This is a genomic window from Kutzneria buriramensis (genome assembly GCF_003387475.1).
Classification (GTDB): Bacteria; Actinomycetota; Actinomycetes; order Mycobacteriales; family Pseudonocardiaceae; genus Kutzneria; species Kutzneria buriramensis.
The window spans coordinates 1-52,713 of sequence record NZ_QUNO01000036.1; the positions used below are offsets into that span (position 1 = coordinate 1).

Annotated in this window: 68 protein-coding genes (1 of these 68 only partly in view); 34 read left to right on the forward strand and 34 right to left on the reverse strand. The window is 71.2% G+C overall.

Annotated elements, in window-relative coordinates:
• On the reverse strand, positions 1–658 hold a 658-nt coding region (locus tag BCF44_RS52425), incomplete at its 3' end, for a hypothetical protein (RefSeq protein ID WP_147329029.1).
• Between the two features lie 237 nt (positions 659–895).
• Complete coding sequence (locus tag BCF44_RS52430; RefSeq protein ID WP_116182108.1) at positions 896–1,168, reverse strand: hypothetical protein; 273 nt, start codon at positions 1,166–1,168, stop codon at positions 896–898.
• A 939-nt stretch (positions 1,169–2,107) separates the two neighbouring features.
• Between BCF44_RS52430 and BCF44_RS52435 the strand changes: the two genes are divergently transcribed.
• Positions 2,108–2,803: a hypothetical protein gene (locus BCF44_RS52435; protein ID WP_147329030.1), complete on the forward strand. Its 696-nt coding sequence runs from the start codon at positions 2,108–2,110 to the stop codon at positions 2,801–2,803.
• A gap of 56 nt (positions 2,804–2,859) precedes the next feature.
• Here BCF44_RS52435 and BCF44_RS52440 read toward each other — a convergent pair whose 3' ends face one another.
• A complete protein-coding gene (locus tag BCF44_RS52440; protein WP_116182110.1) occupies positions 2,860–3,147 on the reverse strand; it encodes a hypothetical protein in 288 nt (95 codons plus the stop codon).
• A gap of 271 nt (positions 3,148–3,418) precedes the next feature.
• Here BCF44_RS52440 and BCF44_RS52445 point away from each other — a divergent pair, with 271 nt between their 5' ends.
• The 4 genes from BCF44_RS52445 (at position 3,419) to BCF44_RS52460 (ending at position 6,842) form a co-directional block, all read left to right on the forward strand.
• Entirely contained in the window at positions 3,419–4,570 is a 1,152-nt protein-coding gene (locus tag BCF44_RS52445; RefSeq protein WP_147329031.1) for a coiled-coil domain-containing protein, read from the forward strand.
• A gap of 118 nt (positions 4,571–4,688) precedes the next feature.
• Positions 4,689–5,591 carry a recombinase family protein gene (locus tag BCF44_RS52450; protein ID WP_116182112.1) on the forward strand — a complete coding sequence of 301 codons (903 nt, stop codon included), beginning with the start codon at positions 4,689–4,691 and terminating at the stop codon, positions 5,589–5,591.
• Positions 5,588–6,268, forward strand: coding sequence for a hypothetical protein (locus BCF44_RS52455; RefSeq protein WP_147329032.1), 681 nt, complete (start codon positions 5,588–5,590; stop codon positions 6,266–6,268). Before BCF44_RS52450 ends, BCF44_RS52455 begins: the two co-directional genes overlap by 4 nt.
• A 64-nt stretch (positions 6,269–6,332) precedes the next feature.
• Positions 6,333–6,842 (forward strand): hypothetical protein, encoded by a 510-nt coding sequence (locus BCF44_RS52460; RefSeq protein ID WP_116182114.1) that lies wholly within the window; start codon positions 6,333–6,335, stop codon positions 6,840–6,842.
• A 77-nt stretch (positions 6,843–6,919) separates the two neighbouring features.
• Here the strand turns inward: BCF44_RS52460 and BCF44_RS52465 are convergent, their stop codons facing one another.
• The 3 genes from BCF44_RS52465 to BCF44_RS52470 all read right to left on the reverse strand — a co-directional run bounded on the left by BCF44_RS52465 (position 6,920) and on the right by BCF44_RS52470 (position 8,992).
• The gene (locus BCF44_RS52465) at positions 6,920–7,816 is read right to left on the reverse strand and encodes a helix-turn-helix domain-containing protein (protein WP_170218239.1); all 897 of its coding nucleotides are present in this window, start codon (positions 7,814–7,816) and stop codon (positions 6,920–6,922) included.
• Positions 7,817–7,818: 2 nt separating this feature from the next.
• On the reverse strand, positions 7,819–8,016 hold the full coding sequence (locus BCF44_RS56345; RefSeq protein ID WP_170218240.1) for a hypothetical protein: 198 nt from the start codon (positions 8,014–8,016) through the stop codon (positions 7,819–7,821).
• Positions 8,017–8,632: 616 nt separating this feature from the next.
• The gene (locus BCF44_RS52470; protein WP_116182116.1) at positions 8,633–8,992 is read right to left on the reverse strand and encodes a hypothetical protein; all 360 of its coding nucleotides are present in this window, start codon (positions 8,990–8,992) and stop codon (positions 8,633–8,635) included.
• A 96-nt stretch (positions 8,993–9,088) separates the two neighbouring features.
• Between BCF44_RS52470 and BCF44_RS52475 the strand changes: the two genes are divergently transcribed.
• Positions 9,089–9,391: a hypothetical protein gene (locus tag BCF44_RS52475; protein WP_116182117.1), complete on the forward strand. Its 303-nt coding sequence runs from the start codon at positions 9,089–9,091 to the stop codon at positions 9,389–9,391.
• Between the two features lie 87 nt (positions 9,392–9,478).
• On the opposite strand, the gene BCF44_RS58360 is transcribed toward BCF44_RS52475, so the two are convergent.
• Positions 9,479–9,886: a hypothetical protein gene (locus tag BCF44_RS58360; RefSeq protein ID WP_246016311.1), complete on the reverse strand. Its 408-nt coding sequence runs from the start codon at positions 9,884–9,886 to the stop codon at positions 9,479–9,481.
• Positions 9,887–10,015: 129 nt separating this feature from the next.
• On the reverse strand, positions 10,016–11,245 hold the full coding sequence (locus tag BCF44_RS52485; protein ID WP_147329033.1) for a helix-turn-helix domain-containing protein: 1,230 nt from the start codon (positions 11,243–11,245) through the stop codon (positions 10,016–10,018).
• Between the two features lie 118 nt (positions 11,246–11,363).
• Between BCF44_RS52485 and BCF44_RS52490 the strand changes: the two genes are divergently transcribed.
• A complete protein-coding gene (locus BCF44_RS52490) occupies positions 11,364–12,191 on the forward strand; it encodes a hypothetical protein (protein WP_116182119.1) in 828 nt (275 codons plus the stop codon).
• Between the two features lie 10 nt (positions 12,192–12,201).
• On the opposite strand, the gene BCF44_RS52495 is transcribed toward BCF44_RS52490, so the two are convergent.
• The 6 genes from BCF44_RS52495 to BCF44_RS52520 all read right to left on the reverse strand — a co-directional run bounded on the left by BCF44_RS52495 (position 12,202) and on the right by BCF44_RS52520 (position 17,320).
• Positions 12,202–13,737, reverse strand: coding sequence for a hypothetical protein (locus BCF44_RS52495; RefSeq protein WP_116182120.1), 1,536 nt, complete (start codon positions 13,735–13,737; stop codon positions 12,202–12,204).
• 119 nt (positions 13,738–13,856) lie between these two features.
• Positions 13,857–15,143 (reverse strand): coiled-coil domain-containing protein, encoded by a 1,287-nt coding sequence (locus BCF44_RS52500; RefSeq protein ID WP_147329034.1) that lies wholly within the window; start codon positions 15,141–15,143, stop codon positions 13,857–13,859.
• 17 nt (positions 15,144–15,160) lie between these two features.
• Positions 15,161–15,598, reverse strand: coding sequence for an NUDIX domain-containing protein (locus BCF44_RS52505; RefSeq protein WP_116182122.1), 438 nt, complete (start codon positions 15,596–15,598; stop codon positions 15,161–15,163).
• A gap of 125 nt (positions 15,599–15,723) precedes the next feature.
• Positions 15,724–16,791: a hypothetical protein gene (locus BCF44_RS52510; protein ID WP_116182123.1), complete on the reverse strand. Its 1,068-nt coding sequence runs from the start codon at positions 16,789–16,791 to the stop codon at positions 15,724–15,726.
• A 98-nt stretch (positions 16,792–16,889) separates the two neighbouring features.
• The gene (locus BCF44_RS52515) at positions 16,890–17,081 is read right to left on the reverse strand and encodes a hypothetical protein (protein ID WP_116182124.1); all 192 of its coding nucleotides are present in this window, start codon (positions 17,079–17,081) and stop codon (positions 16,890–16,892) included.
• Positions 17,078–17,320 (reverse strand): hypothetical protein, encoded by a 243-nt coding sequence (locus BCF44_RS52520; protein ID WP_116182125.1) that lies wholly within the window; start codon positions 17,318–17,320, stop codon positions 17,078–17,080. The genes BCF44_RS52515 and BCF44_RS52520 overlap by 4 nt, the downstream gene beginning before the upstream one ends.
• 250 nt (positions 17,321–17,570) lie before the next feature.
• Between BCF44_RS52520 and BCF44_RS52525 the strand changes: the two genes are divergently transcribed.
• The gene (locus tag BCF44_RS52525; protein ID WP_116182126.1) at positions 17,571–17,879 is read left to right on the forward strand and encodes a hypothetical protein; all 309 of its coding nucleotides are present in this window, start codon (positions 17,571–17,573) and stop codon (positions 17,877–17,879) included.
• 1 nt (position 17,880) lies between these two features.
• On the opposite strand, the gene BCF44_RS52530 is transcribed toward BCF44_RS52525, so the two are convergent.
• From BCF44_RS52530 to BCF44_RS52595, 14 genes are all read right to left on the reverse strand, one after another.
• The gene (locus BCF44_RS52530) at positions 17,881–18,228 is read right to left on the reverse strand and encodes a hypothetical protein (protein WP_116182127.1); all 348 of its coding nucleotides are present in this window, start codon (positions 18,226–18,228) and stop codon (positions 17,881–17,883) included.
• A gap of 105 nt (positions 18,229–18,333) precedes the next feature.
• A complete protein-coding gene (locus tag BCF44_RS52535) occupies positions 18,334–20,484 on the reverse strand; it encodes a winged helix-turn-helix domain-containing protein (protein ID WP_116182128.1) in 2,151 nt (716 codons plus the stop codon).
• Positions 20,485–20,582: 98 nt separating this feature from the next.
• Positions 20,583–22,289 (reverse strand): hypothetical protein, encoded by a 1,707-nt coding sequence (locus BCF44_RS52540; protein WP_116182129.1) that lies wholly within the window; start codon positions 22,287–22,289, stop codon positions 20,583–20,585.
• Between the two features lie 22 nt (positions 22,290–22,311).
• Complete coding sequence (locus BCF44_RS52545) at positions 22,312–22,704, reverse strand: hypothetical protein (protein WP_116182130.1); 393 nt, start codon at positions 22,702–22,704, stop codon at positions 22,312–22,314.
• Complete coding sequence (locus BCF44_RS52550) at positions 22,701–22,949, reverse strand: hypothetical protein (protein WP_116182131.1); 249 nt, start codon at positions 22,947–22,949, stop codon at positions 22,701–22,703. The genes BCF44_RS52545 and BCF44_RS52550 overlap by 4 nt, the downstream gene beginning before the upstream one ends.
• The gene (locus BCF44_RS52555) at positions 22,949–23,377 is read right to left on the reverse strand and encodes a hypothetical protein (protein ID WP_116182132.1); all 429 of its coding nucleotides are present in this window, start codon (positions 23,375–23,377) and stop codon (positions 22,949–22,951) included. The genes BCF44_RS52550 and BCF44_RS52555 overlap by 1 nt, the downstream gene beginning before the upstream one ends.
• Before the next feature lie 148 nt (positions 23,378–23,525).
• Entirely contained in the window at positions 23,526–24,512 is a 987-nt protein-coding gene (locus BCF44_RS52560; protein WP_147329035.1) for an ATP synthase subunit B family protein, read from the reverse strand.
• Positions 24,509–24,787, reverse strand: a complete 279-nt coding sequence (locus BCF44_RS52565) for a hypothetical protein (RefSeq protein ID WP_116182134.1) — start codon at positions 24,785–24,787, stop codon at positions 24,509–24,511. The genes BCF44_RS52560 and BCF44_RS52565 overlap by 4 nt, the downstream gene beginning before the upstream one ends.
• Positions 24,784–25,050, reverse strand: coding sequence for a hypothetical protein (locus tag BCF44_RS52570; protein ID WP_116182135.1), 267 nt, complete (start codon positions 25,048–25,050; stop codon positions 24,784–24,786). Before BCF44_RS52570 ends, BCF44_RS52565 begins: the two co-directional genes overlap by 4 nt.
• Positions 25,047–25,313 (reverse strand): WhiB family transcriptional regulator, encoded by a 267-nt coding sequence (locus BCF44_RS52575; protein WP_116182175.1) that lies wholly within the window; start codon positions 25,311–25,313, stop codon positions 25,047–25,049. Before BCF44_RS52575 ends, BCF44_RS52570 begins: the two co-directional genes overlap by 4 nt.
• Positions 25,314–25,378: 65 nt before the next feature.
• Complete coding sequence (locus BCF44_RS52580) at positions 25,379–25,579, reverse strand: hypothetical protein (protein WP_147329036.1); 201 nt, start codon at positions 25,577–25,579, stop codon at positions 25,379–25,381.
• A 224-nt stretch (positions 25,580–25,803) separates the two neighbouring features.
• Positions 25,804–26,625 carry a helix-turn-helix domain-containing protein gene (locus tag BCF44_RS52585; RefSeq protein WP_116182137.1) on the reverse strand — a complete coding sequence of 274 codons (822 nt, stop codon included), beginning with the start codon at positions 26,623–26,625 and terminating at the stop codon, positions 25,804–25,806.
• Positions 26,626–26,635: 10 nt separating this feature from the next.
• Positions 26,636–27,184, reverse strand: a complete 549-nt coding sequence (locus tag BCF44_RS52590; protein WP_116182138.1) for a DUF6879 family protein — start codon at positions 27,182–27,184, stop codon at positions 26,636–26,638.
• Positions 27,177–27,521, reverse strand: coding sequence for a hypothetical protein (locus BCF44_RS52595; RefSeq protein ID WP_116182139.1), 345 nt, complete (start codon positions 27,519–27,521; stop codon positions 27,177–27,179). Before BCF44_RS52595 ends, BCF44_RS52590 begins: the two co-directional genes overlap by 8 nt.
• 383 nt (positions 27,522–27,904) lie before the next feature.
• Here BCF44_RS52595 and BCF44_RS52600 point away from each other — a divergent pair, with 383 nt between their 5' ends.
• The 3 genes from BCF44_RS52600 to BCF44_RS52610 all read left to right on the forward strand — a co-directional run bounded on the left by BCF44_RS52600 (position 27,905) and on the right by BCF44_RS52610 (position 32,468).
• Positions 27,905–29,194 carry an NsdA family TPR-like regulatory protein gene (locus BCF44_RS52600; protein ID WP_116182140.1) on the forward strand — a complete coding sequence of 430 codons (1,290 nt, stop codon included), beginning with the start codon at positions 27,905–27,907 and terminating at the stop codon, positions 29,192–29,194.
• Positions 29,191–29,736 carry a GNAT family N-acetyltransferase gene (locus BCF44_RS52605; RefSeq protein ID WP_116182141.1) on the forward strand — a complete coding sequence of 182 codons (546 nt, stop codon included), beginning with the start codon at positions 29,191–29,193 and terminating at the stop codon, positions 29,734–29,736. The genes BCF44_RS52600 and BCF44_RS52605 overlap by 4 nt, the downstream gene beginning before the upstream one ends.
• 812 nt (positions 29,737–30,548) lie before the next feature.
• Positions 30,549–32,468, forward strand: a complete 1,920-nt coding sequence (locus tag BCF44_RS52610; RefSeq protein WP_147329037.1) for a hypothetical protein — start codon at positions 30,549–30,551, stop codon at positions 32,466–32,468.
• Positions 32,469–32,666: 198 nt separating this feature from the next.
• Here the strand turns inward: BCF44_RS52610 and BCF44_RS52615 are convergent, their stop codons facing one another.
• Complete coding sequence (locus BCF44_RS52615) at positions 32,667–33,473, reverse strand: hypothetical protein (protein ID WP_116182143.1); 807 nt, start codon at positions 33,471–33,473, stop codon at positions 32,667–32,669.
• The gene (locus tag BCF44_RS52620; protein ID WP_170218241.1) at positions 33,448–34,224 is read right to left on the reverse strand and encodes a ParA family protein; all 777 of its coding nucleotides are present in this window, start codon (positions 34,222–34,224) and stop codon (positions 33,448–33,450) included. The genes BCF44_RS52615 and BCF44_RS52620 overlap by 26 nt, the downstream gene beginning before the upstream one ends.
• A gap of 601 nt (positions 34,225–34,825) precedes the next feature.
• Here BCF44_RS52620 and BCF44_RS52625 point away from each other — a divergent pair.
• The 13 genes from BCF44_RS52625 (at position 34,826) to BCF44_RS55095 (ending at position 40,427) form a co-directional block, all read left to right on the forward strand.
• Positions 34,826–35,152 (forward strand): hypothetical protein, encoded by a 327-nt coding sequence (locus BCF44_RS52625; protein ID WP_147329038.1) that lies wholly within the window; start codon positions 34,826–34,828, stop codon positions 35,150–35,152.
• A 103-nt stretch (positions 35,153–35,255) separates the two neighbouring features.
• The gene (locus BCF44_RS52630) at positions 35,256–35,594 is read left to right on the forward strand and encodes a hypothetical protein (protein WP_116182146.1); all 339 of its coding nucleotides are present in this window, start codon (positions 35,256–35,258) and stop codon (positions 35,592–35,594) included.
• Entirely contained in the window at positions 35,572–35,991 is a 420-nt protein-coding gene (locus tag BCF44_RS52635) for an RRQRL motif-containing zinc-binding protein (protein WP_116182147.1), read from the forward strand. Before BCF44_RS52630 ends, BCF44_RS52635 begins: the two co-directional genes overlap by 23 nt.
• Before the next feature lie 42 nt (positions 35,992–36,033).
• The gene (locus BCF44_RS52640) at positions 36,034–36,222 is read left to right on the forward strand and encodes a hypothetical protein (protein ID WP_116182148.1); all 189 of its coding nucleotides are present in this window, start codon (positions 36,034–36,036) and stop codon (positions 36,220–36,222) included.
• A gap of 246 nt (positions 36,223–36,468) precedes the next feature.
• Complete coding sequence (locus tag BCF44_RS52645; RefSeq protein ID WP_116182149.1) at positions 36,469–36,663, forward strand: hypothetical protein; 195 nt, start codon at positions 36,469–36,471, stop codon at positions 36,661–36,663.
• A 6-nt stretch (positions 36,664–36,669) separates the two neighbouring features.
• The gene (locus BCF44_RS52650) at positions 36,670–37,059 is read left to right on the forward strand and encodes a hypothetical protein (RefSeq protein ID WP_116182150.1); all 390 of its coding nucleotides are present in this window, start codon (positions 36,670–36,672) and stop codon (positions 37,057–37,059) included.
• A complete protein-coding gene (locus tag BCF44_RS52655; protein ID WP_116182151.1) occupies positions 37,056–37,892 on the forward strand; it encodes a GGDEF domain-containing protein in 837 nt (278 codons plus the stop codon). The genes BCF44_RS52650 and BCF44_RS52655 overlap by 4 nt, the downstream gene beginning before the upstream one ends.
• The gene (locus BCF44_RS52660; protein ID WP_116182152.1) at positions 37,889–38,272 is read left to right on the forward strand and encodes a hypothetical protein; all 384 of its coding nucleotides are present in this window, start codon (positions 37,889–37,891) and stop codon (positions 38,270–38,272) included. Before BCF44_RS52655 ends, BCF44_RS52660 begins: the two co-directional genes overlap by 4 nt.
• A complete protein-coding gene (locus BCF44_RS52665) occupies positions 38,272–38,853 on the forward strand; it encodes a DUF1643 domain-containing protein (RefSeq protein WP_116182176.1) in 582 nt (193 codons plus the stop codon). Before BCF44_RS52660 ends, BCF44_RS52665 begins: the two co-directional genes overlap by 1 nt.
• Positions 38,846–39,079 carry a hypothetical protein gene (locus BCF44_RS52670; protein ID WP_116182153.1) on the forward strand — a complete coding sequence of 78 codons (234 nt, stop codon included), beginning with the start codon at positions 38,846–38,848 and terminating at the stop codon, positions 39,077–39,079. Before BCF44_RS52665 ends, BCF44_RS52670 begins: the two co-directional genes overlap by 8 nt.
• Positions 39,058–39,297 carry a hypothetical protein gene (locus BCF44_RS52675; RefSeq protein WP_116182154.1) on the forward strand — a complete coding sequence of 80 codons (240 nt, stop codon included), beginning with the start codon at positions 39,058–39,060 and terminating at the stop codon, positions 39,295–39,297. Before BCF44_RS52670 ends, BCF44_RS52675 begins: the two co-directional genes overlap by 22 nt.
• A 137-nt stretch (positions 39,298–39,434) precedes the next feature.
• Positions 39,435–40,148 (forward strand): Pycsar system effector family protein, encoded by a 714-nt coding sequence (locus tag BCF44_RS52680; protein ID WP_116182155.1) that lies wholly within the window; start codon positions 39,435–39,437, stop codon positions 40,146–40,148.
• Between the two features lie 57 nt (positions 40,149–40,205).
• A complete protein-coding gene (locus BCF44_RS55095; protein WP_147329039.1) occupies positions 40,206–40,427 on the forward strand; it encodes a hypothetical protein in 222 nt (73 codons plus the stop codon).
• Between the two features lie 71 nt (positions 40,428–40,498).
• Here BCF44_RS55095 and BCF44_RS52685 read toward each other — a convergent pair whose 3' ends face one another.
• The gene (locus BCF44_RS52685; protein WP_147329040.1) at positions 40,499–40,753 is read right to left on the reverse strand and encodes a hypothetical protein; all 255 of its coding nucleotides are present in this window, start codon (positions 40,751–40,753) and stop codon (positions 40,499–40,501) included.
• A 106-nt stretch (positions 40,754–40,859) separates the two neighbouring features.
• Between BCF44_RS52685 and BCF44_RS52690 the strand changes: the two genes are divergently transcribed.
• From BCF44_RS52690 to BCF44_RS52720, 7 genes are all read left to right on the forward strand, one after another.
• Complete coding sequence (locus tag BCF44_RS52690; protein ID WP_116182157.1) at positions 40,860–42,095, forward strand: AAA family ATPase; 1,236 nt, start codon at positions 40,860–40,862, stop codon at positions 42,093–42,095.
• A 34-nt stretch (positions 42,096–42,129) separates the two neighbouring features.
• Positions 42,130–43,737 (forward strand): VWA domain-containing protein, encoded by a 1,608-nt coding sequence (locus BCF44_RS58895; protein ID WP_116182158.1) that lies wholly within the window; start codon positions 42,130–42,132, stop codon positions 43,735–43,737.
• 58 nt (positions 43,738–43,795) lie between these two features.
• The gene (locus BCF44_RS52700; RefSeq protein WP_116182159.1) at positions 43,796–44,020 is read left to right on the forward strand and encodes a hypothetical protein; all 225 of its coding nucleotides are present in this window, start codon (positions 43,796–43,798) and stop codon (positions 44,018–44,020) included.
• A gap of 109 nt (positions 44,021–44,129) precedes the next feature.
• A complete protein-coding gene (locus tag BCF44_RS52705; protein WP_211353672.1) occupies positions 44,130–45,245 on the forward strand; it encodes a DUF6744 family protein in 1,116 nt (371 codons plus the stop codon).
• Between the two features lie 49 nt (positions 45,246–45,294).
• Positions 45,295–45,675 (forward strand): hypothetical protein, encoded by a 381-nt coding sequence (locus BCF44_RS52710; protein ID WP_147329041.1) that lies wholly within the window; start codon positions 45,295–45,297, stop codon positions 45,673–45,675.
• Positions 45,676–45,896: 221 nt separating this feature from the next.
• A complete protein-coding gene (locus BCF44_RS52715; RefSeq protein ID WP_147329042.1) occupies positions 45,897–46,904 on the forward strand; it encodes an AbiTii domain-containing protein in 1,008 nt (335 codons plus the stop codon).
• A 503-nt stretch (positions 46,905–47,407) separates the two neighbouring features.
• Positions 47,408–48,145: a hypothetical protein gene (locus BCF44_RS52720; RefSeq protein WP_116182162.1), complete on the forward strand. Its 738-nt coding sequence runs from the start codon at positions 47,408–47,410 to the stop codon at positions 48,143–48,145.
• Between the two features lie 85 nt (positions 48,146–48,230).
• On the opposite strand, the gene BCF44_RS52725 is transcribed toward BCF44_RS52720, so the two are convergent.
• Positions 48,231–48,908 carry a hypothetical protein gene (locus tag BCF44_RS52725; protein WP_147329043.1) on the reverse strand — a complete coding sequence of 226 codons (678 nt, stop codon included), beginning with the start codon at positions 48,906–48,908 and terminating at the stop codon, positions 48,231–48,233.
• A gap of 89 nt (positions 48,909–48,997) precedes the next feature.
• Positions 48,998–49,540: a hypothetical protein gene (locus BCF44_RS52730; RefSeq protein WP_116182164.1), complete on the reverse strand. Its 543-nt coding sequence runs from the start codon at positions 49,538–49,540 to the stop codon at positions 48,998–49,000.
• Between the two features lie 359 nt (positions 49,541–49,899).
• On the opposite strand from BCF44_RS52730, the gene BCF44_RS52735 reads away from it, so the two are divergent.
• Complete coding sequence (locus BCF44_RS52735; RefSeq protein ID WP_147329044.1) at positions 49,900–50,334, forward strand: hypothetical protein; 435 nt, start codon at positions 49,900–49,902, stop codon at positions 50,332–50,334.
• Positions 50,335–50,434: 100 nt separating this feature from the next.
• Here the strand turns inward: BCF44_RS52735 and BCF44_RS52740 are convergent, their stop codons facing one another.
• The gene (locus BCF44_RS52740; protein ID WP_147329045.1) at positions 50,435–51,010 is read right to left on the reverse strand and encodes a hypothetical protein; all 576 of its coding nucleotides are present in this window, start codon (positions 51,008–51,010) and stop codon (positions 50,435–50,437) included.
• A 6-nt stretch (positions 51,011–51,016) separates the two neighbouring features.
• Here BCF44_RS52740 and BCF44_RS52745 point away from each other — a divergent pair, with 6 nt between their 5' ends.
• Together BCF44_RS52745 and BCF44_RS52750 are read left to right on the forward strand one after the other, a co-directional pair.
• The gene (locus BCF44_RS52745) at positions 51,017–52,576 is read left to right on the forward strand and encodes a relaxase/mobilization nuclease domain-containing protein (RefSeq protein ID WP_116182167.1); all 1,560 of its coding nucleotides are present in this window, start codon (positions 51,017–51,019) and stop codon (positions 52,574–52,576) included.
• Positions 52,577–52,657: 81 nt separating this feature from the next.
• Positions 52,658–52,713, forward strand: the start of a protein-coding gene (locus BCF44_RS52750; RefSeq protein ID WP_116182168.1) for a hypothetical protein. 559 nt of this gene lie beyond the right edge of the window; only the first 56 of its 615 coding nucleotides appear in the window; its start codon is at positions 52,658–52,660; its stop codon lies beyond the right edge, outside the window.

A 52,713-nucleotide genomic window follows, 5' to 3' on the forward strand; every position in this document is an offset into this window, starting at 1 on the left:
CACGTGCCTCCGGGCCCATGTGGTCGGCGTCGAGCAGGTATTCCCCGTCCCAGCCTCCTGGTGGCGCCGGTTGGGGCGGGGACGTCTCGGTGGCGTGGATGTAGTGCAGCAGGCCCATGTTCGACACGAGCGTCTTCCACAAGTCGGGCTCCGGGTTGTGCTCCCGGGTCCAGGCGACGTAGGAGCGCATGTCGGCCCACCAGGTGATCCACCAGCCGCCGGCGACGGCCGGCCCCCAGTGCGCGGCGATGAGCTGCATGCCGTCGGCCGTGTAGCCCAGGCCCGACGGGCACAGCACCAGCCCGTAGGGGGCCGGCGGCCGCAACGAGCCGATGCCCCGGGTGCGCAGGTCCGCGCCCACCTGGATCGCCAGCTCCCCTACCGGCGGCTCCAGGTAGAAAAGCCGGGCGCGGGCCACGCGTTCGGCCTCGGCCTGCGCGAGCCAGTCCCCGAACTCCGGTGTCGCGTCCGGGCCGCAGACGCCGGCGGCGAGGGCGTCGGAGGGCACCAGGTAGGGCCGGGCGCCGGTGGAGATCTCGGTGCGGAACAGCTCGCCGGCGATCTCGCCCAGGAAACGCTTCGCGAGATGCCGGGCCATGCGCAGCTTGTCCGCGCTCCAGCCGAAGCCCTCGTCCAGGACCCAGGAATTGGTGGTCACGACCACGGTTGTACCGGACCCGGCCGGCCACGCCGGACCGTGGCCCCGCACGGTGTTGGTCAGTGATCAGCCCCAGGGAGAAGCGCGGATCGCGACTCCGGAGATATCTCCCCGACTCCCGTCGGGAGCATATGCCCCGAACTCGTGATCCGGTGGGCGAACGGCGGCGGCGATGGGCGGCCATCTCCTCGCGGCACGCCCGCGGGGCTGTCGGAGGGCCGGGTTCGAGCAGATGATCTAGCCGAGCCCTTCCCGCAGGGCGGTGGCGAACATTTCCGAGATGGTCTCCAGCCGGCCGGCGACCCGGTGCAGGGCTGCGGTCTGCTCCTGGGTCTGGAGGATCTGCACGGCGGCGAGCACCTGGTCCATGGTCATCGTCTCGACCAACTCGCTGAGCTTGACCGTGCCCTGTCCTGACTCGGAGTACATCAGCGTCGGGTCCCCCTGGCCGGAGGGGCGCAGCAGCTCGTACAGCGCGACGTGTGGGGGCTTTCCGGCCGGAACGGGCATGGCAGAAGTCCTTCCTCGGCAAGGGAAAAATCGGATCGTAGCGATCCCACCTCGTCGCAGGATGTCTGATCTGCCAGACCGGGCCGACCACCTCGGCCGCGACGCGCATTGTCGCTTCGCAGGCGTTCTGGCGGGGTTCTCAAGCGACGTGGCGGGAGGCCTTGGCCGCGACGGTGGAGGTGGCGGGATACTTGGCGAATGGCCGAGGGGACTCGGCGACGGTGCGAGTTCTGCCGTCACGTACTCCGACGGGATGCCCGACCGGAGGCGCGGTTCTGCTCGGCACGATGCCGCGCCGGCGCATGGCGGCAGGTCCGGCGGCAAGGGCGTATCGCGGCCGCCGAGCTGGAGCAGGAGCTGCGCGGGCGCACCCACGACTACCGGCGGTGCGCGCACTGCGGGCACCTGTTGTGGCCGGTTTACCGGTTCGGCGGACGCGCCGGTGGAGGGATCGAGGCAAAGGCCGTTCATCGCGCGGACCGCATGTACTGCGACGGTCGTTGCCGCACGCGCGCCTGGCGCGCCCGCCGGGCGTTCGCCGAAGCCGTCACCACGATGTGTGGCGGTGACGACAAGTCGAACGGATCACCTGGACGTGGCTGATCCGCAGGCCGGTTCGCCCGAAATCCCGCCACCAAACCCGAGAAGCACCCGGTGCCCGACGCGCGGGAGGCGAAGTGGCGGACCGCAGGTCGGAGGATCCGGCCCCCGTCGATCCACTGAGAAGCGTCACGCATGGGTAGTTACCTAGCTTGACCTATGGGTTCAGTGACCACTGAAAGTGGACCCACTCAGTCCAGTCGACCACCTTCACTGCACTGCCAAAACGGCCGTTTTGGCAAGGGTGGTGGCGCGATTGGCCACCGCTGTGGCGAGGTAACACCGTTTGCTGCGGGGGCGAAGAACCAGGCACAGCGGTGTCCACAGTGGAGGGGAGCCATGGCCCGCACACCTTCGCTCGCGCCTCGCGTGCTGTACGTGGCGATCCCGGTGATCGTGACGATCTTGCTCGTCGCGGCACTCGGGTCGATGTTCCTCGCCTTCGGCCGCCACGAGTCCCTGTTGCTCACGGTCTTCGTGGTCGAGGCGACGCTGGCAACCGTCGCCGGCGGCGTCTGGACCTGGTTCAGCTGGTGCTGGGGCCACAGCGCGACCCGGGCGATGGCTTCCCGCTACCGGCAGCTGCGCGAGCTAGTCGACGAGGCCGGCGACCAGTCCCGCCTGGATGCGGCCGGCGTGACGATCCTGATCGACAACGACTACAGCCGCGACGACGGCGGCAACTGCGACGTGCTCGTGCGCGTGCCGGCCCATATGCCCCGCGAGCTGGAGTTGGTGACGCGCTTTCCCGGGGCCCGGGCCGGCGAGCTGTTTGTGCTGCACGCCTACCAGCAGGTCGTGCGCCACCGGTTCGCGCCGGTGCTGATCAGGGGCGATCGGATGGCCGTGGACCGCGGCGACCAGCGCCGGCGGGAGCGCGGCCTGCGGGGCTTTCTCGCTCGCGCCCGGGCAGCCCGGGCCGACGCCGGCGTCGCCACCCTCGACCAGCTCGACGAACTGCTGGTCCAGCTGCGCACTGCGCTGGGCGAGACAGGCGCGGCTGAGGTGATCCCGCTGCGCCGGCGGCGGGGTTAGACGGCCGGTGCAGCGGCAGCGCCTCGCTCGCGCCCCGAGCGTGACCGCCCTCTGCTCTACGCAGACAGTTCGTCGAACATCGGCGGCCGGGTGTAGAGCTGCCCGGACTCGCGGCTGATGGCGAAGTAGTCGCCGTTCCAGCAGCGCCGCCACCCTTCCGGGCCCGGCGGCAGGCCGGTGACACCGACGTTCGTCGCGACGCCCTCGATCGGCTCCCCGGCAACCACCCGGGCGCCGGCGGGCAGGCGCTCCTCCAGCCAGGCCACCACCTCGGCCACGTTGTCGCTGGTCAGGCGGATGTGCTCATCGGCTTCCCACCACGGAGCCCCGGTGCTGCCGGTCATGTGTCGCTTCTCCTCGTGTTGGCGGTTGGCCTGCGCATGAGTCTTCCATCGGGTCCCGCCCGGCGGCGGCGACGCCTGGGGTCACCCCGCCACTTCCTCGCTACTTCCTCGCAAGAACCCGCCACCGACCCCGCCAGACCGGGCGCGAAGCGACGGACATGCCTCGCTGAAGATCGTCGAGGGTTAGGACAGGAGGCTCTAGTTATTGACTTTGATGAATAGAAAGTAGATTTAGATATTTTTAAGTCTTGAAGTGTGCTAACATGGCGGCGTGACGACGACGGATGAGCAGCCTGTGGTCCAACGTGAGCGCCCATGCGGGTACAGCGGGTGCGATCGCACCATCCCCTACTCCGGTCGCGGCCGACCGCGCGAGTACTGCGACCGGGTGTGGCCGGACGGCGAGACCTGCCAGCAGAAGGCCGAGCAGCAGCGCGCCGCAGCGAAGGCAGCCGGCCTCGACGGCCCGCTGGTCGCCTACCGGCAGGTCGCCGAGGCGACGCGGCCCGCGCTGGAAGCCGTCCAGGCCCAGCTCTCCGAGCTGCTGGCGTCCCTGCGCGCGGTCGAGGCTGGCGCGCTGGACCGCATCACCGCGGCCGAGGCCGCCGCGGTTGCCGCCGAGGAACGTGCCGAGCAGGCCGAGCACGACCGAGACACCGCCGTCAGCCGGGCCGGTGTGGCTGACCAGCAGCGTCGCGAGGCGGTCGAGGCGCAGCGGGGTGCCGAGCGTCGCGCCCGTGACGCCGAGAAGGACGCCGAGGACGCCAAGGTCAAGGCGTGGCGCGAGATCGCCGAGCACGACCACAAGCGCGGCAAGGCCGAGGCCGCCCGGGACGAGGCGCAGGCCAACCTCAAGGCGCTCAAAGAGCGGTTCGACCGCTTGGCGGACGATGCCGACGCGCTGGGCAAGAGCAACAAGGAACTGACCAAGCAGGCCGCCGCGGCCGAGAAGGCCCAGGCGGTCGCCGAGGCCGCCCAGCGGGCCGCCGAGAACGCCCAGGCCGCCGCCGAAGCGGCCCGGGACGAGGCGATCGTCAAGCGGGACGAGGCCGCTGACAAAGCCACCGCGGCGACCACCCGCGCGGAGCAGGCCGAGACCGAGCAGACCCGGCTGCGCGACGAGCTGGCCACCGCGCAGCAGACCGTCCAGGAACAGCAGGACCGGGCCGCCGGCGCCGAAGCCGAACGCGACCAGCTCGCCAGCCGGCTCACCACGGCCGAGCAGCGCGTCGATGAACGCGACGCCGAGATCGAGCGGCTGCGCGACGAGGTCGAGCGCGTGCGCGGCGAGCGGGATCAGGCCCAGGCCCGCGCGGACGCCTCCCCCACCCACGAGCAGATCGCCGAGATGATCCGCGCCGCCGTTCAGCCACCAGCTGCCGACGAGGGCGACGGACCACAGCCAGGCGATTCGCATAAATGATCAGTTGTGAGAGTTCTGCGAACGGGTCGGATCGAGGCGCGTTCGCCCAGGTGGCGATTCGCAAAACCCCTCTCGCAACTGTAGGGTTGTGAGAGGGGGTTCTGAGAGGCGGACGCGAATGGTTCTCACCTCCGAGGAGGCCGCTCGCGCGGTCGAGCGGCACCCGTGCCCCAAGTGCGAGGTGCCGGCCGGCAGCGTGTGCCGGACCCGGTCGGGCACGGTCGCGGCGAAGTACCACACCGGCCGCTTCACGCTCGTGGCCGCGCTGCGCGAGGAGCTCGCCGTCCCCGTGCCGGCCGACCGCCACCCGGGCTGGAAGTGGGCGCCCGGTCCGGAGCCGGCCGAGGAGATCGTCGAGCAGGCCGGCGACCCGATCCGGATCGGCTACGCCCGCTGCTCCACCGCCCAGCAGGACCTCGACGTCCAGATCGAGGCGCTGACCAAGGCCCACTGCCGCACCATCTTCTCGGAGAAGATCAGCTCCCGGGTCCGGGTGCGGCCGGAGTTCGAGAAGGCGCTGGCGCTGGCCCGCCAGATCAAGGAGACCGCGCCGCACCAGCGGGTCATCTTCACCGTGCACGAGTACAAGCGGCCCGCCCGCAACTCCGCCGAGCTGATGGCCCTGACCGCCGACCTGCAGGCCGCCGGCGTCGAGTTGGAGCTGCTGACCGGCCCGCTGTCGGGGATCTACGACCCCAACGGCGCCGGGGCGCTGCTGTTCGCCGTGCTGGCCCACAATGCCCAGCTGGACCGCAACTACATCCGGGAAAAGACCCTGGAAGGCCAGCAGGCCGCGGCCGCGAAGGGCAACCACGGCGGCCGGCCGAAGGTGTTCGACGACGACATGCTGACCTTCGCCCGCGCGCTGCGCGCGAACGGCACGCCGGTGCCGGAGATCGCGAAGAAGCTGATGATCAAGACGGGCAAGAACGCCGGCGCGAACCCGTCGGTGGCCTCGGTGTACCGGGCGCTGGCCGAACCCGATAATGCCGCCCTTGACCAGGAGGAAGCCGTCTCATGAGCCGTGCGCTAGCGAACCCGGCAGCGACCTGCCGAGAGCACCAGCACTTGCTGGACGAGGTGGCGCACTGCACACGCGATCTCTCCCGCTTCGCTGACGACGAGCCCGATCATCGGCGGGCGCGGGAGATCCTGACCGAGCTCGCCGATCACTGCCGCAGCGCCGCCGGCGTGTTCACGACCGACCCGACCCTGGCCGATGAGCCGTACGACACCGGCCGCTACCGGGCCATCGACCTGCTCGCCGAGTTGGCCCGTCAGACACGGCAGATGCTGCGCAGCGCCTGCAGCGACGTTCGCCTGGACCGCTGGCCCCGGCAGGACCGTTGGGACGAGGCGGAGGCGATCTTCACCCGCGCGGTGCACTACGCCACGGTCATCCCGCAGGCCGTCCCTCGCCGCGACCACGCCACCGAAGCCGGCTCCCGAAGGATCTCTCGGGACCGGCTCGCCGCGCACTCCCGGCAGCTGACCACTGCGGCGGATGACATCCGCGACGCCGTCGCGGCCGCATTGCGGCTGCCCTACCCCGATCCGCAGGCGCTTGCCCTGGTCGAGCTCGCCGACCAGCTCACCCAGCACGCCGAGGACCTGGCCGCCCACCACATGCAGCAGACCAACGCATTGGGCGCCGCGTGCGGCTTGCCCGGCTACGCGCCCGAGCCGAGCACCCGTTAATCAGGGCTGATGACCTGAGTCACTTGAACAACGTCAACTGGAACCGATCCGGAGAGGACTCACGATGACCACCCCCAACCTCGATCATCGAGAGGACACCGACGCCCGCCTGCACCAGCTCGTGCTTGAGCACCTGCGGACCGCCGGCGCGGGCGACGCCGAGCAGCAGGCCGCCGACTTCGTCGAGCGGGTGCGGACCGGGCGGGCGGCGACACCGCCGGACAACGACGCGCGGCTGTGGGGCGCGACGTCGTTCGCGCTGGGCGAGACGCTGTCGCCCGAGCAGCGGACGGTCGTAGCACGGCAGCTGATCGCGATCCTGCGGCGCGTGCGGGAGCCGCACCGGCGGACCTGGGCGCCTGGCGACGAGCTGCCGTCGCCGCCACCCGAGCGCATGGCCGATCTCGACGGGGACGTGTGGATGCACCAGAAGGCGGGGAACGGCTGCTACCGCATGAGCGCGAAGGACCGCCGGCGGAACGCGTCCAGCATCCACGACTACGAGGGCGTGCAGGTCTGGCCGTTCCTGCTGGAGGCCGAGGGCCCGTTCACCGAGGTCACGTCACCGCGATAACTGGCGGGCTCTGCATGTCCGCGGCCGCCGGCCTGACCGCGAGGTCTGGACTTCGCGGTCAGGCCGGCGGCTACCGGTCAGCCGGCCGCAGCGGCCGTTTCGTGGTGCTCCTGGGGCAGCAGCGCTACCACGTCGCTGTCGTCCTCGTCGGCCATCTTGGACAGCTCCATGGCCTCGTTGAGCAGCTCCATCGCGTTTGCGACGAGGGCCTGCACCTGGTCCCGGGTGGTGCCGACGGTCAGGCGCGTGCCTTTCGGCTGCTGTTCCACCCACCGCAGGACCGCCCGCCTGGTCGCCGCGTCGAAGGGGTGGCCGGGCGCATGGCGCATCACGTTCAGGAGCGTCTGGGTCGGCAGCGCGGTGCCGGCGGGGATCTTGAACGTGATGCCCCGGATCTTCTCGAGCTCAGGCAGCGCCGGGCTCCAGACGGCTGGGTCGATCATGATGGCCGAGCTGGAACTGGGGTTGCGGATCTCTTCCCACAGCCGCACCACCCGGGCTACCTGGTCCGGTGACAGCCCGCAGGCCGTGACCAGGTCGCGCACCTGCTCGATCTTCGTCGGCAGCTTGCCGCGGCCGACGTCGGTCATCGAGTAGAGCTGGCTCACCGGCAGGCCCGCACGCTCGGCCAGCTTCACGCCCCGCAGGTTGGCTCGCGCCCTGAGCGTGTGCAGGAGCTGGACGAACTCCGTCACGGTCGTGGCCTGCAGCTCGCTGGCGGGCGTGGGAACGCCGGCGGTGGGCTCCGGCTCGGTCAGGTCGAGGTAGCGCGCCCGCATCCGGCGCACGTCCGCCGCCGGCACGTCGACGGAGTCGAGATTGTCGCCGTAGAACTCCCACGGCATCAGCTGGTTCGCGCGCTGGACCGTGAGTCGGCTGCCGCTGGCGTCGGTGACGATCCTGCTGAACTCGTTGTTGAAGGCGACGATCTCGTCGACGTGCCGGCCCGCCGGGGTCTTTTGGAGGACTGGCACGGTCAGGCCACCGCCGTCGCGCCGAGCAGCCGCAGCGCGAAGGCCCGCAGGGCGCTCACGCGGCAGTTGACGGCGAGCATGTCGCCGATGATCAGCACGAGTGCGGCGATCACCGCGTTGATCAGCCCGGCGCCGAGCACGTACAGCAGGGCCGTGAAGATCAGCTGCCCGATGACCAGCACCGGAGGCGGCCATTCCACGCGCGCCGCCGGCGCGGTGGGGCAGGACGTCCTCGGAACCGGCGCACCGAAATTCGAGTAATACTCATTCCCGTACATAATAGAGCCCGTTCGCTTACAGGGGCCGCCGCGCATCCGGGATCGGACCGGAATACGCGACGGCATTCGTTGGCCTCAGCCGAGACTTCGACTGTGGTGTACGCCCACCCCGGCAAGGGGGCAGGTCCGACGGCGGTTGGCGCCACCGTCGTGACCGCGATCTCTCGTGGCTGGGCGTAATGTTCTCACCAGGGCCCGCCGGACTCAAACGGCCGCGACCATGTTCGGCGGTGATTAACCTTCCAACCAGTTCCAACCAGTTCCAAAATCCCCGGTGAGCGCCATCACTATCGAGGGATGAAGGATCGTTAATCACCTGGAACTCCGCAGGTCGACTCGATCACATCCCGTTCCAAACGGGTTCCGGTTGACACCCACCGTGGCTACGCTTGTAAACACACGAGAAAGTGGCGCACGCCACTCCGTAGCTCCCCAGAGCCCGCTGTGGCCTCAGCCGAGCATGGGGACCCGACGGCCTCCCGTTGGCGCGGGAGGCCGTCATCGTGTCCGCATCGAACTCGTCTTGGCGGACTACCACCTACCACCGGGGTGGCCGGTCGTCCGCCGGGTCACGTTGGCGGAGGGCGACGCTCGGGACGGCCTGGCCGTCGAGCGCGAAGCTGACCATGCCGTTGGTCGAGCGGGCGACGCCGCGGATCCTGCCCCACCACTCGCCAGATCGCACCTGGATCCACTCGTAGACCTCGGCGGGGATGATCTCGCCGTTGTCCAGCCCGAAGGCGAGCACCCGCAGCGCGGTGTAGCCGGAGCCGACCCGGCTGGGTCGGAAGACGTAGGCGAGGTTGACCCAGACCGGGTCGGGGGGATCGACCGGGCGAATCGTTCCTCGCCATCCGTCGGGCGCGCACGCTCCCCAGTCGAACGTTTGTTCGACCATGTGGCTATAGTAGCTGGTAGCGGCCGTGCCACCTCACCGTGACGCAGCACGCGAACGGGGTCCGTCTCGGCAGCCTCCGAACCGTCCGAGACGACCTTGAAGGAGGCGGGCCTGCGGCTGGGGAAGCGCCGCCGGCTCGCCTCCGCAGAGGCCGAGCAGCAGCTGGTGGAAGGGACGACGATGGCCGACAACCCCTGGACCAGCCGTGCGGTGTTGGAGTTGGACGTCTCGGCGGCCGCAGTCTTCGTCGAGACGCCGGAGCGCACGCCGCGGTTGGGCGGCCGTTGGCTCGTGTACGACACCGAGGTGTGGTGGGAGCTGCCAGACGGCGGCGGCTACCAGCGCAGCGTCTACAAGCCGGACGCGTTCCCCGGCGTGGACTTCACGCCCGCGCAGTAGCCGCTTCGGCGAGGCCTCGCGCTCGCGGCGGCGGGCCCCGAGCGCCGGGGAGGAGCGCTCGGGGCCTTGCCCTCGGGGGAAGGCTTCTCAACCAGGCAACGCCCGCTTCGTCACCGGCGCCAGCAGGATGCACGTGGTGCAGGGCATTCCTTTGGTGGACAACAGGAGATCGGCCTCGCCCGGCGCGATCCGGAACCCGCACACGGCCACCAGCTCAGCGGGCACCGTCGTCAGGTCGACCGGCACTGGTACGAAGTGGATGACGAAGTCCCGTAGCCCCAGCGGCTTTGCGTCACCGCAGCGGCGGATGCCGAGCAAGGCCTTCTTGATCCGGACGCCGAACACCGGCAAGTCGGGGTCCGAAGCCTCGACGATCCGCCCGAGCAGCAAGGCGACGACACCGTCCTCCGGCGGTGCCACGCCGATGTCGTCGCGCTCGTCGATCATGCCGTCCCCAGTGGATTCCGATGCCTGCGCCACTGTGGCGCGCGGCAAGGCATCGACCGTAGAAACGGCTGGTCGACCGTGGGTCGTACTGTGCGTACGAGCTACCCGAACGGGTTACAGCACGCCGTGGCAGGCAGCTCGGCGAACGGGTTGTTCGGCCAGCAGCGGCATCGGAAGTCAGACCTCGACGCCCAACCGGCCGGCCAGCTCCAGCAGCGGCTTGTCCACCCGCCGTTGCTGGTCAACCAGCGCGCCGACGACCTGGCGGGGCAGGGATTGGTAGGGAATCCAGGCCGGTGCCATCTGCTCCACCGTCAACAGCGTGGTCAGCGCCTGGTCCTCCTGTCCGGTCTGCGACTGGCACAGCGCGACGTCGGCCAGATGCCGGGCGCGCGTGGCCAGCGGCAGCGGCGCCTCCCGCGGCAGCGCGGCGGCCGCGACCAACGCGTCGTCGTAGTGTTCCCGCACCACGTGGCAGTCCGTCTTCAGCATGATCACCTTGCTGGGGCCGAACGTGCTCTGGTGGTCCGAGCGCTCGTGTCCGACCCGAGCGGCGATCTCGCCGGCGGCTTCGAGCAAATCGTCCGGGTCGGCCAGCACCTCCTTGGCGTCGCCCAGCGGCTCGGCCCGCGCGGCCGCCGTCGCAGCAGTGACCGTGAGCAGGCCGTAGGCGGTCAACTGCGACATCGTCGCCTCCCCGGCCGGCTCGATCGTCCGGGCGGCGGCCAACGCGACGGCCTGGGACTCCCGGTAGCGGCCCTGCACCAGCAGTTGCCAGCCACGGGAGATCCGCAGCGCGGCCGGCAGCAGCGCGTCCTGCCCGTTGTTGGCCGCGGCGATGGACTCGGTGATCGCCATCCAGGCCAGGTCCGGCTGTGCCAGGTGCACCAGCGTGTCGCCGGCGGCCTGGACAACGCGGGCGTGCGCCTCGGCCGCAGCCGCTTTCTCGCTGCTGGGCACGTCCCGCACCGTCGCTCGGACCTGCGGGATCGCGGTGGGCAGCAGCCGCGCCAGCTGCTCGTAGGCGCCGGACCAGTAGCAGCCCCACAGGTAGTCGGCAGTGCGCTGAGCCGCAGCCACCGTCAGCGGCTCGACCGGCTCCAACGCGTCGACCAGGTCCTCATCGACGGTCTGCAGCACGCGCCGGATCGCGACGATGCCCTCGGCGGTGGGATCCGTAGAGGGCAGCGAGTTCGGCTTGGACAACAGCCAGGCCGCCGTCGTGTCCAGCGCGGCGGCGATCCGCTGCAGGACCGGGATGGTCGGGATCCGGCGGCCCTGCTCGATCGACTCGATCGTGTGCACGCTGATGCCGGCCTTCACGGCCAGGTCGCTCCTGCGCTCGAACCCTGACCGCTTACGCTTCCACTCGAGCCGCGCGCTCAGACCCTCCGGCTCGCTCGCCATCACGATCACCTTTCGTCGGCGCCGCCCCCTGTTCAGGGTGGCAGATCCCGAGCCGGCGGCCGACACATCCGCCGACGTGCGACACCCAGCGGTGAGCGTGAGCCGACAGACTGGACGGGTGACCGAATCTCCCGCACCGGCCTACCCTCTCCCCGCGCCCGATCACCAGGAGCCCGCGCTGGAGCACCGCCTCACGACCCGGGCTGAACAGTGGTCGACGTTCACCGGCCGGGTGATCTCCGTGGTGTGGCCGGGGCTGCTGACCCCGAGCACCGGCTTCCATCCCCAGCCCGTCGGGCCGAAGACGATGGGGCTGGAGCACTTCCTCAAGCACGCCACCCACCTGGACGTGCAGGTCCTGTATGCGGACATCCTGCCGGCCGAGGGGACGGCTGACCCCAGCCAGGAGGTTCGCGTCGGCCAGGACCTGGTCGTGCAGTTCCTGCACGCCGGCGTGCTGCACACCTGGTCCGGCGCCGAGCACTACCGCCTGCCCAGCGGACAGGAGCACGACAGCCCGCACCCGACCGAACAGCAGCAAGAGGTCATCGACCGCGTGGTGGCCGTGCTGGTGGAGGACCCCGACTACCGGCGCATTCACCGCAAGACCGAACGCGACGGCTACGCCCGCACCAGCGTCGCGGAGCTGGACGCGGCCGCCCGTGGCGATCACCCCGTGTTGCCGCCCCGCCTGGTGTGGCGGGTGCTGCAGGCCGCTCACGACCAGGTCGAGCACGACGCCCGGCAGGCTTACACCGACCTGGCGGACGACCTGGCCGACTTCCTCGAGGAACTCGACGACGACCGGGACTTGCGCGCCCTGTACGACAAGACCGCACGCCGACAGTTCGTGCGCGACGCACTGTTCGAGCGCACCGGCTACGCGCCCACGCCGGCGCTGGTCGGCAAGATCCTGGACCAGACCACACCACCCGGGCGGCGCTGATCCTGGTGCGTCAGTGCCCGCCCAGGCCGGGCAGGCCGCCGGTGACGGTGCGGACGCTGCCGCCCCGGGGGCGTTTGGTGATCTGGCCGTTGGCCAGCCGCCAGTCCTTGCCGCACATGTGGGCCCCGTGGTTGCCGCACCGCGTGCACTTGGCGTCCTTGACCGCCTCGCGCGTGGTGGTGCCCTCCAGCAGGGCGGCCAGCGCGGCGAACGCGTCGTCCCAGCTCGCGTGGGTGCTGACCGTCTTGCCGGCGGCGGTGTGCACGGTCCAGTCCACGGTGACCGGCGCGGCCTGGTCACCGGCGGGACGTTGGATCTTGGCGCGGATCTCGCCGAGCAGCCCGCCGGCGCCCCGGTGTGGGTCCGAGAGCGGGGCGTGGCGGTGCACCCGGACCACCGGCTGGTCCGGGTCGGGCGCGATCACCACAGATGTGGCGGTGCCGGCGACCGGCAGTCTGCTGATCAGGTCGTCGCCGTGCATCACGGCCACCAGGTTCGGTGGCTGGTCCGGGTCGGAGCAGCCCGATTCGCCGGTGATGATGAGGACCTCGGCCAGCCGCTTGGCCAAGCCCATGTTCTCGGCCAGGTGGTCGCCGTACTGGTCCCACGCTGTGTCGGGACGCCGCAGGTACCAGCCGGCGGCGACGCCGCGCTGGTCGGCGGTCCGCCGGCCGACGCGTTCCATGACGTGGTCGACGCCGTCGTAGCGGGCGTGCAGTTGCCCGGGCCAGCCCGGCTTCGTCGACCACCCCATGATCCGGCCGAACCACAAGGGCTTCTGCGGTATGTCCAGCGGGGTCGCGGCACGCCCGCGGCGCGGGGCCGGGTCGGCGGCCGCGGCGCGCGTGGACGGCTGCATGGCGGCCTGACGGTGCGCGGCCTGACGGGCGACCGCCTGGCCGATGACGGCCCGCCGGGCGGAGGCCCGCTGCTCGGCGGCCTGACGGAAGGCGGCGAGCTGCTCGGCGGTCGCCGGGGCGAACCCCCGGATGGGGATGGTCTGCCCTGCGGCTTTCGCCGCGCACGGCAGGCACCGCCCCTGGACCAGCGTGCGCCGACGGAAGCTCTTGCGGCAGTCCGGGCACGGCACCAGCTGGCAGCCCTTGTGCACGCCGCCGGCCACCTCGCGCTGCTTGCGCAGCGGCTTGCCGCACGCCATGCACGCCGGCTTCGCCGTCGGCGCGCTGCTGGTCGCCGACTCGTCAACGGGCTCGCTGGCGGGCTCGTCGACGAGCCGGCGTCGGCGGGCCGGTCGCTGGCGGGGCTGGTCGTCGGTCGGCGACTGCGGCAGGTCATCGAGCAGCTGCCGAGCCTGCTGCCATGCCTGGGCGACGTCGGGTGTCCCGGTCAGCTCGCACAGCTGGGCGGCCAGCCGCTGGTGCTCGATGAGCTTGGTGACGTTGAGCCGCCCGTTCTGCCGGCTGCGGGCGAGCACGGCGTAGGCCAGGGCGGTGGTGCGGAGTTGGGCGTGGTCGACGACGGTCACGAACACCTCCTCGCGGCCTTCCAGGGTGCCACGAGCCACCGACAGTTCCCGGTACGTCACCGAAACGACAGGACAGCCGGTAGCGCGAAGCCCCAAAACGGCCGTTTTTGCATCCGGCTGTCTTGGGGCTTCATAGCAGCGTGTCGCACCAGGTCGAGTCCCCGCACCTGGCTGTTCGGTCACTCGTCTTCGTCTTCGTCCTCGTCATCGCCCTCAGGCTCGGGCTCGGCGTAGAACTTGTCGTAGTCGGCGATCACCTGTTCGTGCTGGGCGACGAAGTCGGGCACGTCCCAGGTCGCCCCCGTGGGCCAGTGCTTGATGGTGAACTCACCTGGCCCGATCGCGCGCAAGTCGAGGTCGGGGCCGCCGGCGAGCTCGTCGATGGTCGCGAAATGGGTCAGCATCCCGCGGTCTTTGGTCTGCCACATCGAGTACAGGGCCTGGAAGTCGGACTCGTCGGTCGGGTCGTATTCCGGCACGTACTCGTCAGGCGACCGCCCGAAGATCGCGTAGTGCTGGTCGAGGGTGAGCGGCCACTTGAAGTTCTCCAGCGATACTTTGCAGACGGGACAGCGGAAGCCGACCGTCGCGCTCGAGGTGAACTCGTCGTAGTAGAACACCCGCTTCGGATCCGGAGTGAGGATGGCTCCACATTCCCTCGTCCTCCACCTTCCGACCTTGTTGGTGCAGGCCACTTCCCAGGCTTCATCGGGAATCGGCGACGGCTCCACCTTGAAGTATCCCCACGGCCCCGGAGGCAAGGAACGAGCGTCCGGGGGCGGCGGAAGTAGGCGATCGTCACCCGGGAGCAACAGGTTGTCCGGCACCTCGCCGTAGATCGCCTGATACTCCTCCCTGGAGACCTGCCACCTGTACAAACGGCCAGGTGAGCCGCAGCCGGCGGAGCAGCGCAGCGAGACGCTCGCGGAGCCGTCGGACTCACGGACCTCGGCTGGCCACGCCGGATCCGGGCACATTCCGGCGCCACACTGGGGGCACCGATCTTCCCCCGCCTCGGCGGGGACGGCAGGCCCGGTGTTGTTCATAGCTGTGCTTCCTGGTGTGGGTTGGGGTTCAGCGTTGAGTGTCCCGTCTTCGGTGGTGACGAATTCCTTGCTGCCGGCGTCGGGGGTGGCGTTGTACGCGTCCTTGACGCCGCGGTGGCTTTCCAGCTCGGTCTGCAGGGACGCGGCGGCTGCGCCGGCCACTTCGAGCTGGGCCAGGGCGGCGTTCAGATCGGCGACGGCGCCGGTCATCTGCTCTTGCACGCTGGCGACGTCGGTCAGGGTATCGCCGGTGACGCCGCCGGCGGCGAGGTCGGCTTGGGCCTGCTCACAAGAGGCGGCGGCCTCGTCGCCGGTGGGCACCATGGCGCTGACCTGGCCGAAAGTGTGGGTGCAGTACGCCGAGAGCCCGCAGGCGTAATTGATGGCGGCCTCCAGGCCGATGATCTCCGTGCTCGTCACGGGAAGCTCCTGCGGCATCAAGACGTCCTGACCAGCGCCACGGCATCGGTGAGGATCTGGTGGTGATCGAATGCCAGGCTGGCCGGGCTGGCCAGCACGGTGTCGACCAGGAACCAACGGGCGGCACGGGCGTCGTCGCCAGCGGTGGGCTCGTGCATGTGGTCCAGCCGGGCGACGAAGGCCCAGGTGACGTAGCGGCCGCGCGGATCGCGGCCAGGGGCGCCGTAGACGCCGACGAGGTCGAGCCGGGCGGTGGCCAACCCGGTCTCCTCGACGAGCTCGCGGCGGCCGGCGACTTCGGCATCCTCACCCTCGTCCAGGTGGCCGCCCGGGATCGCCCAGAGCCCCTCGAACGGTGGCCAGCCACGCTGAACAAGCAGCACGTACAGCTCGCCATCGTGCTCGGCCAGCAGCACCACGTCGGCGGCGAGATGGGCGGTTGCGTTGGTGGTCATGATCGTAAGTCCTTCGCTGTGGATCGGTTTCCTTGCGGCACAACGGGGGTGCCGACGCCTGATCAGGTGACTGACCTGAGCAGCCCACAGGCGCCACGGCGCGGGTCCGTGGCGCCGAGTGCGGTTCAGGACTGGGTGGACAGGACCGGGCTGGCCGACACGGAGAGCAGATTGCGCAGGTCGCCGACCCCGTGGACGTCGGGGAGCGTGACCGGGTAGGGAACGACCGCGCGGATGCCCAGCTTGCGGCCACGCTGCAAGACGTTGGACCAACGCCATGCGGTCATTTGATCGGCGAACACCCCTGCCGGGTCGGTGATGGTGAGTTCGATGATGTCTTCGGTCGGCCACTGGGCCAGAGACTCGGCGGCCAGCCGGTGACCACGTGCCCGCAGAAGGGATTCCAGTTCGTCCAGCACCTGGTTGGTGTTGTCGGGCGTGACGTTCAGGTCGGGGAGCCCTTCCCCGCGGTGCGGGGTGCTGGTGGTGGAGCTGCGGTGCGCCGCGCGCTTCTCCTGGGCGATCTCGCGGTGGGCCGCGATCCAGTTCAGCCGGTGGGCGGTGAGGGCGTGCTGGCGGGTGGCCCAAGCCAGCAGCCGCCAGGCGGCCAGGATCAGTGCGAGCGGGGCCAGCGCGGCCAGGAACGGGACGTCCAGCCGGGTGAGCACCTCGAAGCCCACCACGCCGAATGCCAGGGACAGCACGCCCAGCGCCACGCGGACCAGCCACCGCGAGCGGCCGCAGTGGGCGCTGGACACCACCACGTAGACGCCCTGCAACCAGCCGGCGTAGATCAGCGCCCACAGCATGGTGCCGACCAGCGGCAGCGCGCTGGCCTGGTTTGCCACCCACACCAGCAGGCTGTTCGGGCTGTGGCTGAGCGGTTCCAGTGCCCGCAGGACCTGCTCACGCACGACGGGCAGCAGCGCGAGCAGGGGAGCGGCGAGCAGGCCGCTGGCCGCGAACACGGCGGCGGCGATGACACCGGCGGCGCGGGCCACGCGGCTCTGCCGTTCGGCGAGGTTCCACGTCGGCAGGTCGGCCGGATCGACGTGCATGTCGCGCAGGTCGCGGCCGGTTCGGGTGGCCAGGTCTTCCTGGAACTCGATGTAGGTCTTCGCGCGGTCGATCAAGGCGGCGCAGGTGGGGCCGATGTTGGTCTCGCCCAGCATGGAGCGGAAGTTGGTGGGCACGTCGTTCTCCTTGGCTCACGGATTGGGTTGCGGCAGAAGAGAAAGCCCATCGGCCAGCAGCACGTCGGCGGCGAGGTGGGCGGTGGCGGTGGGCCGGCTCATGCCTTGCCCGCGAACACGCGACGGCGGCGACCGCTTCCCTGGCAGCGACCGCAGTCGCGCCACGCCTTGCCGGACGGGCTGGGGAACTTGCCGTTGCCGTCGCAGCGGCCGCAGGCGGTGTAGGGCCAGATCCGGCAGGCCAGCAGGTACAGGCCGATGACGACCAGGACGAACAGGAGGGCGGTCATGGCCGGGAAGTCCCTTCGATGGGCTGGTAGCGGGTGGCTCGCCGCTGTACGAGGTCGGCGAACTCGGCGAGTTCGTGGATCGCCAGCGCCGCCCGGCCTTCGCAGGCCGCGAACAGCACGCCGGCGCGTTCCCGGGCGGCGATCGCCACGACGGACAGTTCGGAAGCCAGGCATTCGCGTTCGCGCGGGCTGAGCCCGTCGACGGGCGGATGGGCGAGGGTGTCTAGGTGGTACGTCATCGCGACCCTCCCCCGCTGGCCCGCGCGACGAGCGCCTGGTCCTCGCCGACCAGCTCGCCGCCGGCGGCCGGGCCGGGCAGGTTCACGTTCGTGTGGTGCATGGGCGTGTCCTTCCTGGGTTGGGAATGGCGACCGGCGGGGCGCGGGAGTGCTTTCTCAGGGCGTCATCCGCGCCCCGGCCGGGGTCTTCGTGCAGTTCAGGCCGGGTTTCTGCCGTGGAACGTCAGGGTGGGCCGGTATCCTGAGTGGTGTGAGCGACGAGGAGGAGTTCTCCCACGCGGCGCGGCTGGGCGGCCTGCGCACGCTGGTGATCGACCGTTTTGTCGCCGCCGAAGCCGCGGTTCACGTCACCGGCCCGCCGAACGACAAGGACACGATCAAGCCGTTCGTGCGGTACTTCCTGGAATGGCTGCGCGACGCCGACGGGCCAGCCGATCGGGAGCTGCGCCGTCGCGTGCTGCTGATGGTCACCGAGGGGCGCGATCGCCAGGGCTGGTCGGAGAACGACGCCGCGAAGCTCATCAAGGTCGTTGACGAGGTGTACGGCAGCATCGCCTGACCTACGTGGCGTTCGCGGCGGTCAGGTCGGTGACGTGCCCCTGCCGCAGTTCCTCGACGATGGCCTCCACGCAGACGTCCAACACCGTGGACCAGTACTCGGCGAGGGCGTCGAGCTGCTCGTCGGTGAGGGTGGTCAGCGGGCCGGTCTCCTCCAGCGCCTCGGCGTAGCGCACCAGCGCCAGCGCCTCGTTCTGGGTGTAGAAGCACGTGGTGGTCCAGTTGGTGAACCAGACGCGCTCGGTCCGCCAGGTCCACGGCAGCCACTTCCGCCGCTGGCGGATGGTGCCGGTCCAGGCGTAGTAGGTGCCGCTGTCGCTGATGATCCGGCCGTTTTCCAGCGTGGCCATCGGGCGTTCCTTCCATGATCAGGGTTGGGTTGGTGGTGCCAGGCGGGGCGCAGGAGTTGCGTTCTCAGGGCGTCATCCACGCCCCGCCTGGGGCTTGTGTGCTGCTCAGGCGGCCTCGCCGCGGGCGGTCAGCTCGTAGCGGACGGCCGGGCCGGCGCCGCTCTTGGTGACCAGCCCCTCCTCGAGGAGCGCGTTGAGCAGCGTGCCGACCTGCTGGCGGGTCAGGCCGACCTTCCCGGAGATCGCACCGGGCTGGGCGAAGCCGTCGCGCACGGCCTGCAGCACCTTCTGCTGCGACTCGCTCAGCGCCGGCTTCGTGGCCACGGCCACGGACGTCTGGGCGGGTGCCGCCGTCGGCGCTGGCGGCGTGCTGGCCGCCGCAGCACGGATGCGCGGCACCGTCGGCAGCCCCATCCGGGTCGGCCGCGGCACCGTCGGCAGCCCGGCCTTCGCCGGCTGATCCGCCGGGTCCGGCTGCCCGGCGTCTGGGCCGCTGTCTTGCCGGGCGGCGGTGCCTCGGCGGGAGTGGTCGCCGGCCAGGGCCGTGCCCCGGTCGAGCTGGCGCACGCGGGCGTGCCGCGAACGCTCGTACCAGTCCTCGACTAGCAGCAGGCCCTTCGGCAGCGGCTTGCCCTCGGCAGCCCGGTTCTTGGCGTTCTTGCGCGAGGGCAGGAACTGCCCCTTGAACGGGGCGTGCCGAGAGGCCTCGCCCAGGGTGTGTCCGAAGCCGGGGATCGACGGCAGGTCGTGCAGGTTGAACTTGCCGTTGGACATGATCTGTCCCTGGGCGCGCTCGTCGGTCTTCAGGCCCACCGCGTTGCCCGCGCGCAGCGAGCCGCGCAGCACGGACTTGATGAACGTCTCCAGGCTGCCGTCCTGGTCGCCCATCACGATCGCGAGGCCGACCTTGCGGGCCTCCCGGGCCAGGGCCGCCCACTTCATGACGTTCTCTTTGGTGATCACCACGTGGGCCTCGTCGACGATGACGAGGATGCCGGGGAAGTCCGGGCTCGGAGTGAAGCCGGGGTCGCCGGCGGGCCGGTTGCGCTGCCGGTGGTGCTGCATCGCGGCCAGCCGCTTGAGCACGTAGTCGACCTCGTCGGAGCCGTAGCGCTCGTGGGCGTGCTCCCACAGCTGCGGGCAGCTGGCGCCATCCTGGCCGTCGACGTGGATGACGTAGGTCTTGCCGGTAAACAGCGCGCCGAGGCCGATCACCTCGATCAGTCGGGACTTGCCCGATCCGGTGCCGCCGATGACCATGCCGCCCCACATCGAGTCCTCGGTGTAGAGGCGCCACAGGGCGTGGCCGATGCCGTCGGCGTACGGGCCGAGCACGATCGAGCCGCCCCCGTTCTCGAACTGCGGCTCGCGGAAGAAGACGTCCTGCTTGACCGGCGAGGAGAGCACGACGCGGAAGCGCACCAGCGCCGGGTCGTCGCTGCCCTCGAACTCCTCGGCGATCAGCTGCGAGGCGGGGTGCCCCAGCCCGGTGGCGATCTTGGACAGGCTGGACAGGACCATGTCCAGGTCGTGTGTGCCGCGGTTGAGCAGCAGCGTGTACTCGATGCCGTGCTCGAACGGCTGGCCGGAGACCAGCTTCGACCCGGCCAGCACCTTGCCGCTGCCGCCGACGTGGTCGGCCCAGCGGCGCGGGTAGAGCGCGATCTGCGACTCGTCCACGTCGACCGGCTCGGCCACGGGCTCAGCCTTGACCGGTGCCGCCGGAGCGACCGGCGCCGGATGCCGGTGCAGCGCCCACCAGCGGGCACCGAAGGCGTAGTCGGCGGCCAGCGCGAGCGCCAACGAACCCCAGGTCAGGCCCGTCAGGACGGCGACGACCATCCACACCGCGGTCGCGGTGGTCAACAGCGCCGACCACAACGCCCAGCCCTGCAGGATCTTCTCCCGCCGGCGCAGCATCCAGTAGCCGACCGTGCCGGTGGCCGCGCAGGCCAGACCGGTCAGCAGCGCGGCGGTGCCGGCGGCCTGCACCTGCATCGACAGCGTGTGGATCGCCTCGGCCAGACCGACCAGCCCCGCGGTGATGTAGTGCGGCATCAGCTGCTGGCGGTTGCGCTGCTCGATCTCCTTGAGCAGCTGCCGCTCCGCCTTGGCCTGCGCGCGCCGCTGCGACCGGTTCTGCTGGTCGGCCTGCTCGTCGGCGGTGGCGGTGTGGTCGGCGGCCAGCTCGTCGGGCAGCGTGTCCACGGCCTCCTGGACGGTGCGGTCGATCTCGGTCTCCAGTTGGGTGGTCATCGAACTTGGTCCTTCCCTGGTTGGACCGGTGTCGGCCACGGCGCCCGCACACCCGCGAGGAAGCGGCAGGTATGCGGGACCGAAGACGGCACCAGCGATTACTCGGCGGTGACGAATTCCTTGTTGCCGGCGTCAGGGGTGGCGTTGTACGCCTCCTTGACACCGCGGTGGCTCTCCAGCTCGCCCTGCAGGCTGGTGGCGGCCGCGCCGGCCGCCTCCAGCTGGGCCAGGGCGGCGTTCAGCTCGGCGACGGCGGCGGTCATCTGCTCCTGCACGCTGGCGACGTCGGTCAGGGCCTGGCCGGTGACACCGCCGGCGGCGAGGTCGGCCTGGGCCTTCTCGCAGCTGGCGGCGGCCTCGTCACCGGTGGGCACCACGGCACTGATCTGGTCGCGGGTGTGGGTGCAGTACGCCGAGAGCTCGGCGGCGTACGAGATGGCGGCCTCCAGGCCGGTGATCTCCGTGCTCGTCACGGGAAGCTCCATTCGAGTGGTCGTGGTGCTGCGCTGCTTGAACGGGATGACGTTGTCGGGAAGTGCGGTCGTGTTGTTGTCGGCGCTGGCCTCCTTCGTGCTGGTCGCGGCATCGGCGCTGGACTCCTCCGCAGCGCCGTCGGTCTTCTCGCCGGCCTTGGCGGCGGCTTCGGCTTCGGCGATGCGCCGCAGGTCCTCGGCGACGGCCTCCTGCACCTCCGGCGGCGCGTCGGGCGGCGCGCAGTAGATGTCGGCCGGATCGATCGCCCCGCCGTAACGCTGGCTGAGCAGCGCCAACGCCTCGACGTCCTCGCCGCCGGGGACGACCGTCGCGTGCACGCCAGGGGTGGTGCGGATGGCGTCGAGCATGTCCGCGCGGGTGGCCACCGGCAGCGCCATCCACTCCGAGGCCGGGATCTGCGTGTGCACCCCGGTGTTGATCGCGTTGTGCACCGCGTCGACCGTGTCCTGCTGGGCCGGGGTGATCGGGTACATCGCCTCGCTGGCCTTCGCGGCCATGTCGGTGCTGGCCGCGTACTGCGCGGCCCGCACGGTCAGGTCCGTCGCCAGGGCGCGCGTCGCGTCCCCGACCGGCCTGGTCCAGCCGCCGTGCACCTGCTCGTCGATCAGCTCGCGACGCGGCACGCCGTTGACGTCGGCCGCCGTCGGGGCGGTCGCGTTGAAGCCGGCGCCGCCCCGAGCCGCAGCCGGCGCGGCCGGACCGGGCGCTGGGGCAGCCGCGGCCGCCGTCGGCGGCGTGGTCGCGGCGGTTCGAGAAACCCAATCGAGGTGCTGCTCACAGGTCGAACGCCCTTCCAGCGCGTCGTTCGTGCACCAGAAGGACTTGCCATCGACGAAGTACGACACCACGCACTTCGGGCGGGCCGGCTTCGCCTCATCGCCTGCACCCGCCGGCGTCTCCGCGCCTGCGGCCGCGCCGTCAATCACGGCGGGTTCCGGCAGCGTCGCGTCGAACCCGGCCGGGTCGACGGCCACCGGCTCGGCCGGGTCACCATCTGCCGCCGCGTCCTCGAGGGCCCACTTCTCCCGATCCCGGTTGATCTTCTCGGCGGCCTTGCGCTCGCGCTTTTCCTTGCGGTGCTCGGCCATGAGCTCGCGCTTGTGGTGTGCGGAGTCCCAGGCGTCGTCGAGCAGGCCGGCCATGTAGCGGCCGAACGACGAGGCCGGCACCGGACGGCCGCCGTCGGCGCGGGCCTCCAGCTTCTTCTTGCGGTACTCGTGCCGCGGCGGCTCGTGGCCGCGGATGGTGGCGGTGGTGTCCTCGTACAGGCGCACCACCAGGTAAGCGAGGAGCAGGGCGAACAGGAACATGGGGTTTCACCTCCCTTTCTGATCAGAAGATCGGGTGGACGGCTTGGATGACGGCCAGGACCAGCACGGCGGCGGCGATCACGCGCGACCACCGCTCGAAGATCCAGTCGAGATAGAGGAACAGGGCCCGGAACGGGATCAGCACGCCCGTGCCGGCGCGGGAGCCCAGCCGCACCTGCTCGTCGTCGGGCAGGTGCTGGCCGTACATCGCCCACATCCAGCTCTGCTTGAGGGCGGGCCGGCCGTTCTCCCACAAGTCCGGCGGGGTCCAGTGCTGCCGCATCCCGGTCGCCCATGCCTGGGCGTACTCGTTCAGCGACACCGGGGCGGTCTCGGTGCCGATGACCGGCGTGTCCGCCGGCGGGGTAGCCGTGGTGCCGGCGCTGGGCGCCGGGTCCACGTTCGGAGTGCTCATGACTTTCGTCCTCGCGTCTCGTAGTGGGTGAGCAGCTCCTCGGCGGGGGCGACCAGGTCGGCCACCGCGGTGGCGACGATCGCTTTGCGCTGCTCAGGAGTGGCGCATTTGGAGAGTGCGAGCCGGAGCAGGTCGACGGCCGGGCCGAGCTGGTCGACGTCGGTCTTGATCTGCTTCACGCGCTGCCAGTAGCGGTTGCGCCAGGCGGCGACTCGCTCGGCGCGGCTTCCGCCGCGGCCAGCCATCAGTGACCGCCCGCGACCAGGTAGCTCAGGCCACTGGTGCCGAAATGGGTCACGGCGTCGACAAGCCCCGCGCCGTTGGCGGCGACCGGGCCGGAGGCGATGATGACCAGCAGCGGCAGCATGATCAGCCCGATCAGCTCCGGCTTGTCCGCCTTGCGGTCATGCCAGAACCCGTAGACCACCAACGGGATGCAGATCAGCACGGCCAGCGCCGCGAGTAGGGCCGCGCTGACGCCGATCCAGCCGGCCGGGATGCCCAGCAGGCCGCGCAGCAGGCCGGCCACCCAGGCGCCGAGGTTCGTGTTGGCGAACGAGCAGGCGCCGATCGCGGCGAAGATCGCCACGACCCACCACTTGCGCCACTTCTTCCACTTCTTCTTGAGCAGGTACAACATTCCGAACGCGAACAGGCACACCAGCCAGCTCATGCGCGCACACCTCCATCTCAGGTCGCTGTGGATCGGTTTCTTGCCCGGGATCTCGCCTGGTTGCCGCCAGGTGAGGCCCGTCTCGGGAGCCGGCGGCCGGGCGGGTTGGTGAGTTCGGGGCCGCCCGGCCACCGACGTCAGGGGTGGGCTAGAAGCCCAGGAACTGCTTGGCCAGTCGCCGGCCCTCCATGTGGGCGATGCCGTTGGGCAGCGTCGCGCGCAGGTACTTGATCACCTGGTTCGCCGAGGCGTCCGGCGGCAGCTGCTTGTCCGCGACCGCCTGGCGCAGCAGCAGCAGCCGCTCGCGGGTCACCGGGTCGTCCTTGGACAGCGCGATCGCCGTGCCGTACAGGCTCGACGCCAGGTGCCAGGCGATCACCGCGGCGACCACCAGGGCCGGCACCAGCACGTGGGCGACAAGGTCGGTGGAGTGCCAGCCGAACCGGATGCCGGAGGGCACCACGTTGAGCAGCACCGACGCGCTGGCCAGCGCCCCGTCGAACCAGTAGAACTTGCGCGGCACCTCGATCCCGCGCTTGCGGCCGGTGAACTGCGCGATCATCGAGATCGCCAGCAGCACCGAGGCCAGCGGCTCGACCAGGTACGCCGTCCACGTGCCGTCCGTGCCGACCAGGCCGTCGTGCACGTTGGCCGCCATGTACGCCACACCGCCCGCGATCAGCAGAAACGCGGCCGCCGAGGAGGCGGTGAGCTTGCGGTAGTCCGCGCCGATGGCCCGCGCCGGGTCCAGGATCCGGTCCCGCGCCCGCTCGGCCCGCTCGTCCCACCAGGACCAGCGCCGGTTCCGGCGCGACCGCCGGACCTCGGCCTTGCCGGCCGTGCGGCGCTCCTTGCGCTGCACGGCCCGGATGTCCTCGGCGACCCGGCGGTCGGCGTCGCGCTCGGCCTTCGAGAGCACCGCGTCGAACACCTCGTCGGCCTCGATCTCGGCCAGCTGCTGGAGCAGGTCACGCTCGGCCGCGCGGTCGGCCACCTGCTGCCGGAGCTGCGTCACCCGCTCCGACTCCTGGTGCACCGCGGGCGCGGCCAGCGTCGGCTCGACGCCGAGCGGCTGCATCGGCACCCCGAACTCCACGGTGTGCCCGTTGAGAGGCCGCTCGTCTACTGCAGTCACTTCTCCTCCTTCTTGCCGTTCCCGCTGCTCAGAGCCTCGACGATGTGATCCCATACGTCCCGCTCCTCGCGTACGAGGTCGGTCAGCCACGTGCCGGAATCGACGAAACGACCGGCCATTTGGCGGTCCTGGGCGATCTCGTCCAGCTCGGAGAGCAGCCCCCGCACCCGACGACCGGTCTCGGTCTCGGCGGTGGCGGTGGTCAGGTAGGCGGCGAACAACTGCCGCTCGCTGGTCTTGCCGGTGCGGACGATGCCCTTGATCGTGCTCGTCATCGCGACGCACCTCCCCGGCGGGTCAGCAGTCGGAACGCGATCACGCCGGCGACCGCGACGATCAGCAGGCTCACGACGCGCACCACGGTCACCGGGGTCAGCACCGCCAGGACCGTTCCCAGGCCCGCGAGCAGCGCGAACACCAGCGGAGCGCCGATCGTTGCCTCGTCGACGCCGTACTCGTCGACGCCGACGGCCGCGCTGGCCGCCAGCTCCTCGTCCACGGCCGCGTGGGCCGGCTCGGTGTGCTCGATGTTCGTCATTCCGACACCTCCGACCGGGCGCGGGCGCGGGTGCGGGCGTTGCGGCGCTTGAGCGCGCGGCGCTCGTCCTCGCTCATCCCGCCCCACACACCGGTGTCCTGCCCGGCCTCCAGCGCCCAGTTCAGGCACCCGGAGACCACCGGGCAGCGACGGCAGACCGTCTTGGCCTCGGCGATCTGCAGCAGCGCGGGACCACTGTTGCCCACCGGGAAGAACAGCTCGGGATCCTCGTCGCGGCAGGCGGCGCGGTGGCGCCAGTCCAGTTGCGGCATCGGCCGCGGGGTGTCGTCGTCGCCATCGGCGACGGCGGTGGCGTTGGTGTAGAACTTCACGCCGCACCTCGCAGGGCCGAGCGCTTGTCCGGGGCCAGGCTGCGCAGCCGGCGGCGGTGCGCGCGCTGCTCCGCCAGCGACGGCACCTCGAACTCGGTCAGGTCGACGGCGGTCCTGCTGCTGACGCGCAGGACCAGGCGGTGGACAACGGGCTGTTCACCCCCGCCACAGATGGACGTCCCAGGTAGGCTGGACATCGCAGAGCCCTCCATTCGCTGTGGATCGGTACTTCTGCTGCTTGGGCCTCGTCCCGCTTGCCGGCGGGCGGGGCCACTTTTCTTCGCTGTGGATCTCTCGTGGCCTCCTCCTGCACCCGGTTGCCGCCGTGAGCAGGAGGTTTGTTGTCTGCCAGGTTCAATTATGCAGTAGCTAGTGAATAAAACAAGGGTGGAGGCTTGCGCTCCCCACGGAGTTGGTCCGGTCAGGTGATGCTGCGGTAGTCAGCAGCGATGCGCTCCAGGACTGGGCGAGCCTCGTCGCCGAAGGTGACGAACGGCTCCAGCTCCAGCCAGTGGCTTTCGAAGTCCTCGACCTCTTCCGAGTCGGTGAGCAGCGCGGTCGCGGTCTGCGTGCCGAACATGACCGCCCGCGAGTCGTAGAGGTCGAAGGCGTGTAGCACCGGAACGGTGACTGGCGTGGTCCACGGAACCACTCCGAGCAGCACATTCTCCCGGTGGGACTCCTCGATCAGCCTCTCCAGCTGCTCCACCATCACCTCGGCGCCTCCCATGTTCCACCGCATCGCGCCCTCGGTGATCACGAAGACGAACTCGCGGTCGGTGTCGAGCAGGCGCTGCCGAGCGATCCGGGCCTCGACCGTGCGATCCAGTTCGTCGGGAGGCAGTGATTCGCCGAACAACGCCCGCGTGTACTGCCGGGTCTGGAGCAGGCCGGGCATCCCCGTAGGCGCGAGACAGCGGATCCGGCCGGCGATCTCCTCGATCCGGCCGATGCGCTCCTGCAGCCACCAGCCGCCGCGTTGCAGCACAAGGCGAGCCGAGATCCGCTCTTCCCGCAGCTCGCGAGCCATCTGCACCAGCTCACGCCGCACGGCGGCCGGAGCCTTGACGGCCTTGCACAGTGCCTCGACCTGCTGCGGCGTGGGCATGAACGCCCCGGTCTCCGTACGGGAGACCTTGGACTGGCTCAGCCCCGCCAGACGCGCGGCCTCGACGCCGGACAGACCAGCCGCCTTGCGCAGCTGCCGCAGGGTCGCCGAGAGCTTGTTGGTGGGTTCTTTCATGACGCCTTTCTCAGGCGGCCGACCGGTCCCGGTGGTACTGCGGGTGCCGGCGCCAGTAGTCGGTGAAGTCGATGCCCGCCGACCAGGCCGCGTCGCGGGCCGCGACGTACCTGGGGATCAACTCGGGCTCGCCGATGCTCGCGCCCCGGAACGTGCCGTCCGGCTCGTAGTGCATCAGCACCAGGTGCTCGTCCCCGATCAGCCAGAAGTCCTCAGCTGGCACCTGGTCGGGTTTGCGCTGCTCAGCGGTGTCGATGATGCGAATGTGTTCGCCCGCCTCGAGGTTGAACACGTAGTTCCACTCGCACTCGTAGCGCAGGTAGTCGCTCAGTGGCGAGCGGACCACGTGCACCCGATAGGTGTGCAGGCCCCGCGCGACTTCGCCCCGGATCACGTCCATCCACGCCTGCTTGTCGAGCGGGCCGGGCTGGCCGGCCATGTAGCGGCGGTAGTCGTTGATCTCGCTGCTCACGTCGTACCGGTCGAGCGTCTCCAGCCGGAACAACGTGCTGGTGAAGTGGGCGTCGATGAATTCGCCCAGCTCCTGCTCGTTAAGCATCGGCCGTCACCAGCTCCGGCAGCAGCGCCTTCGGGATCTCCACGGCGTTCTCCCCGGCGGGGAGGTCCAGTTCGGCCAGGACCTCGACGTCGGTGATCTGCTTGCCGCGGACGTGAAGCGTGCCGTGGTCGGTGAGGACCAGGCCGTCCTGCAGCGCCGCCCCGGACAGCTCGGGCAGCAGCGACAATGGGATCTCCACCACCGCCTCATCCGAGCAAACCCGCTGCTCAGGGGCCACGATGTAGCCCTGCACCACGTAGGTGCCCCGGTCGCTGAGGTTGATGTTGGGGCACGTCCGGGCGTTACCGCAGTCCGCCCGCAAGAGCACGATCTTCATCTCGTCTCCTCTCGACACGCGGAGCTTCAGGTGGCAGGCTCCGCAGTATATGCAGTCTCATCTGAATAAAGGGCACCGTCAACAGGAGGTTGAGCGGCGCGCGTACGTTCCACCATCGGCAACGAGTCCTTTTGCGACAGTCGCGAGCGGATGCGGCTCCTGCTACACCCGTCCGACTCGTTGCCAGCTCAAGCTCTCGGCTTTGTGACCCCTGCGAGCAGCGAAGATGTCACTCTGGAGTTGTCAAAGAACGATGTTGAGAGCATCGATCGAGGGCGCCGGACATGGCCACAGGTTGACCCCGGACATCTGCGGGACATGGGCTGGACAATCGCGGACATGGTGTAGGCGCAGCGGTGTCGGTGACACACGATCAAGGGGCGATGCGGAAGGAAGTGACCATGTCGGAGCCTCGGACAGTCCTCGATGAACTGATCACTAAGTGGCACCTGACCAGGGACGCGGCAGCGAAGCTGGTCGACGAAGCTGGGTGCCCGGTGACCGGACGGCATCTCGCCGGCATCGCTCGTGGCCAACGACACGCGGGAGCCCAGCTCACCGCCGCCATCGAGCGTGCCTTCGGGAGGCCGATCACCGAACTGCTCGTCCCGTACACCGGGCAGTGGCTGCCGAGTAACCCGCCTGGTCAGACCGCATCTTCGGCAATCAGCACGGATACCGAGGAGGCATTCGCCTTGGCCGCCCAGCGCGCATATCAGTACAAGCTCGCTTACCAGACCAGGATCGACACGTCCGCCCTGGCGGACGACGTGCGGTACCTCGCCCAGGCGTACCCGCAGCAGCCGCTCGCCGAGGTGATCTCCCCGCTCGTTGCCGCCCAGCAGGCGGTCTACGAACAGCTCGAACAAGGCACGGTGCACACCCAGTCCGCCCGTGAGCTGCACTTTCTTGCCGGGATCACGACCGGCATGATCGCGAGGGCTGCTCACGACTCCGGTGATCCGTCGCGTGCTGTCGAGCTGGCCCGCTCGGCTGCGATGGCTGGCGAACTGGCTGGGCACCGTGGCCTTCAGGCATGGATCTCCGGCCTGTTGTCGCTGGTCACCTACTGGGCTGGCCGTCCGCAGGAGTCAATCCGGCACGCGCAGCGCGCCGCACACCTTGCCAGCGGCACCGCGTCCACGGTCACGGTGTGGGCCGCGGTCAGCCAAGCCCGCGCCTGGGCCAAGCTGCGTAACCCCGGCGGTGTCGAAAGTGCTCTGAGCAGCGCCAACGCCGCTGAGGAACACGCCACAGGGGACGATCTCGACGCCTTCGGCGGATTGCTGACCTTCTCCCGGGCCCGTGCGCTCTACTACACCGCCGAGGCATCGGCGACAGTCGGCCTGACTGACGCTGCGGCCCGGTACGGCAACGAGGCGGTCGAGGCATACCGCGACCCGACCAGCGACTACTGGGCTTTCGGAGACTCGGCCGGCGCGTCCGCCGCACTCGCCACCGCCTACATTCAGCAAGGCGAGGTCGAGGGCGCGAACGCACTCCTGGTCCCCGTCTTCGATCTCCCGCCGGTCCAGCGGACCAACGGCATCATCAAGTGCATCCAACCCGTGTACGAAGCCGTGAGCAGCAGCGATACCGGCGAAGCGGGCCGCGAGCTCAGCGAACGAATCGAGGCGTTCAGCCGCGTGCCGATGCGAGCGGTGGGCCATTGATCAGTCTCACTGGCGAACTGGTGACCCTGCGGGATCTCGCCAAGACCGACGTGGACGACGTGTTCGCCATCGTCGGCGACCCCGCAGTCACGAAGTGGCTGTCCTTCGACACCCGCACCCACGCGCAGGCCACCGAGATGGTGGCCGGCGTGCTCGAGCGCCAGGCGCACCAACCCCGCACCGAGTACTACCTTGCCGTTTGTGCTGCTCGGCACGGGTTCATCGGCTTCTGTCGACTCGGCCTGGCCGGCGTGCAGGCAGGCAAACTCGGCTACGCCATCCGCGCCGACGTTCAGGGCCGCGGCTACGCCACGGATGCCTGCCGCACCATGCTCCGGTTCGCGTTCGATCGGTCGCGCCTGCACCGCGTGTCTGCGGCCGTCGGCCCAGACAACGCCGCCTCCATCGCCGTCGTGCGCAAGCTCGGCTTCACCCACGAAGGCCGGCTTCGCGATCACGTGCACACCAACGGCGCCTGGCGAGACAGTGAGCTGTTCTCCCTCCTTGTCAACGAGTGGGAACGAGGCCTCGGCGGCCGATGATGACTTCCTCCCTATCAGCGCGGACGCTGCCTGTCCGGCGAGTAACTGACAACTCGCCGGGCGACTGCCGCCGGTCGAAAAACTTCAGTGGATCACGGCGTGTCGTCACCACCCCCGCAGTTTTCCCGGCAAAATCGGCTGCCATGGCCGCAAGATCAGGTCGAAAGCACCGCCGTCACGGCACCCCGGCGCGAGACGTGGCTATCGCCACGTATCTGCTTGAGCAGGTCGACGCCGAGGGGGCTGCGCGGGGGCTCTCCTGCGCCTTGATGGCGGACCAACTGATCGAACTCGGCCTTCGCGCCCTTCGCGCAGGCCAGGGCGGTGGCCAACAAGACGACTTGGGAGTGCTGATGATCTCGTAAAACAACGAAGCGGCCTCACCCTGCCAGGTAAGACCGCTTCCTCGAAGTTTTGGGCGACCCTGCCAGGTCGCCGTTTGTCCCTCGCTGATCGCTGTCCGGCTGCCAACCGGTAGCGACCAGAGGCCCACTTGCTAGGTGGGTCGTTCATCCCCTCGCCAAGGGATTTCGTGTGCCTACGATAACGCAGGCTCACGACACACACCAGGCACTGCTTTGTGCTGCGTGTCGTGAGTCATGTCATCAGAACGTTTCCGCTGCTCGGAGGCAGTCCGCGCGCCTCCGAGCGATAGTGCGCGTCCCGTGCCGGACCGTCGGTGAGGCACGCTTTGTCGCGGAGCGAACCCTCGCCGACTCTGATTTCCCTTGCCGCGTAAGGGATATCGGCCGATCACCTCGGGACGGCGCCCCTGGCCAGCCCACGGCCGCCCAGCGCGCGGTGGTGGTCGCATGACCACCACCGAACCGGCCCCGACTGCTGTTTTCGCTGCTCAGCGGCTTGAATGTGTGGCGTGTTGTCGCCCGTACGGGCGACGCCGCGCCCCGCTGGTCGATGGCGACGCGCTGTTCGACTGCGCCGATCTGGTCGTGTGCGACCAGTGCTGGCACCTGGCCGGCGGCGCCGACGCGGTCCAGACCGCCCTCGCCGGCGACGACGGGCCGATGGAGCCGCTGCTGGTGTTCGACCCGGCCTTCGAGCAGCTGCTGGTGGCCGCGGACGAGTACGACCAGCTGCACCCGATCGACCGGTTCCTGGTCGAGTCCGGCATCCGCTGGTCGGTCCTGCGGTACATCACCGTCCCGGCCCGCTGCGACCTAGTGCGCTGGGTGCTGGAACGCGTCCCACCAGCGCATACCCGACCGACCGACTCGCCGGCCGTGTGGATCGAGGCCGTCGAGGCCCGGATCCGCGAGCAGACCGGCGACGAGTTCAAGTACAACGCGAAGCGCCGGCGCTGGTGGCGCATTGCCAACGTGCTCCGCTGCTGCTCAGACAGGGGACGGCGGCCGCTGACCTGGGTCGCGCAGGAGGAGATCGCGGCCGCGGTGGGCTGTTCGACGCGCACGGTGCGGCGGTGCGTGGCCTGGCTGCAGCGCGAGGGCCTGCTGTTCGAGGTGCTGCCCGGCTGCCAGCTGCCGCAGATGGTCGCCCCGGACGGCGAGACCGCCGAGGAACGCGCCGACCGGGACCGCCGGATGGCGGCGGCGATCGCCGCCGAGCAGGCCGCGATGGCCCGCGCCGAGGCCGAGCTGGACGCCGTGCGCGCCGGCCTGCTCGGCGACCAGGCGGCCGCGGCCGCCGAGGCGGCCCTCTCCCCCGAGGAGGCGGCCGCGCTGGCCGCCGTGGACGACCTGGAGCCCGGCCTGGTGCAGCTGGCGCCGGTGTACGAGCTGCGGGTGCCCGTCAGCGAGGCCGAGCAGGCCGAGGAGGCCGCGATCAGCCGCGCGCACACGGTGCTGCGCAGCCCCGGCGAGCAGCTGCTGGCCGAGCACCAGGCCGAGCAGGTGCACCCGGCCAACGTGCTGCTCTACAGCGCGGTGACCGTCGTCCACGCCGGCGGCGGGCACGCCGTGCACGACCCGCTGGACCTGGCCTACCTCGACCCCAGCCCGATCTGCCCCGACTGCGGGCCGGTCGTCGGCTACCTGCGCGGTGCCGACCTGGGCGCTGACCTGCACAAACACCAAAATGGCCACCCCCCGCAGGTGTGTTGGGCTGATCACTTGAAGTCCAGTTCCGTACAACCTGTGGATAAAGGACGGGCTTCGCCCGGCTCAGACATGGAGGAGTTGTCTTCAGTTAGCACTGAAGACTCAATAAGCAGGGAAACTAGCCCTGATTTGGCCGCTGAGCCCGGAACAGCGCCCGCCGAAGGGGATCACCCCAAAGCGCGTCAGTCGGAAGCTGTGCGGGCCGCTGAGTGGCTTCTCCGGTCCCGACTGCATCCAGTGGTCTGCGACGACGTGTCGGTGCGGTGGCTCGCCGCGCAGATCCGGGGCAGCCACCTGCTCGATCGGTGGGACTGGACCTGGGACGACCTGGCCGACCTGCTGCACGGCTTCCCGGAGAACACCCACCTCCCCCGGTTCATCCGGTCCGCCCGGGCCTGGATCCGCGCCCGGTTCCAGCGCGCGACGCCGGCGCTGTCGCCGAGCAAACTCAAGATCATCCGCGAGATCGAGCGGACCAGCCCGGCCCTTCGGGGCCGCCACCAGGCCGAGGCCGAGCACGTTCGTCAGGCCGAGATCGCCGCCCGCCGCGCGGCCGTCGCGGCGTGCGGGATGTGCGACGAACTCGGCTGGCTGCACGTGCCGGATGGGACGCCCACCGTGCGCTGCAACCACGACCCGGACACCAGCGGATGGTGACTCACCAGGCCGGTCACTGTCCGTACTGGAAAGTGGAAACTGGAAAGCCGGCACGCCGGCCGCGAAAGGGGGCCCCAACGCGCACCGCGCGCTGCGCGCGTGGAGCGAGGCTCGGAGCCTAACACGGAGCGTGACACTTTCCAGTTGCTGAGCCTCTCACCGGCCGCCAAAACGCCCGTTTTCGCAGACGTTCGACGGTCAGCGCCGCGGCCGCGGCTTGGCGACCGCGCCGGCGGCCTGGTCCACACCGAGCAGCGAGGCGAGATCGGCGGCCAGCTCCGGCGTGAGCCCGTGCCGTTCGGCAGCGGCCTCGACCGCCGCGGCGAGCTCCTCGGCGGTCACGCCGGCCTCCTGCGCGCGTTCGATCTCGGCGACGGCCATCGAGCCTCGGCTGTCGATTTCGGCGAGCAGCCGGGCCAGTCGGCCGGCCGCCGCCGACACCGGCAGCAGCGCCTGCGCGGCGACCTGCCGCCGGGCGCGGCGCGCCAGCCGTGCCGCCCGGCGCGCCACCACGTCGTCGGCCGGCTCGGCCATGGGCGCCTTCGCGGCCGCCGCCGGCGCGCGTTCGGTTTTGCGGCCGGCAGCGCCGCTCGGTCGCCGCTGACTGGCGCGCACCGGCTTGTCCCGCGGTGCGGCTGCATCCGGCTCGCGTTGCGGCTCGGCGGCCGCCGAGACGGTCCCGTCCGAGCTGCTCACGGGCTTGTCACTGGCGGCGGGCGCGCTCGGCGTGGCCGGCAGCGCCGTGGCAGCCTCGCCGGCGGCCGCCGCCTGGCCCGCGCTGTCCTGCCCGGTCTCCTGCTCGGCGTCGGCCGAGTTTGCGCTGGTCGCCGCGCCCGATTCGGCAGGAGGCGTTGTTGCCGGGTGGCGCGGTGTCGGCGGCTGACGGTGCTTCCGGCGGCCCTCCGTGGTGCGGGCCGTGAGCGCACTGAGCCCGCCGCCGGGCTGTGGTTGAGCGGATCCCTGCTGCTCAGAGGTGGTTTCAGGCTGCGGCAGCGCGCTCGACATGGGTCACCGCCTCCAGAGCGATGGTGTGGATCTCGGACACGTACGGCTCGTGCGCCTTGGGGATGGCTGGGGCGGCCGACACCGGCATGTACTTCTTGCGGGTCCGCAGCCACCGGTGGGCCGACACCGGCGAGGACACCGGCGCCCCGACCTTCTCGGTCATCTGCGCCAGCCTCCGGACCTCGAAGCCCGGCGCGACCGACGGCACGGCGTTGGGCACCACGAGCAGCGGGAACGAGGCCAGGTCGTTGAGCATCTGCTCCAGCGCGTCCAGCGGTTTGGTCTCCAGCAAGGCCGGCGTGAGCGTCAGGTGCGCGGCCATCACCGCGCCGAACGCGGACTCGCCGTCGCCGGGGTGGGTGTCCACCACCACGACCCGGCCCCAGTGCTTCGCCCAGGCCGTGAGCAGGTCCGCCATGTGATCGCGGCTCGGCTCGTTTGGCTGGAAGTCCGGGTGGCACGGCAGGAGATCCGGGCGCCGGCGGGCCGTGCCCGGCACCAGCACCGGCGGCCGCCCCTTCTCGATCGCGTCCAGCAACGGAGCCCGAACCCGCTGGTCGTGCCGGTATCCCAGCGCCTTCGAGGCGTTGCCCTCGTTCCAGTCCAGGTCACACAGGACCGCGTCGAGCTGGTGCGCCAACTCGATCGCCAACGTCGTCTTCCCGACGCCGCCCTTGAACGAGGCCACCGTGATGATCAGGTAGCCGTACCGGTTGAGCAGCGCATCTATCCGCGCGCGGAGACCGTCCATGCGCGGCATCCTCCCGCACGACCGGTCGCCAAGGCACGCATGACACCTACGCGATTCGGGCGCGTCACGCTAAGCGCCCGGGCACTACGCCTAGCGCGCGCCGCGCGTCAGCCAGCGCAGCGCGCGCCGGGCGCTAACGCGACGCGTTCGCGCTGCTCGCAAGCTTGCCCAGGGCGCGCTGGCGCACATGACGCGCTGTCCGCGTTGCGCGTCACGAGCGCCCAGCGCGCGCAGCGCGCCATGGGCGAGACCGCGCCCGGCGAGCGCATTCGGATAGGCGTGCATCGAGCGTGAGCGCTCCGGCGAGAAGGGCGCGATGGGCGACTACGAGCGTCGTGCGTACAGGCGCGTTGCGCGCGTACGCGCATAACACAAATAGGCGCTTACGCGCCAATCCGCGCATCGTGCCTGCTCGCGATACACGCGAGACCCGCGTAGCGAGCATGGGCGACCAGTGCGCGTACTCGCGATGGTCGGGTGGATCCGTCTCGCGCGTTCGCTCACCGCGGACATGGGCGACCACCTGCCAGTGTCACCGGTCCGGAGCAATCTCGCCCGGCACACCTTGTTTTATTCACTAGCTACTGCATAATTGGCGGTGGTGACACGAAACGCCCTGCTCACGGCGGCAACCGGGTGCAAGGCGTCGGGACAACGATCCACAGCGAACCTGGAGGAACTCGTGGCCGATCAGCGTTGGGCGCCTGCGGAGCAGCAGGTGCCGGAGCTGCTGGAAGACCTGATGCACATGGGCTCGGTCGAGTACAGCGGCAACGTGATCCAGCAGTACAAGCACGTCGACACCCGCCGCTACATCAACCTGGACGGCGCGGGCCAGGCGTGGCAGATCGCGGTGCATCCCGACACGGGGGACCTCGCCGCCCGGCGCATCGACCTCGACGAGGCCAAGGCCCTCGTCCTGCGCTGAGCAGCGCGAACAGAAGTTCCAGGCGGGGCGTGGACGACGCCCTGAGAAGCAACTCCCACGCCTCGCCTGGCTTCCAACCCAACCCATCGGGAAGGAACCCCCAGTGTCTCACCCGCTTGTTCTCACCGACCAGCAGCGCGCCCACCTCGCGGTCGCCGAGGCCGACACGGCCCGGCTGGTCGAGCTGGTGCGCGACGCGCGCACCGCCGGCCTGACCGGCCTGCAGTGGCAGACCGCGAGTTCGCTGGCCTCCGGCATCGCCGACCAGGCGCAGCGGATCGCGGACCTGGCCGCCGGCGACCGCATCGCCGGCCGCGTCTGGGCGACGTGCGCGCGACTGCTGCGCGACACCGCCGCCCGGTTCGAGCTGTGGGCGGACCTGGCCGAGGCCGCTGGCGCTGTCCTCGAGGTGAGCAGTCATGCCGCGCACGAAGCTGCATGACGTCCAGCTCTGGGACGGCACCTGGACCTGGTGCTACGGCTGGCGCGACGGCCTGCCGGTGTGGAAGTTCCGCACCGCCCCGGCCGGGCTGGTCACCAAGAAGCAGCTGTGGGCGCAGCGGCTGCGCCGTCGCCGCGGGCAGGACCCGTTCGGGCTGCTGGTGTTTCACCGGAGCGGCTGCGGGGAGCAGGTCGCCCCGCTGTTCCGGCTGGACCTGGCGATCCCGTCCCGACGCATGTCCGCCCGCTGGGCCGACTCGATCACGGCGATGGGCCGCGCGCACCGCACCTGCCGTCGCTGCGGCGCCAAGTCCACCACGTACCTGCCGACCAGCACCTGGAAGTGCTGGCCGTGCATGGAGGCGACCGGCGATTTCGGCGAGCCGGCTGTTGCCTGACCACCCCACGCAACAACCACCTGACGAAGGAAGGAACACCCCATGGGACTTCGTGACCGCATCCAGGCCGCCCTCGTGACGCGCGAGGTCCGCGGCGCCTTGAACGACCTCGTCGACGACCCGACCGAAACCGGCATCCACGGTCGGGCCGCGACTCACAGGCTGCACCAGGTCGCCCTGAGTCAGGCCCAGCGGCAGCAGGCTGCCGTTCGCCAGTCAGGCCGCAATTGAGCCGCCACCCGGGCCAGCACCCGCGTCCGCGCCGAGGCCCGGCAGCCGGCCTGCCGCCATGCTGCCCCCCCGTTGGCCAGGGGGAGATCACCCAGGCTGCCGCCCCTGCTGGCTCCTGCGTGGAAGCCGTAGTCGACTCCGGCGGTCCCGCGACCCGACGGGCCGAGAGATTCTGATTTATAAAAATCAGAAAGTATTTTTAGTAGTTCAAAGTTAATAAATTGTCCAACGGGAAGGTTGCCTGTCATGTCCTCGCTCACCCTCGATCGCCAGCCGCCGGCCGATGCCGGCACCTGGTGCCGCCACGAGTTCACCGACGGCAGCGGGCTGTGCGCGGCGGACGCCCTGCCCGGCAGTACCCGCTGCTCAGAGCACCAGGACGACGGCCAGCCCGACTTCGACCTGATCGAGCCGCGCGGCACCGGGAACGGCGGGCGGTGAACCGCCGTGCCCATCCGTCCCGAGAACCTCCACCGCTACCCGCCCGACTGGCCGCAGATCAGCCTGGCGATCAAGGAGCGCGCCGAGTGGCGCTGCGAGTGCCGCGGCGAGTGCGGCCGGCCCGGCGACCACCTCGATGTCGACGGCCGCTGCCGCAACCACCACAAGCAGCCCGCCCACGGCACCGGCAGCCGCGTCGTGCTCACCACCGCGCACCTCGACCACGTCCCGGAGCACTGCGACCCGGACAACCTGCGCGCCTTCTGCAACGGCTGCCACCTGCACTACGACGCCGACCACCACGCCCAGACCCGGCAACGCACGCGCACCGCGCAGCTGGAAGCGCAGATGAACCCGCTGTTCGAGCTCGCCGCCGAAGGGAGCGCCTCGAAATGAGCACCACCACCGTGTTTCTCCTGCTCACGAGCATCGCCAGCGCCGTCGGCCTGGCCGGGTGGGCGATCTGCGCCCGCCGGCTGCGCGCCCGCGCCGCCCAACTGGAGCACGCCGAACACGACGGGCTGACCGGCCTGTGGCGCCGCGAGGCGTTCGAGACGCTGGCCCCGGCCGCCCTGGCGGCCGGCAACGCCATCGCCCTGATCGACCTCGACCGGTTCAAGCCGATCAACGACACCTTCGGCCACGCGGCCGGCGACCAGGTGCTGCACGCCGTCGCCGACCGCCTGGCCGCCGAGCTCGGCCAGACCGCCCTGCTCGCCCGGCTCGGCGGCGACGAGTTCGCCGTGATCGCCGAGCTGGAGTTCCCCGCCGTGCACGGCCAGCTGGAGCTGCTGGTCGCCGTGCTCACCGCCCCGGTCAGCGTGCCCGGCGTCGGCGACCTGGCGGTGGGCGTGTCCATCGGCGTGGCCTGGCTGCGCGACCTGCCCGCCTTCGACATCGCCGGCGAGCCTGGCCCGGACGTTTCGCGCGGGCGCTCACGCGCCCGAGCGCATAGGCGCGCACGCGCGCAAGACCTCGCACCGGCCTCCAGCAGCGCCGCACGCGGCCGTTCCGGCGAGTTCTGGGCCGAGGTGCTGTCCGAGGGCCTGGCCGCCGCCGACGCCGCCATGTACGCCGCGAAGGCGCTGCACCACGACTGGCGCCTGTACGACCGCGACCTGGACCCGGTCCGCCCGGCCGCGGCGATCAACCCCGTCCCCGCCCAGCGCTACCGCGAGCACGGCCCCGCCGCGCTCCGCGAAACCGCTGCTCAGGGGGTCACCGGATGAGCGACGACGCAACGACCAGCGGCGAGCCGGCGTTGCCCGCCGGGTTCACCGTCGAGACCTGCATCGTGGTCGCCTGCCGCACCTGCCAGCGCGCCTACGGCGACGAGGAGGAGGGCGTCACCGTCCACTTCTCCGGCCTCGACGACGCGGCCCGCACCATCACCGCCGCCGGCTGGTGGGTCACCCAGCAGGGCACGCAGTGCTACGACTGCGCCGCCTCCGAGGCGTGCGCGACGCTGGGCCACGCCTGGCCGGACTGGGCGCTGTGCCGCTGCGAGGGGCGCATCCCCGCGCACGTGCAGCAGATGGAGTTCCGCACCTGCGCCGGGTGCGGTGAGCAGGAAGAACGCCGCGCCCACACCACCACCGGCGGCGCGTGATGCCCGCCGACCCGATCGCGGCGGCCGCCGCCGACACGGCCGCGTTGGACCTGTTCACCGCCGGCACCGCCGTGCTGAGCCCGTGCGGCACCTACCGCTACGAGCTGCGCCGCGTGTGGGGCGACCCGACCCGCCTGGCCTGCTGGATCATGCTCAACCCCAGCCGGGCGGACGCGACCGCCGACGACCCGACCATCCGCCGCTGCGTCGGCTACGCGAAAGCCTGGCAGCTCGGCGGCATCGTCGTGCGCAACCTGTTCGCGCTGCGCGCCACCGACCCCGCCGCGCTGGCCGATCACTCCGACCCGATCGGCCCGGACAACGACCACTGGCTGACCACGCCGGCCCCGGCCGCGGTCACCGTCGCGGCCTGGGGCGTCCACGGCACCCGGCACGGCCGCGACCAGCATGTCCGGGCGCTGCTGGCCGCCCGCGGGATCACCCTGCACCACCTCGGCGCGCTGACCCGCGACGGCTGCCCCCGCCATCCGCTCTACCTGCCCGCGTCCGCCCAGCTGCGCCCGCTCCCGCCGGCATCAGCGCCGTACTCGACGACCCGAGGAGTTTCCGACCATGACTGACCAGTCCCGCAACGAATGGGTCGCCGAGCAGATGGCGACGATCGACGCGTTGGACGTGGACGAGGACGTGCGCGTCGGGATGCGCGACGCGGTCCTCGACGCCGTGAACTCGCTGGATCTGGCCGAGCGCTACCGGACCGCGGGATGCCCGCTGTGCAGCTCCCACGACCTCGACGAGCACCAGGGCATGGTGCTGTGCAAGGGATGCGGCAGGCGGGTGGCGTGATGGGCGTCCCGTACAACCAGGTCCGTCGAAGCCCGGACGGCGCCGCGATCGCCTGGCGCCGACCGGAAGCCGAAGACGACGACGCGCAGCCGTGGCTGGTCATCGAGGAAGACCCGATCTGCGGCGTCGACCACACCTGGCACCCGGACGAGCACGTGGCGAACTGGACCGTGCTCGACACCGCCGCCCCTGACCAGGCGACCAGTGAGCAGCGATGACCGCGCCCGTTCCGCCTCGCCGACCAGGAATCACCGCAGCCAGATGTGAAAACGGCCGTTTTGGGTGCGCAGACCGCGAGCTGCCCGACCCGCGCCGTCGACCACACCCCGAACCACGACCTGACGGGAGCCTGACCGTGACCACTGCAACCACCTGCGACCAGTGCGGATACGACTCGAACCGCTACACCGTCGAGGAGGACGGCGGCGGCGCCGCGCGTGTCCTCGACCGGGGCGCGGTCATCGCGACCTACGGCCCGCACCGGGGCGGCGAGACCTTCGCCGGCGCGCACGCCGACGACCTCGACGACGCCGCATGGGACAAGCACCTGGCGCACCTCGAGGACAGCCTCCCGAGCCACCGTCACGCCGTCCTGGCCGCCGAGGACGCCGAGGTCGCCCGCCAGGAGGCGAGGGTCGACACCAAAGCGGCCCTGGTCGCCGGTGTCGCCGGGACGCTGTCCACCCTCGCGGTCGCCGGCGCCGGCGCGGTCGGCGTGATCGGCTCGCATCTGGGCTGGTGGGCGCTGCCGCTGGTGCTCGCCCTCGGCGTGGCCGCGACCTACTGGGGCACCGCGTTCGTGGTGCTGTGCCAGAAGATCATCCGGCCTGACCTGACCGATCCCTCGCCGGGCTCGTTCGCCCGGGACAACCACGTCGACGAACTGCGGCAGATGACGCTGACCCACTACTACGTCAGCAAGATCAGTCGACTGGGTCCGCTCGTGCACACCCGCTACCGGCACATCGCCCAGGCCACCGACTTACTGCTGCGGGGCCTGGTGCCGCTGGCGATCGGCGTCGTGCTCGCCGCCGTCCTCGCCCTGCTGACCACGGCCCAGCTCATGTGACAAGCCCTCCGACCAGGAAAAACCCGTGCACCGCGCCGCCACCGGCGTCCTGCGCCGGTGACCGCCACGGTCGACAGCCTGTCGAAACCAGATTTCTGTTACCAGCAAAGGAGAGCCACCGTGAACCAGGACCGGGACGCTGCCGACCAGCAATTTCAGATCGCCGCCGAGGCGTCGATCTTCGCCAAGCGGATGAGCGACGACGGGTATGTGGACGCCGGTGACGGCACCGCCTGGGTGGAGACGCCTACAGGGATTGTGCGCGTGCCGAACAACTGAGAACACACGTGCAGGTCAGCACGCGTCGGCCCGCACCCGAGGCTCGGGTGCGGGCCGACGTGCTGTCATGGCTAGTCCCGGGCGCTGCTGTCCGTGCTGGTCGTGGCAGGTTTCGGGCTGCGCGGCCGCCCGGTGGGCCGAGGCTCGGGCCAATACGGGGCAAGGGCGGCCAGCGCGGCGTCCGGCTCGTGTTCGAGCCAGCGCAGGCACGCGCGCAGGTACGCGGTGATGCTCTGGCCCCGGTCGCTGAGCAGGGATTGCGCGGTCTCGTACTCGTCGGGGTCCGGGCGCCACGAGCGCTGCGGCTGATCATGCTGGCTCGCCATGCCCGCCATTCTGACAAAGTGGGTACCCACTTGTCGACCGCACGTGCTATCGTACGTTCCTAAAAGTGGGTACCCACTTAAAATGGCTGGTCACGAGGAGGACGGGATGGCGAGTACAGACACCGCCACCACCACGGACACCACCGCAACGACGACCGCGACCGGCACGGCGGCGACGCTGCAGGCGATCGCCAAGGAGCTGGGGGAGCGCTTCTACGAGCGCGACGACGTGGCGCGCACCCTGATCACGACCGTGCTGGCCGGCCAGCACAGCCTGCTGCTGGGCCCGCCCGGCACCGCCAAGAGCGAGCTGGCCCGCGAGCTGACCAGCCGAATCACCGGCGCGCGGTACTGGGAAATCCTGCTCAGCAAGTTCACCGACCCGAAGCGCATGTTCGGCCCGATCGACGTGGCCGCCCTGTCGCAGGGCCAGTACCGGCAGGTCTACGAGGGCCGCGCCACCCAGTGCCACATCGCGTTCATGGACGAAATCTTCAAGTGCTCCACCGCCGCGCTCAACGAGACGTTGGCGCTGCTCAACGAGCGGCTGTACCACCCGGAAAACGGCGGATCCCCGATCGCGTGCCCGCTGATCGCCGCGATCACCGCCTCCAACGAGCTGCCCACCGGCGAGGACACCGCCGCGATCTACGACCGGTTGCTGGTGCGGATCGAGGTGGGCTATCTGGCCGACCCGTCCAACTTCGCCGAGCTGGTTCGCTCGGCCGTCGTCGCCCCGGCCGCCACGGCGCGCACCACCGTCGACCTGGCCGCCCTGGAGCACGCCGTGACCGTCGAGGTGCCCGCGATCGACGTGCCGGACGGCATCGTGGACGCGATCTGCACGCTGCGCGCCGGGCTGCGCCGCAAGGAGCTGATCGCCTCGGACCGCCGCTGGCGCCAGGCCGTGCGCCTGTTGCAGGCCTCGGCGTACCTGGACGGCCGGGCGGCGGTGTCCGACACCGACCTGTCGATCCTCACGCACGTGCTGTGGGACTCCCCGGCCGAACGGCCCACGGTCGAGCGGGCCGTGCTGGAGCTGGTCAACCCGGACGCCGGCGAGGCACTGGACCTGGCCGACGCGATCGCCGAGCTGGAGACCGCCCTGGACGCCAAGGCCGGCCAGTCCGCCGAGAGCCTGTCCGAGTGGGCGATCAAGGAAGCCAACCCGAAGCTGAAGAAGGCCGGCAAGCGGCTGGCCAAGATGCGCGCCGACGCGACCGAGGCCGGCCGCTCCACGGCCACCTTGGACCGGGTGATCGGCCGCCAGCGCGCCGTGCTGGCCCGCGTGCTGTCCGAGGCGCTGGGCGTGGACGCCAGCGCCCTGTCCGACCAGATGTGACCAGCCAGGAACCGCGCAGGGGAAGGGGACGTCGGTGGGCAAGGCACTGAGCAAGCTGCGGGAGGTGACCCAGCGGGCCGGGCGCTGGCTGGGTCTGGCCGAGACACCGACCGCGCCCAAGCACACCAACGCGATCGTGTCCGACCGGTTCGACCAGATGGCGTGGCGCGACACCTACGACCAGGCCGGCGCGCTGCGCACCTTGGCCGAGGACCTCAACGACCGCTACGACTACACGCAGGACCTGCTGTCCGACGTGTTCCTGGGCGCCTACAAGGCCGCCCCGCAGGTGCGCGAGGCCGCCGACATGGACCCCTCGCGCGCGGTGAACCACCAGGTCATCGCCACGATGATGGCCAGCCCGGAGTTCACCGAGCTGCGCCGGGAAACCGCCGGCGACGCCTACGCCGCCGCGATGGCCGTGCTGTCGCAGGGCGAGGGGCTGCGGACGATGCTGGAGTGCGCCCGCGACGCCCACGACAAGGCCCGCGAGCAGGCCGCTGCCCAGCAGGCCGCGGCCGAGGCCGCCCAGGCGGTGGCCGATGCCCTGGACGCCGCCGGCGAACACGCCGACGACAAGGGCCAGGTGCCCGCCGAGCAGGCCGCCGCCGTCGCCGAGGCGATCGAGCAGGCGCAGGCCGCCGACGCCGCCGCGGCTGCCGCCGGCCAAGCCGCCGAGCAGGCCCTGGCCGCCGCCACACCGGGCATCCGCGCGGCCGCCCGCGCCGCGATCGGCGAGGCCACCGAAGGCGCCCGCGAGGAAGCCGCCCTGATGCGCGCCTGGGGCATCGGGCCGGGCCAGCTGGAGCGCATGGACTTCGACACCCGCTCCCGGCTTGCCGCCCGACTGCGCTCGGGCCGGCTCGGGCAGTTCGCCGAGCTGATCGGCCGGTTCCGGCAGATGGCCAGCGGCGAACGCGCCCGGCGGGTCGAGCACGCGCCCGGCGAGCTGGTCGGCATCACCCTCGGCGACGACCTGGGCCGCGTCATCCCCTCCGAGCTGTCCCAGCTCGGCGTGCCCGCGCTGCGTCCGGTGTTCGCCGCCAAGTACGCCGAGGCCCGGCTGATGCTCTACGACAGCCGCGGCGCGCAGGTCACCGGCCAGGGCGCGATCATCGCCTGCGTCGACACCTCCGGCTCGATGGCCGGCCACCGGGAAGCCTGGGCCAAGGCCTGCGCGCTGGCGCTGTTGGACCAGGCCAGGACCGCCAAGCGGGACTTCGTCGGCATCCTGTTCTCCAGCGCGCAGCAGGTGCGCACCTTCCGGTTCCACGCCGGCGCCAGCTACGACATCGCCACCGTGGTCGAGTTCGCCGAGACGTTCTTCAACGGCGGCACCGATTTCGAGACCCCGCTGTCGGCCGCGGCCGAGCTGCTGGCCGCCGAGTTCAACGCCGAAGGCCGCGCTCGCGGTGACATCGTGCTGATCACCGACGGCCACTGCGGCGTGCGCGAGGACTGGATGCGCGAGTGGAACGAGGCCAAGGCGGCCCTGGACTTCCGCACCTTCGGCATCTCCATCGGCGACCACGGCCGCGCCACCGCGCCGGGCAGCGTTCTGGACGCCCTGTGCGACAACCTGCGCTCGATCGACGACCTGACCGACACCGACGCCGCCGCGGACCTGTTCCGCGTCATCTGAGCCAACTCGCCACGAGAACGGGGAGCAGTATGTCCGACCAGGCCAGAGAGGTCGACCAGTGAGCGCCGACTACGTCCGCCGCTACTACGGCGTGCCGGCCCGCCGCGGCGGCCGTGTCGAGTTCGACGGGCGGCCAGGTGTCATCACCAGCTGTCCCGGCGCGTATGTCCGCGTTCGGCTCGATGGGCAGCACCGCTCGGTGCCGGCCCACCCCGCCTGGCGAATGCGGTACCTGGACAGCGACCCGGCGACTAGCCAGGCCGGCGGCGGCCGTACCCCGTAACCCATAAGTGGGTACCCACTTGATACGGGCGGTGCTATCGTTGCTAAAACGGCCGTTTTTACAACAGTCGCGGGTCCGTGGAGATCGCGCAAAGGGGACGTGAGCAGGGATGACGCAGCCAGCCCAGCACCTGCCCGACGAGGATGACGAGGCCGCCGGCGACGGAGGCGTCGTTGCCACCGGAGACCGGCTGTTCGACGCCTACGCCGAGGCGATGGAGGCCAGTGAGGCGCCGCTGCTTGGGCACTTGGTGCTGTACTCGATCTTCGACGGGCGGGTGACGCCGGACCGGCTGGAAAAGTGGTTCAAGGATCTGGACCTGGACCTGCAGGCGCTGCCTGGCGGGCTGCGCGCGGACGCGGCGTTCGAGAAGGTCACCGGCCCGGCCGGGGTGCGTCGGGTGTACCCGCTGGACGACCCGACCGCTGACCCTCGGCCCAAGTCGCGGCGCAAGGCCGACGCGATCAGCCGCCAGGCCACGCTGATGGTCCGGCACGTGCGGCGGGACCGCCGCGAGATCGTGCGGCACATCGTGCGCGAGGTCCGCGACGAAGACGCGACCTCGCTGTCCTACGACAGCAAGCTGGGCGAGGCCATCTTCCGGTTCGACACCAGCGCGCAGAGCGACCCCGGTGCCGGCGCGTTGGGGGTGGCCCCGGACAACGGCGCGATCGCGAAGCTGCCCGAGGCCGAGCAAGGCGTGGTGCGCGACATGCTGGGCGAGATCACCACCGCGTTCCAGTACCGGCGCACCTTCTACTCGGGCGACCGACTCCGCGCGCTGGTCCGTGACTACGTGGAAGACCTCGGCGGCATCAAGGTCCGCCCGACCGGCGGGGTGTACTTCGTGCACCGCCAGCACGCCGCCACCCTTGCCGCGCTGCGCACACTGGTGGCCCGGTTCGGCGAGGGCAGCCACTTCGTGCGCATCCCGATCCCGGACCAGGACGAGATGCGGGAAATGATCATCACCGCGTTCACCACGCAGACCCGCGACGAGCTGAACCAGCTGGCGATCGAGGTCGCCGCCGCGCGACGCGAGGGTGCCTCCGACCAGGCTGTGCAGAAGCTGTACCGGCGGTTCCGCGACGTGCAGAAGCTGACCGTCGAGCACTCCGAGCTGCTGTCCACCTCGCTGGACGACACGAAGACCGCCCTGGACCTGGTGAAGCTCCAGCTGGGCGCCCTGCTGGCCACCAGCGACGACGAGGACGACGACGAGTAGCACCCGGCCAGGCGCGATCCAGGGAAGGCAACGACCAGTGCAGATCATCGTGAAAGCGGCCCGAGACCAAGACCTGTACGTCGAATGGTCGTCGAACGTGGACGGGCCGACGTTCGTCGGCACCCGCGCCGAGACCGCCGCGTACCTGGCCAGCACCGGCCCGACCGGGCCGAGCGACTCAGTGGAGGACCGGCTGGCCCGCGCCGACCGGACAGGGACCAGTGCGAAGTCGATGCCTGGTGAGGTGCCGACCGGGGCCTGGGAAGACAGCGGGTTCGTGGTCGCCCGTGACGACGTGGAAGTCGGCACCCCGTTTGGGTGGCTGCCGCGTGGCCGGCTCGGCGCGTTCGCCCACGCCTGTGCCCGCGACGATGCGCCGGCGGCCTACGCGCTGTTGGACCCATTCGACGTTAGCCCCGGACAGCTGTAGAACGACTCAGCCCCAGCACGCACTGTGCTGGGGCTGAGCGGGAACAGTGGGCTATTCGAACCCGACGGCGGCCCGTGGCCTGCCTCGCGTCTGCTCGACGCCAGCGGCGAGTCTGCCAGACCATCAGCCGCAGTCACCATCGCCCGATCCGGTCGAGCCGGCCGCATCGAGGACGCGCGTCGCGTGCGATGCGCGTCGAACGCGGTGGCAGGATCCCCGCCATGCACGGCAAGCGCAACGGACTCCTCGACCAGCTCCAAGCAGGTGTCGCCGACGACACCACGCCGCTGTCGTCGCTGCTGCAGAAGTGCATCCTGCTTGGCGGGCAGGCCGGATCCGAGAAGATGCGGGACTGGGCCGTCCAGGAACTGAACGGCTACGACTCGCTGAACGACCTGCCGGACTACCGCAAGGTCGCCGCTACGGTGATGATCCAGTTCACCAACCTCGGCGGGTACAACCCGATGACCAGGCGGCTGCGCATCGACGCCGAGATCCCCGCCCAGCTTCGCCATCTGGCCGAGTGGGAGACCGCGCAGCTGCCCGGCGGCGTTGGTGAGTTGGAGGCGATGGCCACCAGGGAGGAACTGCACCTCAGCACCCCGTGGGACGGCTGGCTGATCGACTTGCTGAGCAACTACATCGACGAGTACAGCCGGATCTCCGCCATCTATTGGGACGTGTCTCCCGTGGTGCTCCGTGGAGTCCTGGTGCGTATCCGTACCGCCCTGGCCCAGTTGGTCGCCGAGCTGATCGCGTTGACCCCGCCGGACCAGTCGATCCCAAACCAGGCCGCTGCTGATGCCGCGATCCAGTTCGTGGTCACCGGCAAGCGGGCGACGATCAACCTGACCACGCAGCACGCCGAGGGCGGCAGCACGAACACCGTCACGACGGCCGGCGCCGGCGGCACCGCCATCGGCAGCCAGAGCGCCGGCGACAACGCGACGGTTGTCGGGAGCCAAGCTGTGCACGGCGACCACAACACCGTCGCTGGCCGGGACACCGCTGGCGAGACCGAGCCGGCCACGAAGGGCGGATGGTGGACCCGGCTGCGCAAGCGCGGCGTTCTCGTTGCACTCGCCACCATCGTCGCCGGGATCATGGCCGTGCTCACGTGGCTCGGCTTGACCCCGCCTTCCCCGAATGGGAAGCCTCCGTCGACCCCACCAACCGCGACGAGCAGTCCGGCGCCAGCAAGCACCGCGGCCTCCCGCACCGGTCCGTGACCCCCGGTTCGCCGCGGCCGAGACTGGTCGAGGGTCCGTACCGCCGCCCGTACTGCCGCCCGTACTCCCCTCCGTACCACCCTCCGTGCCGCCGCCCGTACCGCCGCCCGTACCGGACCCGCTGACGCTGGTCGAGCCGTTCTGGCTGGTCAGCAGGCGTTGTCGCGGATGTCGCTAACGCCGACATATCTCTATGGGGTGGTCCCTGCCCGGTGTCCCGCCGAGTTCTCCGTCTTTTTCGTCAGAACGAAACCGCCCATTGCGAATGCCAGGTGTGCCGGTAGTAGATCTTGGGTTGCGGGGGTGTCGCCGGCGGGGGACCCCGGGGGAGGACCAGCGGGGGATCCCGTGGGGGAGCCTTCTAGGGCGGAAGTACTTGGATTGGTGACGTTGCAGGTCAGCGACCGCGTGAGGGGTCCGCTGGATACCCAGACTCACCAGCCGAATCGGTAGATGACGGCCACATCGGCTGCCCGGCGGCGGCCGACGCGGCACGCTGAGGCGTGACCTTGACCCTGACGCCGGAGCTGCTGCGTGCCGTCCGTGCCGACCAGGCGGTGGTGTTGGTCGTCGCCGAGTTCGGCTTCACCGTGCTGCCGAAGACGGCCGTCGACGAGCACCTGGTGGTGCCGCTCGCGGAGCTGGCCGTCGACGAGGTGGCGATCGGCGACGAACAGCGTCGGCATCGGCTTCCGGCCCCGGGCGTCGAGACGGTGGTCGTCGACGGGCCGAGTTGGGCGCAGGCGTGGTGGATCCCCCGGGCCGAACTGCGGCAGCTGACCGTCGCGGAGGCGCCGGTGAGTGTGTGGGCCACCAGCTCGGGTCGCTACCTGCGCCGCCATCCCAGCCGCGTCGACGCGGTCGGGCACGGGCGGTGGAGCGTGCTGGAGCAGCGCGCCGCGGCCGAGCTGCTCTACGCCGCCGAGTCGGCGCACGTGGTCGACGACGGGTCCCGGCTGGTCGCTGCGGTGCACGCCGCCCGTGCGGTGGCCACCACGGTGACCGCGCCCGTCGACGGCGACGCGGCTGGGGAGGAGGAGGCGTTCGCGGCGTTGGCCACGCTGACCGAGTTGCTCAACCAGACGGTGACGGCGGACTTGCGGCGGCAGCGCGCCGGGATCGCGGCCCGCGTTGCCGACCGGCACGACGGCGACCTGGCGGTGGTGACGCAGGCCTTGGGTGTGCGTCGGCCGCTGTCGCAGTGGACGTTGAAAGACCTGCTCAAGGGCCGGAGCCGCTGAGCAAGATAGTGGGCTGGGGCGCCTTATGCGGACGCGTCGCGCGTCCCCGCGCAGTGTGCTGGAGTCGATGGCCAGCGGCGGTGGACTACTTCCTGCCGTGCTTCCCGCGCCGTCGAGCGCGCCGGCTCACGCCGCCCAGCGGATGCTGCGCCGCCGGCTCCGGCGCGGCCGCCGGCGACGCGGGTGTCGACGTCGGCCAGGCGCTCGCGGTGGGCGTGTCCTCGAGGAGCGTCGGCGACGCCGGCGGCCCGTCGACGGGCTTCGGCCGGCGCGGCGGCCGGTGCTGGGCGGCGCGCCGCTCCTGGATGTCGCGCTGCATCAGCGCCCAGTCGTGCGGGTTGATCCACGGCCGGGAGTAGGTCGGCCGCGGCGGCACGGTGCGCTCGGTGTCCTGCCGCTCGCGCAGCCGCTGCCCACACCACTGCCCGGTCCGGTCCAACTGCGCACCGAGCTGCGCCCAGGTCGCCCCGCGCGGAGCGACGTGGCGGGCCGCCACCATCGCCTCGTCCAACGCCGCCCCGGTGACCTCCTCGGCGAGCTCGGCCGTCATCTGCGCGAGCAGGTCGCGGATCTGGCCGGCGCGGCGCACCCGCGCCAGCGCGGCGGCCAACTCGTCGCCGACGCGGGGATCGGGCTCGCTCAGCGGGGCCGGTTCCGCCGCCAGGGCGTCCACCACGTGCTGGATGGCCGCGCGGAGCACGGCCCGGTGCTGATCGTGCGGCTCCGCCACGAGCGCCTCCCGGTCGCGTTGTGAAAGTGCCATTTTCAGCAATGCACTCAGGTATCCCTGCGGGATACAGGTCGCCGGCGGCGTGTCGAGGCGAGCCAGGGCCAGCGTCGCGGGCGGGACGGTCAGTGGCGGGAGAGCCGGTCCAGGCCGCCGGGATGGGCGTGTCCGAGGGCGGCGGAGGCGCGCACCACGGCGTCGAACAACCGGCGGTGGTTCCAGTGCGCGCTGGCGATCGGGGACTGCGGGTCGAGCAGTTGCTGTTCGAGCTCGGCGAGCAGCGCGATCCAGCCCCGCGCGTCGGTGGGCGCCGCCGGCGCGCTCGGGACCGGCATCGCCGGCGTGGACGGCGACACGTAGCCGGCGATCGGCACCGGCTTGACCGTCACGCGTTCGATGACGCGCTCGGTGGTGCGCTCCACGACCTCGCGAACCACCGGCGGCCGCGGGTCCTCGCCGGCGGCAAGCTGCTCGCCGGCGGCGCGCAGCGCCCACGCCTTCTGCCGGCATCTCGCCGAGCAGAACTGGCCCCGCCGGCCCCGGCCCTTGTACGTGATGGGGCCGCCGCAGCCGGCGCAGTCGCGCGCCACGACGGTCTCCGTGACGCGCTCGGAGACGGTGTCCTCGGTCGTCGCGGGCTCGCTTTCCGGGGTCTGGTCGTGGGCCATAACTCCAGGTTGCACCTGGTTTGAGATTCGTCAGAACGAAATACGACCGGGTCGCACGTCGAGTGCAAGAGCTGGTGCAGCGAATCGGACAGGCAGCGCGGGCGGGTGGTGGCAGGGCGGGCGTGCCCGCCGCGCGAGGGCGACAGGCGGCGCGGTGTGCCGGGGACGGCAGGGAGCCGGCGGCGGCCGGCGGAGCGGGAGGCGGGGGAGCGAGATAGCCGGTAACCCCTGGTTACGGCCGTGGGCCCGGCGGCCGTGGCAGCATGGCCGTATCGGTCGCTGGCCCACCCATCCGGCCGACACGGCAACGCCGACCGCATGGGGGCGCGGGCGGCCGGACACACGGGGGCCAGCGGGGGATGGGACGACACAGGGGGCGACGGCCGCGCGTGCCGGGCGGCCGGCCGTTCAAGCGGGAGTTCACGCTCAGCCTGGAAGACGGTGCCGCGCTGGTGGCCGCCGCGGCGGTGGCCGAGATGGCCGACGGCGCGTACGCGGCCGAGGTGCTGCACCGGCACCTGGCCCAGCGCGCCGGCCTGGTGCCGGCCGACTGGCAGCAGGTGCTCGGCGAGCTGATCCGGCACCGCGCCGAGTTGGCCGAGCTACGCGCCGACGTCCGCGCGGTCGGCCGGTTGGTCAACCAGATCGCGGCGCACACCAACATGGCCCGGGCCACGCCGGCGGTGGTGGTGCTGCAGCGGATGGACGCCCGGATCGCCGCGGTGGTCGACCGGGTCGCGCAGCAGTTGGCGGAGCTGGACGAGGTGGCCGCGAAGGCGCGGGAGCGACTGTGACAGCGCCCGAAATGTCTGTATCGCCGTGGCGATACCTTAGCTCAAATTCTCGCAACCGCCGGTTGCGAATTCTTCGGGTCGGGCTAGCAGTCGGCGCTGGTCAGCGCTGCCGCTGGGCCCGCCAGAACGCCGCTCCCGTGCCGGCGGCCGGCACCGGCGTGGACGTCGTCGTCTTCCTCGCGGCGGCGTCGGCGGCCAGGCGCTGCCGGTGCTCGGCCGCCGCGGAGCGCCACCGCAACGTCTCGGTGCTGGGCTGGGAGACGGCCCGCAACGACGTGCCGGGCCGGCCGTCCAACGTGGTGCGCCCCGGGTCCAGGCCGCGCCGGCGGGCCCGCTTGCTCAGCGCCTGGTGGCTGACCTCGAGCACCTCCGCCAGCTCGCGCCAGGACGCGCCGCGCGGCTGCACCCGGCGGGCGGCCAGCAGCTCGCCGTCCAGCACGGTCTCGGCCGCCTCGGTCACCAACTCGGCCACCAACTCCCGCACCGTGACGCGGGCCCGACCGGCGGCGCGCACCCGCGCCAACGCGGCCGCGAGCTCGGCGCCGCCGCCGGTGCCCTGCTCCGGCGGCGGCGCGGCCGCCAACTCGGCGGCCGCCACGGCATCGGCCAGCGCCGTGATCGCGGCCTTCGCGGCGGCGGCGCGGGCCCGGATCTCGTCGGTCTGTCCCACCCTCATCCCGTCATGATCGGCCGGGTGGTGCGCGGTTGGCGCGCGCACGGGCTGATCAACTACCTGTTCGGCCCCGGCCGGCACCACGAGCACAGCGACCCGCACCTGATCGCGACCTGGGACGGCTGCCCCGAGCTGCACCAGCCCCTGCCGCTGCCGACGCCGGAGGGCGAGCCGGTCTGGTTCGACGTCGGCCGCCTGGCGGCCGCGCTGACCGACCCGGCGGTGGCCGCCGGCATCCCGCAGCGGGAGCCGACGCCCGTCGCCGGCGCCGAGCGGCAGCAAGGCCCGGTGTGGCACTGCTCCCTGCGCACCGCGCCCGGGGACCGGGTGCTGACCGACCAGGAGTGGGCGGGGATCGTCGCGGACGTGCTGGACCGGACCGGCATCGCCAAGCGCGGCGACCCGGGCGGGTGCCGGTGGGTCGCCGTCCGGCACGCCGTCGATCACGTGCACGTCGCCGCCGTGCTGGTCCGCCAGGACACGCTGCGCCGCGTCAGCCCCTACCGCGACTTCCTGCGGGTGCGGGAGGTGTGCCTGGACGCCGAGCGCGAGTTCGGCCTGCGGGCGACCACACCGGCCGACCGGACCGCGCCCCGCCGCGCCAGCCGAGCCGAGACCGAGAAGGCCGCCCGGCGCGGCTGGCCGGAAGCCGCTGCTCGGGACCGGCTGCGCCAGGTGGTGCGCGCCGCCGCGGCGGCCGCGGCGAACGAGCAGGCGTTCCTGCAGCTGCTGGCCGCCGACGACACGATCGTCGTGCGGACCCGCCGCGATGTCGACGGGCGGCTGGTCGGCTACGCGGTCGCTGACCCGCGCGACACCGAGACCGCCGACGCCAGCCCGCGCGAGCGGGACCGGCTGGTGTGGTTCGGCGGCCGTGCCCTGGCCGCCGACCTGTCGGCCGTGCGGCTGGCCGAACGCTGGGCCGGCGCGCCCGACCCCGACCCGGCGCCGGTCGACCGCGTCCTGGAGCGGCGGGAGGCGTTGGACTCGGCGGCCGCGGCCGCCGAGGACGCCCGGCGGGAGCTGCCCGTCGGCGGGGCGGGTGCGGCGCACGCGGTCGGCGACGTGCTGCTGGTGTTGGCCACGGCCGTCGAAGACGCCGCCGGCGGGCCGCTGACAGTGGCGGCCGCCGAGTTCGAGCCGGCGGCCCGCCATCCAGGCCGGGGCCAGCCCTCGGCGTGGTCGCAGGCCTCGGCGGACCTGCGGCACGCGGCCTGGCGGGTGGCGCGGGCCGGCAGGTTCCGCCCGACCAACCCGTCGAGCGGGCCGGCCCTGCTGGCGCTGCTGCTCGCGCTCGCGTCGCTGGTCGCGGAGCTGGCGGCGTGGCGGGACCAGCGCGGACAACTCGTCGCGGCCGCGGCGGCCCGCCGGGCGCAGGAGAGCCTGCAGACGGCGGCCGCGCCGCTGCGGGCCCGCTGGCCGGCGACGACGGTCCCCAAGGTCGCGGCCGGGCCGGCGCGCACCGGGCCGTCGGCGACGACGTCGACGTCCCGGCTGGATCGAGTGCGCCGCGCGGGCAGCTCGGTCGGTGGCCAGCCAGCCCGGCCACACGGCCCCGTGCGTAGCTGAAGCGGAGCAAGATAGTCGATCAGCCGTGCCAACCGGCTCGATATGTCGCGTCGGCGCTGCTGGTCGGCGGTGTGGTAGAGCATGCGCGTGATCCCGCCCGATCAGTTGCCGCCAGTCAGCTCCGAGACAGCCCATCG

Excerpts from the sequence above, each read along its gene's own strand:
- BCF44_RS52430 (WP_116182108.1), bottom strand. The coding sequence starts at position 1,168 with ATGCCCGTTCCGGCCGGAAAGCCCCCACACGTCGCGCTGTACGAGCTG.
- BCF44_RS52435 (WP_147329030.1), top strand. The coding sequence starts at position 2,108 with ATGGCCCGCACACCTTCGCTCGCGCCTCGCGTGCTGTACGTGGCGATC.
- BCF44_RS52440 (WP_116182110.1), bottom strand. The coding sequence starts at position 3,147 with ATGACCGGCAGCACCGGGGCTCCGTGGTGGGAAGCCGATGAGCACATC.
- BCF44_RS52450 (WP_116182112.1), top strand. The coding sequence starts at position 4,689 with ATGGTTCTCACCTCCGAGGAGGCCGCTCGCGCGGTCGAGCGGCACCCG.
- BCF44_RS52455 (WP_147329032.1), top strand. The coding sequence starts at position 5,588 with ATGAGCCGTGCGCTAGCGAACCCGGCAGCGACCTGCCGAGAGCACCAG.
- BCF44_RS52460 (WP_116182114.1), top strand. The coding sequence starts at position 6,333 with ATGACCACCCCCAACCTCGATCATCGAGAGGACACCGACGCCCGCCTG.
- BCF44_RS52470 (WP_116182116.1), bottom strand. The coding sequence starts at position 8,992 with ATGGTCGAACAAACGTTCGACTGGGGAGCGTGCGCGCCCGACGGATGG.
- BCF44_RS52485 (WP_147329033.1), bottom strand. The coding sequence starts at position 11,245 with ATGGCGAGCGAGCCGGAGGGTCTGAGCGCGCGGCTCGAGTGGAAGCGT.
- BCF44_RS52505 (WP_116182122.1), bottom strand. The coding sequence starts at position 15,598 with ATGACCACCAACGCAACCGCCCATCTCGCCGCCGACGTGGTGCTGCTG.
- BCF44_RS52515 (WP_116182124.1), bottom strand. The coding sequence starts at position 17,081 with ATGACCGCCCTCCTGTTCGTCCTGGTCGTCATCGGCCTGTACCTGCTG.
- BCF44_RS52520 (WP_116182125.1), bottom strand. The coding sequence starts at position 17,320 with ATGACGTACCACCTAGACACCCTCGCCCATCCGCCCGTCGACGGGCTC.
- BCF44_RS52530 (WP_116182127.1), bottom strand. The coding sequence starts at position 18,228 with ATGGCCACGCTGGAAAACGGCCGGATCATCAGCGACAGCGGCACCTAC.
- BCF44_RS52535 (WP_116182128.1), bottom strand. The coding sequence starts at position 20,484 with ATGACCACCCAACTGGAGACCGAGATCGACCGCACCGTCCAGGAGGCC.
- BCF44_RS52540 (WP_116182129.1), bottom strand. The coding sequence starts at position 22,289 with ATGTTCCTGTTCGCCCTGCTCCTCGCTTACCTGGTGGTGCGCCTGTAC.
- BCF44_RS52545 (WP_116182130.1), bottom strand. The coding sequence starts at position 22,704 with ATGAGCACTCCGAACGTGGACCCGGCGCCCAGCGCCGGCACCACGGCT.
- BCF44_RS52550 (WP_116182131.1), bottom strand. The coding sequence starts at position 22,949 with ATGGCTGGCCGCGGCGGAAGCCGCGCCGAGCGAGTCGCCGCCTGGCGC.
- BCF44_RS52555 (WP_116182132.1), bottom strand. The coding sequence starts at position 23,377 with ATGAGCTGGCTGGTGTGCCTGTTCGCGTTCGGAATGTTGTACCTGCTC.
- BCF44_RS52565 (WP_116182134.1), bottom strand. The coding sequence starts at position 24,787 with ATGACGAGCACGATCAAGGGCATCGTCCGCACCGGCAAGACCAGCGAG.
- BCF44_RS52570 (WP_116182135.1), bottom strand. The coding sequence starts at position 25,050 with ATGACGAACATCGAGCACACCGAGCCGGCCCACGCGGCCGTGGACGAG.
- BCF44_RS52580 (WP_147329036.1), bottom strand. The coding sequence starts at position 25,579 with ATGTCCAGCCTACCTGGGACGTCCATCTGTGGCGGGGGTGAACAGCCC.
- BCF44_RS52585 (WP_116182137.1), bottom strand. The coding sequence starts at position 26,625 with ATGAAAGAACCCACCAACAAGCTCTCGGCGACCCTGCGGCAGCTGCGC.
- BCF44_RS52590 (WP_116182138.1), bottom strand. The coding sequence starts at position 27,184 with ATGCTTAACGAGCAGGAGCTGGGCGAATTCATCGACGCCCACTTCACC.
- BCF44_RS52595 (WP_116182139.1), bottom strand. The coding sequence starts at position 27,521 with ATGAAGATCGTGCTCTTGCGGGCGGACTGCGGTAACGCCCGGACGTGC.
- BCF44_RS52600 (WP_116182140.1), top strand. The coding sequence starts at position 27,905 with ATGCGGAAGGAAGTGACCATGTCGGAGCCTCGGACAGTCCTCGATGAA.
- BCF44_RS52610 (WP_147329037.1), top strand. The coding sequence starts at position 30,549 with ATGACCACCACCGAACCGGCCCCGACTGCTGTTTTCGCTGCTCAGCGG.
- BCF44_RS52615 (WP_116182143.1), bottom strand. The coding sequence starts at position 33,473 with ATGTCGAGCGCGCTGCCGCAGCCTGAAACCACCTCTGAGCAGCAGGGA.
- BCF44_RS52620 (WP_170218241.1), bottom strand. The coding sequence starts at position 34,224 with ATGGACGGTCTCCGCGCGCGGATAGATGCGCTGCTCAACCGGTACGGC.
- BCF44_RS52635 (WP_116182147.1), top strand. The coding sequence starts at position 35,572 with ATGCCGCGCACGAAGCTGCATGACGTCCAGCTCTGGGACGGCACCTGG.
- BCF44_RS52640 (WP_116182148.1), top strand. The coding sequence starts at position 36,034 with ATGGGACTTCGTGACCGCATCCAGGCCGCCCTCGTGACGCGCGAGGTC.
- BCF44_RS52645 (WP_116182149.1), top strand. The coding sequence starts at position 36,469 with ATGTCCTCGCTCACCCTCGATCGCCAGCCGCCGGCCGATGCCGGCACC.
- BCF44_RS52655 (WP_116182151.1), top strand. The coding sequence starts at position 37,056 with ATGAGCACCACCACCGTGTTTCTCCTGCTCACGAGCATCGCCAGCGCC.
- BCF44_RS52660 (WP_116182152.1), top strand. The coding sequence starts at position 37,889 with ATGAGCGACGACGCAACGACCAGCGGCGAGCCGGCGTTGCCCGCCGGG.
- BCF44_RS52665 (WP_116182176.1), top strand. The coding sequence starts at position 38,272 with ATGCCCGCCGACCCGATCGCGGCGGCCGCCGCCGACACGGCCGCGTTG.
- BCF44_RS52670 (WP_116182153.1), top strand. The coding sequence starts at position 38,846 with ATGACTGACCAGTCCCGCAACGAATGGGTCGCCGAGCAGATGGCGACG.
- BCF44_RS52675 (WP_116182154.1), top strand. The coding sequence starts at position 39,058 with ATGCGGCAGGCGGGTGGCGTGATGGGCGTCCCGTACAACCAGGTCCGT.
- BCF44_RS52685 (WP_147329040.1), bottom strand. The coding sequence starts at position 40,753 with ATGGCGAGCCAGCATGATCAGCCGCAGCGCTCGTGGCGCCCGGACCCC.
- BCF44_RS52690 (WP_116182157.1), top strand. The coding sequence starts at position 40,860 with ATGGCGAGTACAGACACCGCCACCACCACGGACACCACCGCAACGACG.
- BCF44_RS52705 (WP_211353672.1), top strand. The coding sequence starts at position 44,130 with ATGACGCAGCCAGCCCAGCACCTGCCCGACGAGGATGACGAGGCCGCC.
- BCF44_RS52715 (WP_147329042.1), top strand. The coding sequence starts at position 45,897 with ATGCACGGCAAGCGCAACGGACTCCTCGACCAGCTCCAAGCAGGTGTC.
- BCF44_RS52725 (WP_147329043.1), bottom strand. The coding sequence starts at position 48,908 with ATGGCACTTTCACAACGCGACCGGGAGGCGCTCGTGGCGGAGCCGCAC.
- BCF44_RS52730 (WP_116182164.1), bottom strand. The coding sequence starts at position 49,540 with ATGGCCCACGACCAGACCCCGGAAAGCGAGCCCGCGACGACCGAGGAC.
- BCF44_RS52735 (WP_147329044.1), top strand. The coding sequence starts at position 49,900 with ATGGGACGACACAGGGGGCGACGGCCGCGCGTGCCGGGCGGCCGGCCG.
- BCF44_RS52740 (WP_147329045.1), bottom strand. The coding sequence starts at position 51,010 with ATGAGGGTGGGACAGACCGACGAGATCCGGGCCCGCGCCGCCGCCGCG.
- BCF44_RS52745 (WP_116182167.1), top strand. The coding sequence starts at position 51,017 with ATGATCGGCCGGGTGGTGCGCGGTTGGCGCGCGCACGGGCTGATCAAC.